This is a genomic window from Candidatus Dormiibacterota bacterium (assembly GCA_035635555.1).
In the GTDB taxonomy this organism is placed as follows: Bacteria; Acidobacteriota; Polarisedimenticolia; order Gp22-AA2; family Gp22-AA2; genus Gp22-AA3.
In genome coordinates this window covers 1-51,467 of the sequence record DASQAT010000058.1, presented here as the reverse complement: position 1 = coordinate 51,467, position 51,467 = coordinate 1, and the positions used below count along the sequence as shown (strand labels likewise).

36 protein-coding genes are annotated in these 51,467 nt (G+C 68.1%); 15 read left to right on the top strand and 21 right to left on the bottom strand.

Features of this window, described 5'->3' with window-relative positions; all coding sequences use genetic code 11:
• On the top strand, positions 1-544 hold a 544-nt coding region (locus VEW47_17740; protein HYS07023.1), incomplete at its 5' end, for a hypothetical protein.
• 88 nt (positions 545-632) lie between these two features.
• Here the strand turns inward: VEW47_17740 and VEW47_17735 are convergent.
• Positions 633-9,764, bottom strand: a complete 9,132-nt coding sequence (locus VEW47_17735; GenBank protein ID HYS07022.1) for a thrombospondin type 3 repeat-containing protein — start codon at positions 9,762-9,764, stop codon at positions 633-635.
• A 627-nt stretch (positions 9,765-10,391) separates the two neighbouring features.
• Here VEW47_17735 and VEW47_17730 point away from each other — a divergent pair.
• From VEW47_17730 to VEW47_17720, 3 genes are read left to right on the top strand one after another with little or no spacing between them, the layout of a single operon-like run.
• Positions 10,392-10,901, top strand: a complete 510-nt coding sequence (locus VEW47_17730; GenBank protein HYS07021.1) for a biotin transporter BioY — start codon at positions 10,392-10,394, stop codon at positions 10,899-10,901.
• Positions 10,877-11,689, top strand: coding sequence for an ATP-dependent sacrificial sulfur transferase LarE (gene larE / locus VEW47_17725; GenBank protein HYS07020.1), 813 nt, complete (start codon positions 10,877-10,879; stop codon positions 11,687-11,689). The genes VEW47_17730 and larE overlap by 25 nt, the downstream gene beginning before the upstream one ends.
• Positions 11,690-11,691: 2 nt before the next feature.
• Positions 11,692-12,759, top strand: a complete 1,068-nt coding sequence (locus tag VEW47_17720) for a sensor domain-containing diguanylate cyclase (GenBank protein HYS07019.1) — start codon at positions 11,692-11,694, stop codon at positions 12,757-12,759.
• Here VEW47_17720 and VEW47_17715 read toward each other — a convergent pair.
• From VEW47_17715 to VEW47_17690, 6 genes are all read right to left on the bottom strand, one after another.
• On the bottom strand, positions 12,746-13,726 hold the full coding sequence (locus VEW47_17715; protein HYS07018.1) for an ABC transporter permease: 981 nt from the start codon (positions 13,724-13,726) through the stop codon (positions 12,746-12,748). The genes VEW47_17720 and VEW47_17715 overlap by 14 nt on opposite strands.
• Entirely contained in the window at positions 13,716-14,699 is a 984-nt protein-coding gene (locus tag VEW47_17710; protein HYS07017.1) for an ABC transporter permease, read from the bottom strand. Before VEW47_17710 ends, VEW47_17715 begins: the two co-directional genes overlap by 11 nt.
• Positions 14,696-16,330 carry an ABC transporter substrate-binding protein gene (locus VEW47_17705; protein ID HYS07016.1) on the bottom strand — a complete coding sequence of 545 codons (1,635 nt, stop codon included), beginning with the start codon at positions 16,328-16,330 and terminating at the stop codon, positions 14,696-14,698. The genes VEW47_17710 and VEW47_17705 overlap by 4 nt, the downstream gene beginning before the upstream one ends.
• Before the next feature lie 11 nt (positions 16,331-16,341).
• On the bottom strand, positions 16,342-18,603 hold the full coding sequence (locus tag VEW47_17700) for a hypothetical protein (protein ID HYS07015.1): 2,262 nt from the start codon (positions 18,601-18,603) through the stop codon (positions 16,342-16,344).
• A 1-nt stretch (position 18,604) separates the two neighbouring features.
• Positions 18,605-20,428: a SpoIVB peptidase S55 domain-containing protein gene (locus tag VEW47_17695; protein ID HYS07014.1), complete on the bottom strand. Its 1,824-nt coding sequence runs from the start codon at positions 20,426-20,428 to the stop codon at positions 18,605-18,607.
• Positions 20,429-20,495: 67 nt separating this feature from the next.
• Positions 20,496-22,457: an arginine--tRNA ligase gene (locus VEW47_17690; protein ID HYS07013.1), complete on the bottom strand. Its 1,962-nt coding sequence runs from the start codon at positions 22,455-22,457 to the stop codon at positions 20,496-20,498.
• 137 nt (positions 22,458-22,594) lie between these two features.
• Here VEW47_17690 and VEW47_17685 point away from each other — a divergent pair, with 137 nt between their 5' ends.
• Positions 22,595-23,788: a tetratricopeptide repeat protein gene (locus tag VEW47_17685; protein HYS07012.1), complete on the top strand. Its 1,194-nt coding sequence runs from the start codon at positions 22,595-22,597 to the stop codon at positions 23,786-23,788.
• Positions 23,785-25,542, top strand: coding sequence for a CRTAC1 family protein (locus tag VEW47_17680; protein HYS07011.1), 1,758 nt, complete (start codon positions 23,785-23,787; stop codon positions 25,540-25,542). Before VEW47_17685 ends, VEW47_17680 begins: the two co-directional genes overlap by 4 nt.
• 4 nt (positions 25,543-25,546) lie before the next feature.
• Here the strand turns inward: VEW47_17680 and VEW47_17675 are convergent, their stop codons facing one another.
• On the bottom strand, positions 25,547-27,292 hold the full coding sequence (locus VEW47_17675; protein ID HYS07010.1) for a hypothetical protein: 1,746 nt from the start codon (positions 27,290-27,292) through the stop codon (positions 25,547-25,549).
• A gap of 175 nt (positions 27,293-27,467) precedes the next feature.
• Between VEW47_17675 and recG the strand changes: the two genes are divergently transcribed.
• Positions 27,468-29,573, top strand: coding sequence for an ATP-dependent DNA helicase RecG (recG, locus tag VEW47_17670; GenBank protein HYS07009.1), 2,106 nt, complete (start codon positions 27,468-27,470; stop codon positions 29,571-29,573).
• 51 nt (positions 29,574-29,624) lie between these two features.
• On the top strand, positions 29,625-33,293 hold the full coding sequence (locus VEW47_17665; protein HYS07008.1) for a carboxypeptidase regulatory-like domain-containing protein: 3,669 nt from the start codon (positions 29,625-29,627) through the stop codon (positions 33,291-33,293).
• Here the strand turns inward: VEW47_17665 and VEW47_17660 are convergent.
• The 12 genes from VEW47_17660 to VEW47_17605 all read right to left on the bottom strand — a co-directional run bounded on the left by VEW47_17660 (position 33,290) and on the right by VEW47_17605 (position 44,370).
• Positions 33,290-34,036, bottom strand: a complete 747-nt coding sequence (locus VEW47_17660) for a TIGR04282 family arsenosugar biosynthesis glycosyltransferase (protein HYS07007.1) — start codon at positions 34,034-34,036, stop codon at positions 33,290-33,292. The two genes, VEW47_17665 and VEW47_17660, sit on opposite strands and share 4 nt — an antisense overlap.
• 7 nt (positions 34,037-34,043) lie before the next feature.
• Positions 34,044-34,346, bottom strand: a complete 303-nt coding sequence (locus tag VEW47_17655) for a cytochrome C oxidase subunit IV family protein (protein ID HYS07006.1) — start codon at positions 34,344-34,346, stop codon at positions 34,044-34,046.
• Positions 34,347-34,369: 23 nt separating this feature from the next.
• Positions 34,370-34,987, bottom strand: coding sequence for a cytochrome c oxidase subunit 3 (locus VEW47_17650; protein ID HYS07005.1), 618 nt, complete (start codon positions 34,985-34,987; stop codon positions 34,370-34,372).
• Positions 34,988-35,061: 74 nt separating this feature from the next.
• Entirely contained in the window at positions 35,062-36,621 is a 1,560-nt protein-coding gene (locus VEW47_17645) for an NADH-quinone oxidoreductase subunit C (protein HYS07004.1), read from the bottom strand.
• Positions 36,618-38,048: a proton-conducting transporter membrane subunit gene (locus VEW47_17640; protein ID HYS07003.1), complete on the bottom strand. Its 1,431-nt coding sequence runs from the start codon at positions 38,046-38,048 to the stop codon at positions 36,618-36,620. The genes VEW47_17645 and VEW47_17640 overlap by 4 nt, the downstream gene beginning before the upstream one ends.
• Positions 38,049-38,052: 4 nt before the next feature.
• A complete protein-coding gene (locus tag VEW47_17635; protein HYS07002.1) occupies positions 38,053-38,712 on the bottom strand; it encodes a hypothetical protein in 660 nt (219 codons plus the stop codon).
• A 4-nt stretch (positions 38,713-38,716) separates the two neighbouring features.
• Positions 38,717-39,658, bottom strand: a complete 942-nt coding sequence (locus tag VEW47_17630) for an NADH-quinone oxidoreductase subunit H (protein ID HYS07001.1) — start codon at positions 39,656-39,658, stop codon at positions 38,717-38,719.
• Positions 39,658-41,688 (bottom strand): hydrogenase 4 subunit B, encoded by a 2,031-nt coding sequence (gene hyfB / locus VEW47_17625; protein HYS07000.1) that lies wholly within the window; start codon positions 41,686-41,688, stop codon positions 39,658-39,660. The genes VEW47_17630 and hyfB overlap by 1 nt, the downstream gene beginning before the upstream one ends.
• Positions 41,685-42,206: an NADH-quinone oxidoreductase subunit B family protein gene (locus tag VEW47_17620; protein HYS06999.1), complete on the bottom strand. Its 522-nt coding sequence runs from the start codon at positions 42,204-42,206 to the stop codon at positions 41,685-41,687. Before VEW47_17620 ends, hyfB begins: the two co-directional genes overlap by 4 nt.
• A gap of 9 nt (positions 42,207-42,215) precedes the next feature.
• Complete coding sequence (locus VEW47_17615) at positions 42,216-42,644, bottom strand: DUF420 domain-containing protein (GenBank protein ID HYS06998.1); 429 nt, start codon at positions 42,642-42,644, stop codon at positions 42,216-42,218.
• Positions 42,641-43,435, bottom strand: coding sequence for an ABC transporter permease (locus tag VEW47_17610; protein ID HYS06997.1), 795 nt, complete (start codon positions 43,433-43,435; stop codon positions 42,641-42,643). Before VEW47_17610 ends, VEW47_17615 begins: the two co-directional genes overlap by 4 nt.
• On the bottom strand, positions 43,432-44,370 hold the full coding sequence (locus VEW47_17605; GenBank protein ID HYS06996.1) for an ATP-binding cassette domain-containing protein: 939 nt from the start codon (positions 44,368-44,370) through the stop codon (positions 43,432-43,434). Before VEW47_17605 ends, VEW47_17610 begins: the two co-directional genes overlap by 4 nt.
• A gap of 154 nt (positions 44,371-44,524) precedes the next feature.
• Here VEW47_17605 and coxB point away from each other — a divergent pair, with 154 nt between their 5' ends.
• The 7 genes from coxB (at position 44,525) to VEW47_17570 (ending at position 51,035) form a co-directional block, all read left to right on the top strand.
• The gene (coxB, locus tag VEW47_17600) at positions 44,525-45,205 is read left to right on the top strand and encodes a cytochrome c oxidase subunit II (GenBank protein ID HYS06995.1); all 681 of its coding nucleotides are present in this window, start codon (positions 44,525-44,527) and stop codon (positions 45,203-45,205) included.
• Positions 45,206-45,228: 23 nt separating this feature from the next.
• On the top strand, positions 45,229-46,971 hold the full coding sequence (locus VEW47_17595) for a cbb3-type cytochrome c oxidase subunit I (GenBank protein ID HYS06994.1): 1,743 nt from the start codon (positions 45,229-45,231) through the stop codon (positions 46,969-46,971).
• Positions 46,971-47,957: a COX15/CtaA family protein gene (locus VEW47_17590; GenBank protein ID HYS06993.1), complete on the top strand. Its 987-nt coding sequence runs from the start codon at positions 46,971-46,973 to the stop codon at positions 47,955-47,957. Before VEW47_17595 ends, VEW47_17590 begins: the two co-directional genes overlap by 1 nt.
• Positions 47,954-48,871: a heme o synthase gene (cyoE, locus tag VEW47_17585; protein HYS06992.1), complete on the top strand. Its 918-nt coding sequence runs from the start codon at positions 47,954-47,956 to the stop codon at positions 48,869-48,871. The genes VEW47_17590 and cyoE overlap by 4 nt, the downstream gene beginning before the upstream one ends.
• 12 nt (positions 48,872-48,883) lie before the next feature.
• Entirely contained in the window at positions 48,884-49,477 is a 594-nt protein-coding gene (locus tag VEW47_17580; GenBank protein ID HYS06991.1) for a heme-copper oxidase subunit III, read from the top strand.
• Positions 49,478-49,792, top strand: a complete 315-nt coding sequence (locus VEW47_17575; protein ID HYS06990.1) for a hypothetical protein — start codon at positions 49,478-49,480, stop codon at positions 49,790-49,792.
• Between the two features lie 226 nt (positions 49,793-50,018).
• Positions 50,019-51,035 (top strand): c-type cytochrome, encoded by a 1,017-nt coding sequence (locus VEW47_17570; protein ID HYS06989.1) that lies wholly within the window; start codon positions 50,019-50,021, stop codon positions 51,033-51,035.
• 58 nt (positions 51,036-51,093) lie between these two features.
• Here the strand turns inward: VEW47_17570 and VEW47_17565 are convergent.
• Positions 51,094-51,467: hypothetical protein (locus VEW47_17565; protein HYS06988.1), on the bottom strand; the 374-nt coding region annotated here is incomplete at its 5' end.

The window sequence follows — 51,467 nt, the reverse complement described above, 5'->3', positions numbered from 1 at the left end:
CGCCGTCGGACCGCTGCGGCGCAAGGGACGGCTCACCCCGAGGCAGCGGCGGCTCAGGGCCGAGCACGAGGCTCTCCACGGCCGTCGCCCGTCCCAGTCCCATAGGGCCGTGCACGAAGTCCTCAGCCGCCTGCGCCGCGTTGCTCCCACCGCGCCCGTCGTTCTCGAGTCGGACCAGAAGCCCCTGTACGGCCGGCTCGGCAGGGAACTCCTCGGGACTCGCTTCGTCTGGCGCACCCACTCCGCCTCGATGCGCCGCGACCGGGGCAACCCGCTGTTCCCTATCAACCACACGAACGCCCGGCTGCGCCATTTCCTGGCGCGCCTGCGGCGCCGTACCTGGTGTGTCAGCAAAAAGCGCCTGTGGCTGCAGGCCCATCTCGCTATCGCCACGCTGTGGTCGAACTTCTGCCGCGGCATCACCAACCGCACCGGCACCACCCCGGCCCAGGCCGTCGCCATCGCGCCGAGACCGTACCGCCCTGAAGAGGTCCTCGCCTGGAGGCAGGACTGGGGCGCCTTCAGCCCGCCCATCGACCCATGACTCACCCGGTCGATCCGCACGCTTGTCGGGCATTTTCCAAAAAAAAAGGGGGGCCCAAAAAGGGCCCCCCCAGAGTTACCTCCCGCCGTTACGGCTGGCAGGCCGTTGCCGATGCCGGCGTTGCGGAGCTGTTCACAGTGGCCGCGGTGAGGCAGGTGCCCGTGCCGCACGTGGCGCTGGAGAAGCACGCCGCGTTCGGAGTGGCACCACCGAAGCACCTGTTCGGCTGCACCAAGCCAAGCGCGCCGTTGAGCACACCAGGCACCGCACAGTTCGCCACGTAGAAGGTGGCTGCACCGATGGCGGGGTTCGGATCCGCCGTCTGGTCCAGTGCGGGTGTGGGGTTGGCCGAGTTGTTCCGGAAGCATGTGGTGGCGACATGCTGCCAAGTCGGACCGAGACCCACGAAGCCGTTGCCCGTGCCCAGAGTCGTAACACCGCCCTTGTAGATATCCAGCGAGCCTCCAGCGGGGCTGAAGGTCAGGGTTGTGGTCTTGGTCGTGCCGCCCACGTACGTGACGCCTGTGTTCCCTAGCGACAGGCCGCAGTCCGAATCGGTGTTGACTCCGTCATAGATGGCGAGCTTGACAGAGGCGCCGTTGACACTGGTGCAGGAGGTATCCGAGCTGCAGCGAACCTGGACACGGTAGGTCGGGCTGTATTCAGTGGCCGTATCCCTGTAGACCGGATTGCTGCTCCAATCCTGGACCAGACTGCCGTTCTTGGTGAACTGGAACTGCGCACCGCCGCTCGTGCATCCTCCGGGGATGCTCGATGCGGCCCCGGTGACGAGGATCGACTGTCCTGCCACGGGCGACAGGCTGGCTCCGAACACGTTCCCCTGCAGGTCTGTCACCTTGATCGCCGGGAGCGTCCCCTTGTCCGTCGAGGAGGCGTTCTCGTCGCAGTTTGCAAGCCCGGTGGGGCAGCTGCCCGGGACCGGCGGCTTCGGGTCGGGGTCGGGTGTGACCTGAGCCGTGACCACGCCGGTGATGTCGATATTGTCGAGCCACCAGCCGTCGTCATGCGGCGTATCGCTCCATCCCGGGCCACGCTCGAAGTACGAATCGGATACGTTGTCCAGGCTCCAGGTCTGGGCGATCCACCGGATCCGGATCCGCTGACCGAGGAAACCGTCCAGGTTGAACTTGGACTGGACCCAGACGCCCGTGCCGCCGGGATCGACGACGCCACCGGAGCAATTGAAGGCCTGGCTGGCGCCCGTGCCGCCAGCGCTGCCGCAGTGCGACCAGGCGCGCTCGTTGAAGCACATCGTTTCGTGCACGCCACGCGGAGCGGGCGGAGCCGTGCCCGTGTCGACCGGCGTGATCTCGCAGTACTGTGGCCCGAAGTTGCTCCACGCACGGACCTGCTTGTCGTAGATGTTCTGGAACGGCGCCAGAGTCGACCAGGGGCCCCAGTCATCCACCGCCGGGTCGTGGTTGCGGTCGGTCTGAATCTGGACCAGGGCGCAGTCGTGGCACAGTCCCACACCGCCGCTGACGGCGTCGCCGCCGACGATGTCGACGATGTGGTAGAACGACAACTTCAGATCGGACGCGCTGCGCGGGGCGTAGGCCATGTTGATCGGATTCGACTGCAGGGCCTGCAGAGTGCGCAGGTGCGTCGAGTCGCCGTTCGCGGCCGAAGCTGAATCGAAGTGCGCCCCCATGTGCAACGAGTTTGGCGGCGTGAACGCCCTCTGACCGTCGGCCGGCGTCTGGTAGGAGCAGCCGCCGACGCACGGGACATGGCCCCCCGCGCCGAAGCCGCCCGGCTCGGTGTTCGGACACTTGCCGGTGGGCAGGCCGTCCGCGGTCGGGCAATGGAAGTGCCAGTCCATCGGGAAGTTCGGCTGCAGGATGCAGGCGGGGTTCCCCTGGGCCGGTGTGGAGTACCCGCCGCAGGCGATACCCGCGACCACGTCCGTGCCGACGCCCGTCGCGCTGCCATGGATGTAGGTGGCGTGGCCGACGAGACCCGAGCCGGCGTCCTGCAGCCGGAAGATGTCGTCGGTCGAGAACTTGCCGTCGCCATTGCGGTCCGTGTCGAAGGTCTCTTCCAGCGTGCCGTCATCTGTGTTGCCCGGGATGCCGTCCGGTCCGGCGATGAACGTCTCGCTGCCGCCACCTGCTATGTCGAGGTCGGCCAGCAGGTCGAAGCACGCCGTACCTCCGAGGACCTCGTTGGAGATCGCGGTGACGCAGAGGTGGATCTTGGCGGTGCTCGCGGCCGTGCTCTCCAGAGTGTTCTTGGCGCGGAACGTGAAGCTCGATCCGGTCTGCAGCGGCGTCAGGCTCCCGAGCAGGACCGAACCACCCGCCGGCAGATCCCCGGCCACGATTCTGGGGAACGTGATGCAGTCGACATTCGGATCGGAGGACGTGAGAACGAAGCTCGCCCCCGTCAGGGCCTTGCCGTTGTTCTGGACTCGGACCTGCACCAGCCCCGTCTCGCCGGGATCGGGGAAGAGATCGTGGTCGCCGTCGATGTCGGTGTAGACCGCCTGCAGGACCGACAGGTTGGCGAGGTCCACCTGCTGGCAGGCCACCGTCCCGGCGAAGGAGACCAGGTCGTCCGGAATGCCGTTGAAGTCATCGTCCAGCGATCCGGCCGGGTCGCAGGCATCCCCCAGGCCGTCGCGGTCGCTGTCGAGCTGCCGGTTCGTGGTCGGAATGATCGCCGGGTTGGCGATGTCGGGGCAGTTGTCCACGTTGTCCGGCACGCCGTCGACGTCGGCGTCGTCGTCGCTGATGGAGCAGTTTGCCGACGGAGCGTGACGCACCTCGGTCTGGCACGTGCCGCCCGCAGGGCAATCGGTGTTGCTCGTGCAGGTTGTCGCCGGCGCGTTGCTGCAGATCTTCACCACCGTGAGGAGGCCGCAATCGCCGTCGCAGGAGTCACCCAGACCGTCCCCGTCGAGGTTGCGCTGGTTGCCGTTGGACGACAGCACGCAGTTGTCAGCGACGTCGAACCGTCCGTCGCCGTCGAGGTCCTGTGTGCCGCTGGAGCACGCAAAGCCGCGGACTTTGGAGCAGGTGCCGCCTCCCGTACATGTCGAGTCCGCCAGGCAGCTCACGCCATTATTGGTGCCGTTGACGCAGACTCCGGCCTGGCTGGAATTGTAGACGTCCGGGCAATTGTCGGTGCCGTTCTCCACACCGTCGCCGTCCACGTCGTCGAACTCGCAGGCGTCACCCACGCCGTCGGCGTTCGCGTCGTCCTGGCTGGCGTTGGACACGCTCACGCAGTTGTCGCACAGGTCGCCGACACCGTCGAGATCGGCGTCCGCCTGCGTGGGGTTGTAGATGAGAGGACAGTTGTCCGTCGCGGTGTTGACGCCGTCACCGTCCAGATTGTCGAACAGGTCTTCGCCCGCCTGACCGTCGCCATCACCGTCGCAGTTCGGGTCGAGGTAGTAGACGATGAACTGCACGTCGGTGCCGGCCTGGACGAAGACGTTGTTGGACGTGTTGGAGGTCCCGGAGAAGGTGACGTTGCCCCTGAACAGACCGCCCCCGACCGACGCCAGCGTGTAGCGCTTGGTGTTCGGCTTCAGGACGGTGAACCGGGACGTGGAGAAAGTGTCCGAGTCGCTGTCGCTGACTATCATGACCTGGACACTCGCGGGCGGTGCGCCAGCCAGCTTCGGGTCGTCGACGGTGATCTCGACCGACTCTTCGCACTCGTACAGGCTGGTGCGGTCGACCGTGATGGTGGCGCACTGGCCTCCGGCCGGGTTCCCTGGCGTCCCAAACCGACTGCAGGCCGGAGCGTGTGGCGGGGCGAAGGCCGACTCGTCCTTCGGGTGGAACTCGTCCCACTCGAAGACGACGTCGTCCAGGCCGAAGCCGTAGTCCTGGGCCAGAGTGAGCGACTCGATGCTCCAGAAGCCGAAGGCGATCCCCCAGCGGTTTCCGGCCGGGCCCGCGTTGTAGATGCCGCCCGTGCCCTCGGGGGACGAGGTCCCGAACAAGGTTGGAACGGAGAACCCGCCCTCGAAGCCGACGAGCGTCTCTTCGAAGTTCCGGACCGGCCCGGCGATCGTGATGCTCTCCAGCGTGCAGGTGCCGCCACCGGCGCAGTCCGTGTTCGACTGGCAGGGACCACCGGGGTTGGTGCCGCCGGTGCAGACGCCCTGAACAGCCGAGCCGGGCTGCGGGAACTTCTGGTAGTCCTGGTCAACTGCCGGCGGGATGGGAGAAATGCGCGTGGAGCCTCCGCTCGAGGCCGCGATGTTGCCGGTGAAGCCGGTCTCTAAGCCTCCATCGAAGGGGGTGCCGCCGTTCGGGTCGTTGAGCGGGCCGAACGTCCTCTGGTAGGGGAAGTAGCTGCTCGGATCAATTCCGCCGTACCCGAAGCCGTTCCCGGCGGCAAGGTTGACGACGCTGCCGTACGGCCAGACACCGTAACGGGCGTAGTAGTCGTCCAGCTCCTGGTTCAGGAAGTTGTCGGTCGTGTCGTTGTCCAGGTCGTTGTCGATGTTGATAGCCGTCCCGGTGTAGCCCGCGTCCCAGACTTCGTCGTTGACGTTGACTCCAAGCCGCTTGAACTCGACGCCGTACGAGAAGCCGCGAGTGTCGGGGAGCTGATTGACCTTGGCGATGACGGGAGATTGCAGGACGTCGACGACGAGCTCGACCCTGTTTTCCGTCGTGATGGAGTTCGGGACGGAGTAGTTGTCGCACGGGGTGCCGGGGACAGGCGTCGCCACGTCGCCGTCACCCGTGTGCCAGATGCCGAACTTGTTCAACCCGCCGGAGGTCTGGAAGCCGCATATTCCGTTGGTCTTGTACTCCCACATCGGGTTGGCGTTGATGTTCGTCGCGGTGCTCGATGGATGACGAACCGAGAGCCATCCACCGTTGTTGGAGTCGAAATTCCAGGGCACCTTGTCGCCGCCCACCGTCGGCCCCGAGGCGGCGATCAGGATGCCGCGGTCCAGAATGCCGTTCGGAAGGACGTCCGGCTCGGTCGCGTCCAGGACGCCGTTGTTGTTCAGATCTTCGCCGAGGGTGTTGCTGACGAGGGTGCTGCCCGGGCCGATCGTCGTGAACAGGGACGAGAAGGTGACGTCCTCGTCCGGCAGGATGAACAGGAGCACCGGGTCGATGACGTCGGGGCGGTCGATGAGCTGGTTACGGTTCAGGTCGCGCACGCCGCGGCAGGTCAGCCCCGGCCCCGCGAGACAGTCAGTCGAGTAGTGCAGCGTCTCGCGATCGGCGTTGATGACGTTCGTGAACGTGTACGACTGCTGGCTGATCCGCCGCCCCTTGTTCAGGGAGTCCAGCGTCAGCGTCATCGTCACCTGACGATCGGTAATGGCCAGGGCGTTTGCCGCCGCGGCGTTGACGGAGACGTGGAAGTAGGCCCCCTGGGGCTGGCCGGGCGGGATCCGACCCAGGTTCTTCGGCGAGTCGAGAACGGTGATGGCACCCGCGCCGGTCCCGGAGGGGGTGAGGGTGGCCTTCACGTCATCGTAATCGTCCGATCTGTCACCGGGCCAGTCGCGGCCGCGGTTGGACAGCGCGATTCCGTAGGTCAGGACTTCGCCCGCGTCGAGGCTGTCGTCGTTGTCGCAGCCGCCGCCGATCTGGGTCTGGGGACCGAACCCCGCGCTCTGGGTCCCCGGCCTCAGGAAGGTACCGCCATTGTTGGCGATCTGGGGACCGAATCCCTGAGTCTGCGGAATGATGAACGAACTGGTGACGAAGTTCGGCGAGCAGTCGACCTTGACCGAGGCGGTGACGACCACCTGGCCTGGCGGGGCGTAGGTATTGGTGATCGTCATCCCCGTGTCCGCCTCGAGGATGCCGTTGTTCGGCGCGGGGGACGGGACGTTGCGAATCGGGATGGCTGACGATTCCGTGCCAGCGCCGCAGCCACACCCGGCGAACGGGACGTTAGACTCGGTATCGACGATGGCGCCCGCGGCATTGCGGACGACGAACGTGGCGAAAGCGGACGACCTGCTCGCGCCGGCACCCGGAGTAGAGTCCACGATCGTCTCGACCATCGTGTCCTCGCACGAGTACCTGATCTTGTCGAGCGTGACCGCGCTCTGCGGGAAGGCCGCGGGGCCCTTCGCAGGAGGCGGTTCGGCAGCATCTTTGAAGACCGGCCCCGAAACGAGCAGGGCGTACGTTTGTCCACCCAGGTCCAGGAGGCCGTTCGCGTTCGTATCCTCTCCGGCGTCCAGGCGACGGTTGCCGTTCGCATCCTCGTTCGGGCCGGTGATCGTGATCGAACCCGCAACCGCGCCGCCGGCGCCCCTCTTCACCGTGACCCGCCAGGTCCCTGTATAGATCTGAGAATCGGCCGGGCTCGTGTCATTGTTGCGGTCGAAAGTCAGGTGGATAGCTTCCTGTGGATTCCGCGGATCGTGAGTCTCCGGCTGGCCGGACACTCTCGCCAGGGACCACTGGTCGACGAACGGGTTCCTGCTGGATCCGTAGCGGTTCCCGTCATAGAACAAGTTGTCGGTCTCCGAGCCGGCCGGGCAGATGGTGCCATCCGGCTTGGTATCGCCGGCACCCAGACAGTTGTTCGGACCCGGACTCTCGAGCACGAGGTCGAGATCGTTCACCAGCGGTCCGCCGGCGCCGGGGAGAGAGGGAGGATCGGTCCAGGCCAGCCCGACGCGCAGCTGTCCGGCGGAGGCGACCTGACCCCCGTCGGCCGCCACCGCACACTCGGCGGAAGTCACGCGGAAGGTGTGCGTCTGAGACGTGTGCGCGTTGTCGATGGCGAGCTCACCCGTCGCGATGTCGTCCCAGACGAGGAGCCCTTCCGCCGGATACTCCCAGTGCATCGGCCCCGGAGGAGTATTGCCGGCGGTCCATCTCACGCCATTGGCGGGATCGACACCACCGACGCGGAAGTGCTTCGAGAAGTTCGCGAGCGGCAGAACGCTGGTCATCACGACGCGTCCGTAACCCTGCTCGCTGTTCCCCATGAGGCCGATGTTATGGTTCGAGATCGTCCCGAGATCTGCAAAACGCGACCGCCGCAGAATCTTGTCCGGTGTCGTCTTGCCCCCCTCACCCGGGGTCCGGATATTCGTCGTGAACCTGGCCGAGGCGACCATGGCCGCCTTCACCAGGGCGCCGGAGACGTTCGGGACTCGATTCCCCGTGACCTGCGCTCCGGTCGGATAGGCGCCCTGCGCGAAGTAGTCGCGCACCAGGGCTGCCGCCCCAGTGACCGCCGCGGCGCCGTAGGACGATCCGTAGTTCCCCTCGTCGATCGTGGCGTCGACCGGCCCGAGGTTGTCGTCGTCGCGACTGCGGAACCCGGCCACCGACGAGAAGTCGAAGACCCCGGCTCCCAGGTCGCAGCACGGCGCGTCCACGATGGGGGCCATGCGGAGCGACTCAGGCGTCGCGGGACCGCGGGACGAATAAGTCGCCATGTTCGCAAGATTGTCGAAATCCTTGAAGAAGGTGTCCTCGTCCGCGCGGGTGACGCCGACCGTGATGATGTTCTTGGCCGTCATCGGGGGCGGGATCTGGATGTTCCTGACCACGTAGTGGGCCGGGTCGCAGGGCGGTACGCAGTCATCCGTGTCGGTTCCATCGAAGAAGTCCGGAATCACGCGGGGTGTCCAGAAATCGGGCCGGCTCGAGCTGATCAGGACGCCGCTGTTCCCGGCCGGTCCGACGACCGTGAAATCACGGTTGTTGTAGAGGAACGTGTCGATGTCAACCGACTGCTGGAGATACTTGCCGTCGTTCCCCTGGAACTGGACGGTCGAGAAGTTGTCCGGCGCGCCGAAGGGGGTCACGGCGATGTGGACCTCGGTGCCGCCGCCGGTGATCCCGGCGCAGGCACCCGTGCCGCCACTCTTGGGGCAGATGAACTCGCCCAGGCGGGAGGCCAGGCTGCCCGGATCGACGTTGCCGCCGCGCTCCACCAGGGAGTTGAAGGTGCAGCGGCTCTTGTCGGCGATATCAGACACGATGATGCGCGACCGGCGCGCCACACCGTCCAGATTGGAGCCCCGCGGCTGTCCGTTGAGGCCGATGCTCGTGCGGGTGGCGAAGGCGCCGACGCCGGTCGGCCAGGCCGCGATGACCGAGGCGACTATGTTGCCGTGGCTGCCGCCCCCGTCAAGAATCGCGTCGCAGTCATTGCCGTTGTCGCGCACGTTGATGATCGAGTGGATCTTCCGGTGCGCCGGACCGAATGGATTGACGATGGTGGTCACCTGCGTGGCGCTATGTGCGAAGCTCGGAGTGTCCGCGCTGATCCCGTTGTCCAGCACGCCGACGATCTGGGGCGGCACGGCCGCCGTGCCGTTGTTGTAGAACTGCAGCCGGCAGAGACCGGGCGCCGTGCAGCCTGCGTCGGTCGTGCAGGCCTGCGCCGGGTTGTTCGTGCAGAGGAGGGCGCCGCTGCCGCCGCCGTCGAGGCCCGCATCATCGAACGGCCTGGCCTGGTTCGACAACTGGTCGGTGCCGACCTGGACCGCCGGCACGTTCCTGGCGTTGAGGGACATCATTTCCATGCTTTCCTGGATGTTCAGGATGTCCTTGATCCGGGCCAGCTTGCTCAAGGCCTTGTAGTCCGCGCGCACCAGCAGAGCCGAGCCGGCGGGACCATAATCGGAAATGTTTCCGATGCCCGGAACGCGGGAGATCTCCTGCCGCGCGGCGGCCGCGTCACTTCCCGGGACGAGGGACACCTCCAGCAGCAGGTTCGGGTCGACGGCGCGGGCCGCCTCGATGAGCGGTGTTCTGGCCGTTGTGAGGTTGATCTTGTCTCCCGGAGGCATCCCCTGGAAGAAGACGACGTCCGGGTTCTGGCGCATCTGACCGATCTGGCCGGCCGACACGTAAATCAAGAGGGTGGCGTTCTGCCCCACGCTGATGATCCGTGCCGAGGAGCGTATCCCCTCGAGGACGGCATCGAGAGACTTCGAGGACACAGCCTGCGGGCTCAACATGGCGTAGTTGAGACCGGGCGTCAGGGAGCCTTTCGGACCGAGACCCTGCTTCTCCTTCTCGCCGAGGCGGAGCTCCGCCGGCATGGCAGAGAGGAGCGCGTCAGGATTCTTCGGGTCCATGTCACCGATGTTCATCCGCAGGAGCCCGGCGGAATCCCCCTTGGTCCTGGCCGGCCCGTTCTTGAACGCCTGCCCGAAGGGGGAGAACCCCTCGGGACGCAGCGTCGCATGAGGCAGCTGGGCGTGCGAGATTCGCTCGATCTCCAGCTGCTCCATCTGAGCATCGATGCCCCCTCCGTCAGGAAGGGCAACTGGGGCACGGGATGCCCACAGCAGCATCGCCGGTCCGGCCAGTACGAGGCACAGACCCAGGATGATAAGGGTCGTCCGGTTGCACTTTATCTTCGAAAGTGCGTTCATTCTTGTCCTCCTTGGTGGGCTGCGAAAGCTTCTGCGGCGGAAAAAGAGGCCATGACTACCCCCGGGCAAAGCCCGGAGGCTGAAAAAACGGAAGGCGTGAACCTACCGGACCCCTGATCAGGGGAGAGGCAGGCGAATGGGAGCCCCCCCACTACGACCTCACTCAAGTTTTAACGATCCAGCAGTCGGCAGTGCTCAAATTACGGCGAATCTGTTGATGCGCTGCCCATATACGGTGAAGGTCAGAGGCTGTCAAGGAAAAGTTGTGACGGAAGAGAAATCGGGCCGATTGATTGACAGACGAAGCGACAGCGCCCTACAATGCCCAGCCTGCCGACGATACCGGGCTGAAGAAGCCGTCGTCGAGGAGGGTCGATGAGCCTGAAATCGGCGAATATTCCCGGAAGCATGAGCGGTACGGCGGACGCACGCTTACAGGCTCATGTCGGACCCCTGGAAAGGCCCATTGCGCGGGGGATGCTCGTGGTCGGCTTCGCCCTCCTGACTTGGGTGGCGGCCAAGGTCTCCATCCCGCTCCCCATGACACCCGTTCCGGGCACTCTTCAGACACTCGCGGTCCTCCTCGCCGGCGCGGTCCTCGGCGCCCGGGGCGGCGCCGTCAGCCAGGCGTCCTACATCTTCATGGGGATGGCCGGTCTGCCGGTCTTCGCGCTTCCCGGTTCCGGTCCGCTGTACCTCCTCGGGCCGACAGGTGGATACCTGGTTGGATTCATCGCGGCGGCGTTCGTCGTCGGCTCGGCGATCAAGAGGATCGGGGGGCGCGGAGTGCTCCCTGCAGCCTTGGCGTTCCTGCTCGGCGCGGCAACGATTCACGCCTGCGGGCTCGCGTGGCTGTCTGTGGTCCTGGGGGATCCGGCCGCGGCGTTCCGCGCGGGTGTTCTGCCGTTCGTTCTCTTCGACCTCGCGAAGGTCGTCGTCGCGACCGGAATTCATGCCGGGTACCTGCGATGCAAACCCGTCACGGAGAGCTGAAGCGAATTCTCGGGGACATCGGTCCCTGCCTCGTCGCCTTCTCCGGCGGCGTGGACAGCACGCTCCTCTTGAAGGTCGCATTCGACGTCCTGGGCGACAGTGCTGTCGCCATCACGGCGGTGTCCCCGTCCCTGGCCGCCTCCGAACGGGAGGAGGCGGGCTTCCTCGCGCGTCTCATCGGTGCGGGGCATCGGTTCGTCGAGACGCGCGAAATCGACGATCCGCGCTACGCGCGCAACGACGCCCTGCGCTGCTACTACTGCAAGACCGCACTGTTCGAAGTGCTGAAGACGCTGGCGGTCGCGGCCGGCGGACGGACGCTCGTCTACGGCGCCATCACCGACGACCTGGGAGACGATCGGCCCGGCATGCGGGCGGCGGCTGAGGCGGGCGTGCGCGCGCCGCTCGTCGAGGCAGGGTTGACCAAGGAGATGGTGCGCTCCCTTTCCCACCGCCTGGGGCTTCCGACCTGGGACAAGCCGGCGATGGCCTGTCTGGCCTCGCGCCTGCCCCGCTTCGTGCCGGTGACCCGCGCGGCGCTCCTGCGCGTCGAGCGTGCCGAGGCGGCGATCAGGGCCCTGGGATATCGCCAGGTGCGCGTCCGCGTCCAGGGGGAAGGGGCGCGGGTCGAGCTGGACCGCGAAGGACTCGTGAAATCCTCCTTCCCCTCCGAGGGGAATCTCGTGATCCAGGCCGTCCTCGCCGCCGGCTTCCGCGCCGCGGTGATCGATCCCCACGGATACAGGCCCGGGGGGCGACCGTCGGTGCAGTCGGCGCCGGCCGTCTGAAGATGACGGAGGCGAACCAGGCCGATCCCTCGCACCGGGCCTCCGATTCCTCCGACCGCAGGATTCTTCTTTCCTTCATGGAGATCGCGTCCGCCACCGCGGGCGCGAACGATCTCGACAGTGTCCTCGAGACGATCGCCCGCTCGCTCCGGCGGCTGTTCCCCGTCGATGGCGCGGCGCTCGGGCTCCTGGAAGGGGAGAGCATCCTCGTGCGCGAGATCAGCAGGCGCGCCCCGGCTTCGCCTCGCGAGCCGGAGCGTCTGCCGGCGGACGCCTCGCACCTTCTGGGATGGGTCATAAGCAGGGACCGTGCCCTGTGGAGAAACGACGTCCCGGCAGAGATGCGCTTCAGCGAGAGCGTGAAGACTCCGGGAATGAAGAGCGACATGACGATTCCCCTGAAGGCGCGTGGCCTGGTGATGGGCGCCTTTCGCGTCGCCTGCCGCAGGCGCCACGCCTTCGACCCCGAAGACTTCGAAGTGCTGAAGCGGTGCGCCGACATGACCGCCGTGGCGGTCGAGACGCAGCGCCTGCTGCTCGCGACCAAGAGGCTGGCCGAGCTGGACGGGGTCACGGGAGTCTTCAACCACCGGCACTTCAGGACCCTCCTGGAGCAGGAGGTCGAGCATGCCCGGCGGTTGGAACGGCCCGTCTCCCTCGTCATGATCGACATCGATCACTTCAAGCGCTTCAACGACGCCCACGGCCACCAGGCCGGTGACGAAGTGCTGCGGCACGTGGCGCAATTGACCGCGCGGGCGTTGCGACGATCGGATGCCGTGGCGCGGTATGGCGGCGAGGAGTTTGTCGTCCTCCTCCCCGAGGCGGCGATCGAGGACGCCCTGCCGGTCGCCGAGAAGATCCGGGCCGAGGTCGAGCGGAACCCTCTCAGCGTCGGCGGCACGCTGCGCCCTCTGCACGTCACCGTCAGCCTGGGGGTCGCCGCGTTTCCGGCGGACGCCATCAACGGCCCCGAGCTTGTCGCCGTGGCCGACCGCGCCCTGTACCAGGCGAAGAGCCGCGGGAGAAACCGCGTCTGCCACATTGCCGCGGAGGTCAGGAGCGAGTGACCCGGGACTCGCCTGCGGCCGCGCTCTCGGCCGCGGCGCAGAGGGACGACAGGACGATCACCAGGGCGGCGGACGGAAAGAAGACGGGCCACCAGGCGGCGTCGAGCGAGCCGCGCGCCTCGGCGAGGATCGATCCCCAGGACGGCGCGGGAGGGCTGACGCCGAAGCCGAGGAAGCTCAGCCCGGATTCCAGAACGATGGCGTTGGCCACCCCGAACGACGCCAGGACCGCGAGGGGCGCGGCCAGGAGGGGCAGGAGATGCCGGACGACCAGGCGGACCCCGCCGGCGCCGGCGGCCCGCGCCGAGATCCAGACTGCGCCGCCCCGGTGGCGCAGGATCTCTCCGCGCACATAGCGGGCGATCGTGGTCCAGCGGCTGAGGCCGATGCCGGCAACCATCGGCCAGACCCCGCCTCGACCCAGGGCTGCCATGAAGGCGAGAGCCAGGACGAAGGGCGGGAAGCACGCCACCACGTCGACGACGCGCACGATCAGAAGATCGAGCAGACCGCCACGCATCACCGCGAGCGCCCCCAGGCAGAATCCGATCAGAAGGGCGAGCGCCGTGGCCCCGAATCCCACCAGGAGCGACAGGCTCGCTCCGTGCAGAACGCGCGCCAGCAGGTCCCGTCCCAGCGCGTCCGTCCCCATCCAATGGGAGCGCGAGGGGGGCCGGAGCGCCTCGTCCAGGTGTATGCCGCGGTAGGAATAGGGAACGGGCGGCATCAGGAGGACGCGCGGCGCACCGGTCTGCAGCGGCGCGGGCGCGGCGCCCCAGTCCACGAGGTTCGCGCTCGGATCGTCGAACAGGCGTCCGACGATCGGAAGCTCGGCGAGCGCGGGCGCGGTGAGATGTCCGCCCACCCGGGCGAGGATCGGTCGATCGTTCGCCAGGAGCGGCGCGAGCAGCCCGGCAAGCGCGGTGGCCAGAACGACGAAGATAGCCGGTCGCGATTCAGGCTGCATCGGAGCGCTCGTCCAGGAGCCCGGACCGGATCCGTGGATCGACCACGAGATAAAGGACGTCCACCAGGAGATGCCCCGACAGCACCAGCACGGCGGAGAGCAGGGTCAGACCGACGACGACGGGATAGTCACGCGCCTCGATCGAGGTGAGGTAGAGCCGGCCGACTCCCGGCAGGGAAAAGATCTGCTCGACAATCACGCTTCCCCCCGCCAGCCCCGGCACGATCGTCGCGAGCAGCGTGATGAACGGGACCGCGGTATTCGCGACCACGTGCCCGGAGGCGCGCAGCCGGGACAGACCCTTGGCGCGCGCCACCGCCAGGAACTCCCTTCCCAGGGCGGAGCGGAAGGCGGCGCGCGCGTAGCGCGCGACGAGCGCCCAGCCGCTGAGCGCCAGGCAGATGGTCGGCAGGAGCAGGTGGCGCGCCAGGGAGGCGGTCGTTCCCAGTGCCGTGGCGCCGCGGTCCGGGACTCCCTGGAGGGGGAGCCATCCCAGGCGAACCGCGAACCATTGCTGCAGCAGGAGTGCCGCGGCGAACGAGGGCACGGCATAGAGGAGGATCAGGAGGGCGCGCCCGAGACGGTCCGCGATCGAGCCGGGGGACGAGGCCCCGAACAGTCCGAACGGCACCGCCACGCCGTAGATCAGGATCACGGAGCAGAAATTCAACAGCAGCGTCCAGGGGAGAGCCGAGACGATGACCGCGGCGACGGGGCGTCCGTCGCGCATCGATCGGCCCAGGTCGCCCCGCAGGAGGGCGAGACCCCAGGAGGCGTAGCGGGCCGCGGGACTCTGCTCGAGGCGCAGCTCGGATCGCAGATGCTCGACCGCCTCGGCCGAGTAATAGCCTCCGCCCGACCAGACCTGGATCGGATCGTTCGGCAGCAGGTTGAGGATCGCGAAGGTCAGAACCGAGATCCCGAGAAGCGTCGGCACCGACGAAAGCGCCCGGCGGACCAGGAAGGGGATCATCCGCCCGGCTGCTGGCGGATCTTGAGGCGGATCACGCCGGGATACTGCACGATGAGGCCCCGCGGCGAGGGTTCGACGCCCGTCACCCTGCGGGACAGGGCGGCGAGGACCTTGGGAAAGAAAAGATAGGTGTAGGGCTGCAGCTCCTCGACCCGCTTCGCGATGCGGCGGTAGCAGGCGGAGCGCGCTTGCGGGTCGATGGCGCGCCGTCCTTCCTCGATCCAGGCGTCGATCTCCTGATCGTGGAAGCCCGCGTAGTTGCGCCCGTCCCCGATCTGCGATGAGTGCAGCATCCCGTAGACCACATCGTCCGGATCGCCGGCCGGAACGGTCCCGGACAGGGCCGCCTCGAAGTCCCCCGTCTTGAGACGGGCCCACAACCCCGGCCAATCGAGTCTCTCGATTCTCATGTCGATGCCGAGGGCGCGCAAGGATTCCTGCGCGACCTGGGAAAACTGCGCGTGGTCCTCGCCGCCGCTGAAAATCAGGAGCGTGAACCGGAAGGGCCTGCCGTTCTTGCTCCGCAGTCCGGTCTTCGGGTCCAGCCGCCATCCGGCGTGATCGAAGAGCGCCGCCGCCGCCCGCGGGTCGTGACGCAGCGGCCGGCTGTCCGGGTCGGGCGGCAGGATGGCGGGATGGAACAGGGAGAAGGACACCTGCCCGAGGCCGTGCAGGACCGCGCGGACGTACTCCTCCCGGTCGAGAGCCAGCGCCATGGCGCGGCGGACCTCGGGATCGGAGAAGAACGGGTTCGAACCGTCCGCCCGCCAGGCGATGTAGTAGAAGAACAGAGACAGGTAGCTGACGGTCGCGAAACGCCGGGTGAACGCCGGGTCCCTGCTGTAGGCATCCCATTGCACCGGGGTCAGCGAGGCGTAGTCGATCTCTCCGGCGAGCAGCGCCATGAGCGTCGTCTCCTGTGTCGGGATGATCGGCAGCTCCAGCGTATCGACGTAGGGCCGCCCGCCCCAGTACTCCCGGTTCGACGCCAGCACGATGCGGCGGCCGGGCTCCCAGGACACGAAGCGGAACGGGCCGGTGCCGATCGGGGCGCGATTGAAGCGCGACGTCAGGAAATCCTCCTTTTCATACAGATGGCGGGGCAGGATCGGCATCTCCCAGGCCGACAGTGCGGGGGCGTAAGGGAATCGGTACACCACGCGCACGGTCCTGTCGTCGGGGGTCTCGAGACGCTCGACCGGCAGGAAGCCGTCGAGATGTCCCAGCGCGTGATTCTTCCGGTCGATGACGCGCTCGTACGTGTACTTCACGTCGGCGCTGGTCAGCGGCTGTCCGTCGTGAAACCGCACACCCGCGCGGAGGTGAAAGGTCAAAACGCGCCCCGAGTCGGAGGACTCCCACGACTCCGCCAGACGCGGCACGATATTCATGTCGACGTCCCGGTCGACGAGGCTGTCGCCGACCAGCCGGGACACCAGGTCGGCCGGCTGGTCGCTCGCCGTGACGAAATTCAGCGTGGCCGGCTCGGTCCGGAGAGGATAGACGAAGCGTCCACCGTAGTCCGATGGAGCGACGGCCCCCCGGTCTTCAGGCGGGGAGGACGTGCAGGCGGAGAGGAGGGCGGCGGCGAGGAGCGTGACCGCAACGCCGCGAAGGCTCCTCGGTCGCATTCTCCCTGCTCTCAATCGGAGGTGAAGGTCGTCTTACCGGCCCCGGTGTTGCCCAGGAGGTCGGTCACCTTGACGATGACCGTGTGCTCCCCGCCGCGAAGCGACGGGAGAGGGATGCTGTAGGTCTCGGAGCGCGAGTCGGAAACCCCGTCGATCGGCGCTACCGTCACGAAGCGTCCGCCATCCAGCGAGTACTCGGCGCGCGCGATCGGGCCCGGCGTATCGGTGGCGCTCGCTTCCACGGTCACGTCCTTGCCGGTGCGGCGCGCCGTCACCTGCACCGAGGGGGGGGTGTTGTCCACCAGGAAGGGATCGCTGACCTGGCTCGCCGTCCTGGCCTGGCCCGACGGGTTCGACGGCGCGTCGCTCGCTTCGATGCGCACGCGATAGAGCCCGTCCGGGACCTGGGCCGAGTCGAAGGCGAAATAGCTGTCGCGCAGCCCCTTCGCCAGCGGTTTCCACGCCGTCTCCCCCTCCCCCTTGAAGGAGAGATCGAACACCAGGACGTCACCGTTGGGGTCCTCGGCGTCCCAGTCGAGGGCGCGCATGCCGCGCACGAAGACCCTCTTCTCCGGAAGCTGCGGCGGCTGAGACGTGAGGGCTCCGGTGTCCGGGTTCACCCGGATGCCCGTGAACGCCAGGTCCTGGGGATCGGGTTCGGCCGCGTAGGGGAGCCTCTCGCGGACCACCCCTGGAGGCTCGACCGAGACCCGCTTCAGGGCGGGCGGAAGGTTGGCCTGCAGGTAGGCCACCGACACTGCCTGCAGAGAGGGGCCGGCCCCGCCACCCGGGCGCGCCAGCCGGGCGCGCCACTGCAGGAAACGCGCGGGAGGGCTCGCGACCGCGCTCCCGTCGGGGCTGGGGTAGGCGGTCGACCATTCGCTCCAAGTCGAGTCCGGCACGCCCGAGTTGCCCGACCGGGTCGCCACCTCCACGCGGGCTCCCCCCGGCACGCTGGCGCGCCAGGAGATGCGACCCCACTTCGAGATCGTCTGGGCGTCGCAGGTCGGGGAGAGATAGGTTCCCGCCTCGCCGGTCGCGGTGTCGAGGAGATACACCCTGCCGACGTTGCTGCTGGCCGCGAAGATCTGGTGCCCCTGCCCGCTCACGAGCGATGTCACCTGGGATTCGGGCAGCTTCGCGAGCAGCGTGCTCTGCTGCGAGCCGAGGAGGACGCGGACGCGGCCAGGCTCACCTGTCCCCGCCAGCGGGCGGCCGGAGGCGTCGAGGGCCAGCGAATAGACGACCTCGCTCGGCGACGACCACAGCGTGGTGACCGTGCCGTCCGGATCGATTCTGTACACCTCGCTCTTCGGAGCGGGGCCCGGCGCGACCGATGGCGCCCCCGTGGCGCTGGCGGTGACCGTGACCGTGGCTGTCGTGCCCGACTCGACCCCGGGAATGACCACCTGGGGCGGCAGGCTTCCCTTCGCCGGCGGCGTCTCGCGCTCCTGTGCGGGCGGCTGCATCTGAGGCGGGGGCGGTGCGGGCGGCTCCCCCTCCGTGCCGATGGCGGCGGCGTAGACCACCCCCTTCGGATCGACCACGATCGCGTTCATTTCGCGCAGACGAGAATCGTACAGGACGGTCGCCTTGCCGTCCGGGGCGATCCGATACAGGAGCCCCTTGCCGTCGGTGCCCGCCAGCAGGTTGCCGCCCTGGTCGAAGGCGAGGGAGACGATGTGAAACTCTTCGCTGTCGAAGAAGATCTCGGCCTTCCCCTTGGCCGCGACCCGGTAGACGATGCCGCGCTCGCCTGTGGCGGCAAAGAGCTCGCCTCGAGGCGAGAACGCCAGGGCCCAGAGATAGCGGTCCTCCGGCGCATAGTAGACCTCCCCCTTGGCCTCCCCCGTGATCCGGTAGATCTTTCCCTGCGGGAGCGTGGCGGCGTACACCACGTCGTTCTTGTCGACCGCCAGCGCGTGCACCGCCAGGTCGCCGGTCTCGTAATACAAGGATCCCTGGGCTCCCTTAGGGACGCGGTAGATCTTGCCCCCGTTGCCGCCGCCGACGTACAGAGTGCCCTTGCTGTCCACCGCCTGCGACCACAGGAACGGCTCGGACGCCTGCTCGATCGCCGGAATCTTCAGGGGTCGCAGGGCGGGCGCCAGGACCAGCTCGCCGCCGGCCGCCACCGCCGCCCCGTCCGGTTTCCCCTTCTCGAAATCGTCGAAGGTCTCGAGCGTCCAGAGAATCGGCGAAACGGCGAAGGTCGAAGCCGGGAAGGCGGCAAGGATCAGGGCGAACAGCAGAAAGGCGGGGCGTGACGCCACGTCATTCCTCCACGTCGATGGCCAGTTGTTTGAAGCCGGCGAGCATGTAGTCCGTGTCGAGGGTTTCCTCGGCCACGCCACGGTACCACAGCCTCAGGTAATTGCCGCGTGTCTGCGGCCGCACCATCACCTGAGCAACCGAGGGCGGCAGGTTGGGAAGCCTCTGTCCCTGGAACAGGATGCCATTGTCGGCGCGGGACAGCACGGCGTACACCTTGTCGTTGCTGCGCAGATGGTTGATGAGCCAGATGAGCTGCCCCAGATCCTTCGGGTGGAAATCGTCGCTGTCCCCCCCTTCGTCCTCGACACGCGCCAGCGTCATGCCGTCCCCGACCTGCAGGACCAGGCGACCCTGGGTGACTTCGTCGGGAATCTTGATGTCGATCTGGCGGGTGACCTCGGGGCCGCGGAACGGCTTGAGTATCGCCGAAACCTGGACAGTCTCCCCGGGGCGCACGTGGTCCTTGCTCACCCAGGCCCGCTCCACCCGGGCCGTGCGCCGTTCATCGACGTAACCGAGGATCAGATTGATGCCATTGACGTGCACGGGGTGGTACTCGTTGTTGAGCAGGAGCTGCGTGATGAAGGCGACCGTGCCCGACGTGTAGATCGACGCAAGGTCGCCGGCGAACAGGTTCCGGAGCTCGATGTCCTCCTCTCCCGACACCTGGATCGTGGAGCCCTCCCTGTAGGACAGGGTGACCTCGCCGTAATCCTTCTCCTCGCTGCTGAGGATGCCGTTGAGAGCCGCATACAGCAGATAGGGGGCCAGGAACGGATCCTCGACGATGTCGAACGCGTAGTGCTGCGACCGCCCCATCTGCGGCTGCAGCTCGAGGCGCACCGGAATCAGCCGCGGCCTCTTGCCGAGATAGCCGAACACGCCGGTGGAGCGGTCCTGGCGGAAGGCGCCGACCTCCTCGCCTGCGGAGGCGAACTTGAACGATTCCTGGAGCGACGGGAACAGGCCGTTCACCTGGGCGGTGGTCATGATGAGGTCGGTCGGGCCCAGGTTCAGGAGCGGGTGACCGCAGGCCATCACTTTGTCCTTGTCGCGGTAGGTGACGGTGCAGATGGCCGCGAACTCGACGTCCCCGCGGACCAGCTTCATCCCGACGCCGCCGCCGGGGACGATCTTCGCCTCGGCCGCTCCGGTCGTGGTCTGTGATTTCCCCACAGCACCGCCCTGCACCGGAACGAGACCGCCGCGCGCCAGCACCGGCGCCAGGCGATCCATCGCCCGCTGCGTCACGCCTGTGAACAGCAGGGGTGTCGCGATCGGAGTCATCCCCGGCGGACTCCCGGGCGCGGGGGAGATGGCGTCGAAGTAGGACGTGAAGTGGGCGGGCAGTCCGCGTGGATCCCTGAGAAGGGCCAGCGGGTTGCCGGTGACGGGCGCCGCGGTGCGGCGCGCCCCGGGCAGGTTCGAGGCGGGGGACTCCTTCTCCTCGACCTCCAGCATCTCCTGGATCGGCGTCACCCCCGCCACCGGCTCGCGCGCAAAACCCCAGGTGTAGGCCACGGCGCCCGCCAGCCGGTCACCGAAGAAGATCGGGCTGCCGCTCATGCCGCTCAGCACGCCGGTGTTCGCGAGCGGGCCGCCCGACAGCCGCACCAGGATGAGGTTGCGCCTCGGACCGACGTGCTCGAGCGTGCCGATCACCTCGACCTGGAAGTCCTCCACCCGGGTGCCGCTGAACACGGTCTTCCCGATCCCCTTCATGCCGGTCTTGACCTCGCTGAACGGGAAGATCTCCTGGGCGATTGCCGGGCGCGCGGCGAGGAGTGGCAGGATGAGCCAGAGGAGACGCGATAAACGATTCATTCGGAAGAGGATCATAGCACAGCGTCGGACGGCCGCCCGGCGGTCGGCGCGGCGCGCGCGCAGCGTCTTACATCCTCTCGGGCTCGGGGATTCCCATCAGGCCGAAGGCGTGCCGCATCTGGGAAAGAAAAAGGTACGTGAGCACCACGCGAACCTGTTTGAAGCGCGGGTCGGGCTCCTGCATCACGGGGTACTTGTGGTAGAAGGCATTGAATCGCTGCGCCAGGGTGAAGGCGTACTTGGCGATCTGCGAAAGCTCGAGCGACTCCACCGCCTGCTGGACCGTCTCGCGGAACCGGGCGATGAGCGTCAGGAGCGCCCAGTGCTCCTCGGCCGCCTCTCCCGGCGGCAGGTCGAACGTCGTCTCGCGCGCCCAGCGGGCGGCGGTCGTTTCGTCCGGTCCGCCCGCCGTCGCCATCTTCTCGAAGATTCCGCCCGCCCGCACCACGGCATACTGAAGGTAGGGACCGGTCTCCCCCTCGAACGACAGCGCCTCGTCGAAATCGAACGCCAGGACCCGGTTGCGCGTGTACTTCACCATCAGATAGCGCAGGGCGCCGATCGAGATGGCGCGCGCCAGAGCGCGCGACTCGTCCTGTTCGATCCCGGGGTTCCTGGACTTGATCTCGTCGAGGGCCTGACGTTCGAGCGCGTCGAGGAGGTCGTCGGCCTTCACACCCAGGCCGCGCCGGCCCGACATCTCGACGTACGAGCGCTGACGGTCCTCGTCCGACAGGGACACCCCGAGCTTCCCGGCGCTCGCGGGCGTGAGCGCCACCATCTCGTACGCGAAATGGATGGAGCGCTCCGCCTGGGCCGCGTGCCCGAGCGCCTTCAGACCCTCGACGACGATCGCCTGCAGGTATCCCTGACGCACGTCGATGACGTTGTAGACGCGCTCCGCTCCGCCGAACCCGGGGTGCTCGGCCTGCCGCTCCCTCTGATCGCTGGTGCTGGTCCAGACGATGTGGCCGTCCCCCTCGCTCCGGAACACGGCATAGTCGAAGTTGGCGTCGAGCAGGCCGAATTTCCACAGCTGGTAGGCGATGTCCTTGCCCACGTAGGTCACCGTGCCGTTGCTGCGCACGATGATTTTTTCGCCTTCCTTCAGCTCGGCGAACCGCGGCCCCTCCAGGGGCATCACCCAGCAGCCCGCGCGATCGCCCGTGGTCACGCGCTCGATCGCCTTCTTCTTCTTGAGGAGCTCGAACGCGCGATCCCAGAAGCGATGGGCCAGGATGTCGCTCTCCCACGGCAGGAGGTCGTAACGGACGCCGATTCGCGTCATGGTGTCGAGATGACAGTTCACGATGCGCCGCGCCACGTACGCTGCGAGCCCGGCGTCGTCCCCCTGGCGCTCCTCGAGGTGCTTGAGGACCGCCGGCCGGAGCTCCTGCGTCTCGGGTCTCTGCTCGTACAGGTCCGTGACCCGCGCGTAGAGGTCCCAGCAGAAGACGTCGAACTTCCCGGGGACCGCCCGCGCCTCATCCAGTCCCGCGCGCAGGATCTCGCGGAAGCCGATCACGATGTCGGCGACCTGCACACCCGTGTCGTCGATGTAATTCTGCACCTCCACCTCGTGGCCGAAGAACCGCAGGCAGCGGGCCAGGGTGTCGCCGAGCACGGCGTTCCGGAGGTGGCCGATGTGCGCCGCCTTGTTCGGGTTGATGTTGGTGTGCTCGACGATGATCTTGCCCTGGCCCCCGGCGGGCCGGGGGGGGGCTTCGATCTCGCGCGCCAGCGCGCGCGCGGCGGCTGTGCGATCGAGGAAAATATTCAGATAGCCGGCCCCGCCCGCCTCGACGCGGAGCACACCCGGCAGCGCAGGGAACGAGGCCGCCAGCTCCTGGGCGATCTGCCGCGGCGGGCGCCGCAGGCGCTTCGCCAGTTCGAAGGCGACGGGTGTGGCGAGGTCACCCATCCCCGGCCGTGGTGGATACTCCACGGCGATCAGGCCCGGGGCCGCCTCGTACTTCTCCCGCACAATCGTCTCGAGAGCGCCGGCGACCGCCTGCTTGATGTCTTCCAAGGACCCTCCTTCGGGCGCGGCGCAGTATACCGAGAAACGGACGCTCGCGGCCCTCGTCCCGGGACCTCCTCCACCTGACGCGACCCGCGGGGGACAATCTCCTCTGCTGCTAAAATGACGGGATGCCTCTCTCGAACGTGCGAACCGCGACGACGCTCTGCGCGCTCGCGGTCGTCCCCCTGCTCTGGGCCTGCGGCCCGGGCGGCGGCACGTCCGCCCCCGCCACGGAGAGGAGCGCGGACGACGGGCCGATCCGGCCGGCTTCGCTCGAGGCCGGTCTGCAGCTTTACAGGCAGGGGGACTTGAAGGGGGCCGAAGCACAGCTCGCGAGCGCTTTGCGCGGCGCGCCACGGGACAGGCGCGTCCTGGAGGCGCTCGGATCGATCTACGCCCGCAGCGATCGGTGGAAACAGGCCGAGGAGAGCTTCCGCGCGGCACTCCTGATAGAGCCCGCCTCGATCGGCGCCCGCATCGGCCTGGCGTCCGTCTGCATCGATACGGGACGCTACGACGAGGCGGCGGCGATCCTGGCGGAGGTGAGGCAGCGCGATCCCGAGAATCCGGTCGCCGGCCTGAAGGGGGCCCTCCTCGACGTCCGCATGGGACGATCGGCCGAAGCCGAAGCCGGGGCGCGAAGGGTCATCGCCCGGCAGCCCGCGAATCCGGAGGCTCACTACGTGCTGGGTCTGGCCCTCGAGCAGAAGAGCGCGCTCGTGGAGGCGGCGGGGGAGATGCGCCACGTCCACGACCTCTCGCCCTCGCACCTCGGCGCGCTGAGCCACCTGGTGACGATCGCGACCCGTCTCGGCCGCGGGGACGAGGCCGTGGGCTGGCGCAGGACGCAACAGGAGGCCCTGTCGCGGGCCCACGTCGAGGAGCGCGTGCGCGACCACCGCATCAGGGGGGTCGCCGCCTTCAACAGTGAAGACTACACGACGGCCCTCCTGGAGTTCCAGACGATCGCACGCCAGGACCCGGGCGACCCCCAGGTCCATCTTCATCTGGGCTCGACCTACATCGCGCTCGATGACTTGGAGGGGGCCAGGCGGGAGCTCGAGCTCTGTCTTTCCCTGGACCCCAGAAACGATCGCGCGCTCGCGGAGCTGGGACGGGCCTACGCCAAGGCCAACCGGATGGACCAGGCGATCGAGGCGCTCCGGAAGGCGATCGCGATGAACCCCCAGCTCGCGGAGCCGCATTACTATCTGGCCGGCATCTACATGGCGCGCGGCGAGCAGGACCTGTTCCAGAAAGAGATGACGATCTTCAACGACCTGCAGTCCCGCTCCCAGGGGGCCGCCCTGGAAGTGCAGACGGGGGATCGGCCGTGAGCGCGGCGCCTCGCGCGGGTCCGGAACGACCCGCCGCCGTCCTGCTTCTGGCGGCGCTCGCCTCGCTGATGTCGGCCTGCCCGGGGGGTGCGCGGGATCCCGCCCCCTCGCCAGGGACCGATCCGGCGTCGCTGGGTCCGGACGGGGCCCGTTTCGAGGACGTCACCGCCGCGGCGGGCATCCGGTTCCGCCACGTCAACGGCGCCACCGGACAGAAGTTCATCCTCGAAACGCTCGGCTCGGGCGTGTGCGTGTTCGACTACGACGGCGACGGTCTTCAAGACATTTATTTTGTCCAGAGCGGCCGGCTCCCCGGGTTCACGCCGAAGGGCCCCCTGCGCTCGGCGCTGTATCGCAACCTCGGGCACGGACGATTCGAGGACGTCACGGAAAAGGCGGGTGTGGGCGGACCCGATCGGTACGGCTTCGGTTGCGTGGCGGGGGATGTGGACGGCGATGGCGATCGCGATCTGTACGTGACCTATTACGGTCCGAACGTCCTGTACCGCAACAACGGCGACGGCACGTTCACGGACGCGACGAACCGATCCGGGGCGGCCAACGGCCTCTGGGCGACGAGCGCCTCGCTGGCGGATGCCGACGGCGACGGCGACCTGGACCTGTACGTGGCGAACTATGTCGCCTTCGATGAGGCCAACAACCTCTACTGCGGCGAGAACCGGCCCGGTTATCGGACGGTCTGCCACCCGCGCAACTTCGATCCGCAGCCGGACGCGTTCTACAGGAACCGGGGGGACGGGACGTTCGAGGACGTCTCGAAGAGGGCCGGGATCGTGGACACGACCGGCAAGGGTCTGGGCGTCGTCTTCGGCGACTACGACGGCGACGGTGACCAGGACATCTACGTCGCCAACGACGACACGCCGAATTTTCTGTGGAGAAACCGGGGGGACGGCACCTTCGAGGAGGTGGCCCAGTATGCCGGCACGGCGCTGTCGGAGGACGGCGTGCCGCAGGCGGGGATGGGGACCGACATGGCCGATTACGACAACGACGGTCTTCTGGACATCTTCGTCACCAACCTGTCGGAGGAGACCAATGAGCTGTACCACAACGACGGCCATGGCCTGTTCTCCGACCGCAGCTTCGTCTCGGGGCTCGGGTCGCCGTCACTGCTCGATCTCGGCTTCGGGACGTTCTTCTTCGACGCCGACAACGACGGCGACCTGGACGTCTTCGTGGCGAACGGACACATCATCGACAACATCGGTCTCTACAGCGACACGATCACGTTCGAGCAGCGCGCGGCGCTGTACCGGAACCTCGGCGGCGACCGCTTCGAACGTCTGGCCTATCCGGCCGCGGCGCCCCTCGGCGGGCTGTACGTCGGCCGCGGCGCCGTCCCCTTCGACTACGACGACGACGGAGACGAGGACATCGTCCTGACGCAGAGCGATCGCCCCGCCCTCCTCCTGCGCAACACGGGCAGCCCCGGCCGTCACTGGGTCACGATCACCCTCGCCGGCGCGCCGCCGAATCGCGACGCGATCGGGGCGTTCGTCGCGCTCGAGGCCGGCGGCGCGCGCCAGGTGCGCTACGCCCGCACGGGGATGTCGTACCTGTCCCAGGGCGACCGCCGGCTGCACTTCGGGCTGGGGTCGGCCGCGACGATCGACCGGGTGATCGTGCGCTGGCCCGGCCGCAGCGGGTTCAGGGAAGAATTCGCCGCGTTGCCGGTCGATCGGTTCGTGACGCTCGAGCAGGGGAAAGGGACACGGGTCCCGGAAAAATGAGGACCTACCGCACCGACGCGATCCGGCCGCTGGCGACATGCGAGCGCTGCGGGAGACCGAGATCGGTGAGACCTTCCAGCAGGTAGTAGTAGCGGCGCCCGGGTCGGGCGACGTCGTCCACGAAGATGTAGCCGGTGTCCGACGCGCTGTCCCCCATGGCCGGGACGGCCACCGAGTTCAGCCGCGTGAACGGGCCGCCCGGTGTCTCGGCGCGGTAGACGTTCCAGGCCACGAGCCCCTTCTCGGAAGCGGTCGTCCACTCCAGGAGCATCGATCCCCCCATCTCCGAGGCCGTGAACGACGCGAGATCGTACGGTGCGTAGGGATCGGCAAGGGCCCTGGCCTCGAACCGTGCGCTGCCGCCGCCGGGAAGGGCGTCGTTGCGCAGGACGATCCAGGCTTCGCGGGCGTCGGCCCAGGGAACCGAGACGCGGCCGCTCCCGGAGGCGTCGAAGAGGACCGGCACCAGGACCGGCTGCGGGCCCCACGGGCGGTAGAACACCAGGAGATCGGCTCCCGGATGGCCTCCCTCGGCGGAGAACTCGAAGTCGACTGTGCCGCGCCGGCCGTCCCCGGGGAGTCGGAAGGCCGTGGAGCCGAGCGGTTCGACGGGCTCGGCCGGCTCGAACCGGACCGGCGTCTCGGATCCGGCCGGTGACAGGGAGGAGGCCGGGAGGAATCGACCCGAGGCGTAGTGCTGGCCATCGTCCCTGTCCCCCGTGAACAGGTTCCAGGCGGCGTATTCGCGAGCCGCTTCCGCAAGAGATCGGCCCGACCGCCGCAGAACGGAATCGGTCGCCGCCAGCGGATCCAGCCCCTGCGCAGCGCTCTCCTGCCAGATCTGCCTCACGATGGATGGGTCGCCGGCGCGCTCCGACAGGAACTGCGGCCACAGGAGACCGCCTTCCATCAGGAGGAGGCTGTCCGACGCCAGGCCGCGGCCGGGGAGCGACAGCCGGGCGCGCAGCGCCGCGTCGTGCGCCCGCAGGTCGCCGGTCGCCAGGAGGGTCAGGTACGAGGCGGTCCCCTCGGCCCAATAGAGAGGAGCGCGCGCGGACAGCGACAGGAGCGACAGGTGCGCGACCTGGTGCAGGGTCGCGGGCATCACCCGATCGGCGGTGAGACCCGCGTCGAGGATCACGAAGGGGGAGCGTCCCGGCACACCACCTTCGGCTGACACGCCTCCCTCGATGCGCGGCACGACGAATCCTTCGATGCCGCGTCCGAGGGCCACGACGAAGACGTCGAGGCGCTCTCCTTCCGCGGCCGGCGGAGGAAATCCGAGGCGCGCCACCAGGGACGAGCGCGCCGCACCGAGCGCCTCCGCGATCCGGTCGACCAGGTCGGGGACACCGTTCCGGTCGCGATCGATCGACATGAGCCCCGACGGGGAGAGGGAACCGGAGTAATGGATCGCGAACCGTCCCTCGTGAACGATGCTGATCTTCTCGGAATCCAGGACCGGCCGGGCCGCGATCGAGGCCGCCGCCTGCTGCAGCGAAGGGGGCAGCGGAGACTCAGGCCGGGCGAGCAGCAGCGACAGGGGTGTGGCGCACCCGACCGGGAAGCTGTCCACACCGGCGGCGGCCGCCAGGATGTCCCCCGCGTCCGGCGGCGCCCCATCGAGAAGGATCGGTCGTTCGGAGGCGCGGGCGATGATGGACGACAGGGTGGCGTCATGGTCCTCGGCGCGCACGACCGCCGGGACACAAAGAAGACCGATCGCCATCGCTGTGCGGATGGTTCTCATGTGGCCTCGAGGACCTCTCGTGGCAGAAAATATATGACACAAACCCTTGCAGGTCAATGTACTTGTGAGTCCAGAGCGCTGCGGCTGGCGCGCCCTCTGTGCACGAAAGTGTAGCCGGGGAAGAGCCCTGCCGCGCCGATCCCGGGCCGGACGCCCGGTCGTCTATAATCCGGCCATGGCGCTGTCCCTCGCGACTCCCCTGCGTGACCTCAAAGGGCTTGGTCCGAAAAGGGCCGAGGACCTCGAGGCACGCGCCCTGAAGACGATCGAGGATCTTCTCCTGCACCTGCCCTTCCGCTACGAGGACAGGAGCCGGTTCTTCCCGATCGCCTCGCTCACACCGGGATTCAAGGCCACCGTGCGCGGGCGGGTCGTGACGTCCGTCCTGCGCCGGACGCGCGCGCGGGGTTTCACCATATTCGAGGCGCTGATCCAGGACGACAGCGGGTCGATCAGGGTGATCTTCTTCAACCAACCGTACCTGCGCACGGCCCTGCCTGCCGGTCGCGAAGTGATCCTGTACGGGGAGGCGTCCATCTCGCGCTACGGGCGGCGCGCTCTGGTGCTGCAGAGCCCCCAGGCGGAGATCCTGTCGGACGACGACCAGGAGTCGATCCACACCGGGCGAGTCGTGCCGGTCTACCCGAGGCTCCCCGGTCTGTCCTCGCGCGCCATTCGGCGGCTGGTGCATTCGATCCTGAAAGCCCTGCCGCAGTCCTTCCCGGATCCTCTGCCGGCCGGCCTGGCGGAGAAACGCGGTTATCCGGCGCGCCGCGAGGCGATCGCCTCAGCCCACTTTCCCCCCGCGGAGGCGGATCTGGATGCGCTGAACGAGTTCCGGTCCCCGTTCCACCGGCGGCTGATTTTCGAAGAGTTCTTCTTCCTGCAGCTCGGATTCGCCCTGGCGCGGCAGGAGCGCGAGTCCCGGCCGAGCGAGCCCGGTCTGCGCGTCGACGACGCCATCCGGGCCCGGCTGCGGGCGGTCCTGCCGTTTCATCTGACCCCCGCGCAGCGCAGGACCTTGAAGGAGATCGCCGACGACCTGATGTCGGGACACCCGATGAACCGGCTGCTGCAGGGGGACGTGGGCTGCGGCAAGACGGTCGTGGCGCTGCTGTCGGCGCTCCTCGTCGTCGAGAACGGCCACCAGGCGGCGTTCATGGCGCCGACCGAGATCCTGGCGGAACAGCACCATCGAACGTTCCAGACCCTGCTCCGGGGAACGGGCCGCACGGTGGGCCTCCTGACCTCTGCTGTGACCGGCTCGGCCCGCCGGCAGGTGGCGACCGGCCTGCGCACGGGGATGATCCCGATTGTGGTCGGCACGCACGCCCTGCTGGAAGACGAGGTGCGGTTCAAGTCGCTGCGCCTGGCGATCATCGACGAGCAACACCGGTTCGGCGTAGCGCAGCGCGCGGGGCTGCGGGGCAAGGGGGCGCGTACGGATGTCCTGGTCATGACCGCGACGCCGATCCCGAGGTCGCTCGCGCTCACGGTTTACGGAGACCTCGAGCTTTCAGTCATCGACGAGATGCCGCCCGGGCGCCGGCCCGTCCGGACGGTGGTGCGCGGTGAGGAGTCGCGGGCGCAGATGTACGACTTCGTGCGGGCGCAGGTCGGCGAGGGCCGGCAGGTCTACGTCGTCTATCCGCTCGTGGAGGAGACCGGTCAGGCGGACCTGAAGGCCGCGGTCGAGATGCAGAGGACCCTGTCGCGGAAGATCTTCCCCGACCTGAAGGTCGGTCTCGTTCACGGCCGTCTCAAGACGCAGGACCGCGATGCGGTCATGGCGGACTTCGCCTCCGGCGCCCTGCCGATCCTGGTCGCGACGACCGTGATCGAGGTCGGCATCGACGTCAGGAACGCGACGGTGATGGTGATCGAGCAGGCCGAGCGTTTCGGACTGTCCCAGCTCCACCAGCTCCGCGGCCGCGTCGGTCGCGGAGCGCACGAGTCCAGCTGCATCCTGATGCCGGGGCCGCGGGCGACCGACGAGGCGCGCCGCCGGCTCGACATCCTGGCCTCGACCCAGGACGGCTTCGTCATCGCCCGCGAAGATCTGAAGATGCGCGGTCCGGGCGAGTTCCTGGGCACCCGCCAGTCCGGCCTCACGGACCTGCGCATCGGCGATATCCTGCGCGACCACGACATCCTCGCCGACGCCCGTCGCGAGGCCTTCGAGACCGCCGCCTCCCTGGGCACCTCCCCGCGGCGCCACGACCTGGTCCTGCACCTCGAACGGCGCTGGTCCGGACGGCTGGGACTCATCCAGATAGTGTAGAATCCCTTCAACGAAGGGTCCGAAATCGTGCGCCTGATTCCAGGATCAGCAGTGTTCGCGGCCGGCATGATCGTCTGCCTGCTCATCCCCGGAGTCGCCTGGGGCCAGACCACGGGTGTCCTGCGCGGCGCGGTCACCGACGACGGGGGGGTGCCGCTTCCCGGGGTCGTGGTCGTGGTCGCGAACGCCGGCCAGGGGATCACCGGTCGCGGTGCGATCACGGACAAGGCGGGGATGTTCATCGTGCCGGGACTTCCGTCGTCCCGCGACTACAGCCTGCGCGTCAGCCTTCAGGGGTTCGCGAGCGTCGTGCTCTCCGATGTGGAGGTGTCGGCGGGGCGCGTCAGCGAGGTCCGCATCGTTCTTTCCCCCGAGACGAAGCTGCGGGAGCGGGTGGAGGTGCGTGCGAAGCCGAGCGTCGTCAGCCTGGAGGAGACCACCACGCAGACGAACCTCTCCTCGGAGTTCGTCGACGCGCTCCCGATCCTGGGGCGCAATTACCAGGACATCCTCACCCTGGCCCCGGGCGTCACGGACGTGGACGGCGACGGCAATCCGAACATCCACGGGGCGCGGGACACCGATGTCGTCACTCTGGTGGACGGCGTATCGACCAGCGACCCGCTGACCGGGAAGATCGGCGCCCAGCTCAATATCGAGTCGATTCAGGAAATCCAGATCAAGACCTCGGGGGCCACGGCGGAATTCGGACGGGCCCAGGGAGGGTTCGCGGACATCGTCACCAAGTCGGGCGGGAACGAGTTCCAGGGGACGTTCAAGTTCTTCTGGCGCGGCTCGATCCTGGATGGCGACGGCGCCGGGATCGACGATCCCCGGCTGCACGCCGGGGTGGGGGAGAGCGGCCTGCGGGACCTGCACTTCAACGACTACCTGCCGTTCCTGTCGATCGGTGGTCCGTTCCTGAAGGACAGGGCCTGGTTCTACCTGGCCAACGAGTTCATCCAGAGGGACGACCCGGTGAACTCGTTGAACGCGGCGTTCCTGCGGGGCGTGCGCGAGTGGCGCGAGTTCGCCAAGGTGACCTGGCAGGCCAGCCCCAGTCACCGCGTGGCCCTGTCGCTGAACTACGACCCCCAGGACTACCTCAACGAAGGGCTGAACAGCTTCACCCGGGCGGAGAGCGGCTACACCCTCAAGATGGGCGGGACGATGGCGACGCTCAAATCGACCGCCGTCCTGAGCCCCCTGGTGTCGCTCGAGACCTCGGCGTCGTTCTTCGATCAGAGGCCCGCGATCCTGCCGAACCTCGGACCGGATACCAACGGCAACGGTACGACCTGGACCGATTCCAACCAGAACGGCATGATCGAAGCCTACGAAAGAGACCCCGGCGAAGACTACGACGGCGACGGCAAGTTCGACGTCTTCGAAGACGCGAACCTCAACGGCAAACTCGATCCCGGTGAAGATCTGGATCACGATGGTCATCTCACGCCCTACCGCACGAAGTACGTTTACACCTACACTTTTGATCCTGTCTTCAGCTACAAGTATTACGTCCAGTTCTTGGGGGGACTGTGCGAGGGGTCCCAGCGTGAAGATCGCAACTGCAACGGACGGGCGGACCCCGCCGAGGACCTCAATCACAACGGGATCCTGGATTTTGGGGAGGACATCAACGGAGACGGTGTCCTGAGCCCGACCGAGGACAGGAACGGCAACGGCAGGCTGGACGACGTGACGCGCCCCTCCTCTCTCTATCCGTACGACGAGCTTCGGCCCATGCCCGCCGACCGCGGCTACACCATCAACCGGGACACCGGCGTGACGTCCGGGCCGTACTACCAGGACTTCTCCGACTCGCGCCGGCGCTTCACCCTGCGCCAGGACCTGAGCGTCTTCGTCGCCGATTTCAGGGGGAGCCACGATATCAAGCTGGGAGGGGTGTTCGAGCGGGAGGGTTTCGGACGCACGACGAACGAGCGCCCGGTGCTGTCCTCCGGCGTCGTCACGTGCGATCCGCCGAGCTGCGAGCCGCCGGAAGGGGTGACGAGCGTCCTGCCGATCCCGACGACGAGCTTCCTCCTGCCGGCCGAGAACACGGTCTCGGGGGAGGCGACCGGCGTCACCGCCGGGCTGTACGTCCAGGACACCTACCGGCCGATCCCGAACCTGAGCCTCGGCCTGGGCGTGAGGTTCGAGCGCGAGATCGACAGAACCTTCGGCTACTCCTTCTTCGAGCCGGCGATCGAGGGGGAAGGGTTCGATCGCCTGCTCGAGCTCGGAGGGTTCGGGAGCGGCGACCCGCATGGAATCCTGACGGATCCGATCTTCAGGGGCCAGGGGAACATCAACCAGACCATAGCGTTCATCAGCGAGCCGCTGCGGGTGGCGACGCTGGCACGGCTCACGAGGCACCATGCCAGCGTGGCCTTCGACTCCGAGAGTCTCCGCTCGCTCGGCATCCTGCCGACGGGTGTAGGGGCCGATCCGGCGGAGCTCGCCAGGAACGGCGTGAACCCCCAGGTGCGCGAGAACTTCGCGATCACCAACAACAACCTCTCGCCGCGATTGTCGGTCTCGTGGGACCCGATGTCGAACGGACGGACCAAGATCTTCGCGACCTGGGGGCGCTACTTCGACAAGTTGTTCCTCAGCACGATCGTCGGGGAGCAGGGACCGGACCAGGTCAACCGGTACTACGCCGACGACCCGGACGGGGTCAATCCCACCCTGATCCCCGACGACGGCGTAGGCGCCCTGATCTCGAAGGCGCCCCCCTCGGCGACGCAGGTCGATCGCAATCTCCGGACCCCGTTCAGCGACGAGCTCACCTTCGGCTTCGAGCGCGAGATCGCCCCCGAGGTGGCGCTGTCGGTCACCTTCGTCGACCGCCGCTTTCGGCAGCAGCTCCAGGACATCGACGTAAACCACTTCCTGCGCTTCGACGAGGCCGGCCAGCCTCTCGACCGGCTGGGCGCCCTGATCCTGCTTGGCAACAGCCAGGGGTTCGATTTCGGCTCCGCCCATCGGGCCCCCGACGGGCGGCCCGATCTCTACATCCACAACATCTTTTTCAACCAGGTCCTGCGCGTAGGCAACTTCAACGAGGCGCGCTACCGCGGGATCGAGCTGGCCCTGACCCGGCGCCTCTCCCGCCGCTGGCAGATGCAGGGCTCCTACACCTACTCGCGCGCGCTGGGGGACGCCGAAGACTTCCAGTCGCGCCTCGGCAACGACCCCTCCACGGTGGAATCGGAGACCGGCTACCTGTCCTACGACCAGAGACACGTCGTGAAGCTGAACGCGGCGTTCTTCCTCCCGCACGACTGGCAGGTGGGGACGTCTCTGTCCTGGGCTTCGGGGCTGCCGTACTCGATCATCTCGCGCTTCTTCGCGTTCGACGACGTCGACTACCAGCAGTTCCGGACCCGCTACGGCTACACCGCCGCGGAGCCCGGGCAGAACCTGCGCTTCGTGCAGCTGCACCGCAACAGCGAGCGCAACGATCCGGTCTTCGACGTCAACCTCCAGGCGCGCAAGATGATCGTGCTCGGGCGGCGGTCGGCGGCGCTGTCGTTCGAAGTCTTCAACCTTCTCAACCGCGACGACCTGCGGATCTTCACCTACGAGCCGACTCCCTTCTCGCAGACGCACATCGCGGCCGGCGCGGTCCTGACTCCCAGCGGCCCGCTTCAAGTGAACGGGGAGAGGCGCTTCGGCCGCAGGTTCCAGGTCGGATTCCGGATCGATTTCTAGGGTCGGCCCGGCGACTGGGCGGGGGGGAGCGGCAGCCTGCCGTCGCGGACCAGCGCCCGCACGAAGGTGCTCGTCCTCCGCGGCGCGGCTTCGTCCGGGCGGCGGGATGAGAGATCGAGGCGCAGCCGTTCGAGGTCCCGCGGCAGGTCGACATCGTGCCAGGAGGGGAGCAGGACGAGGCGCGCGCCGCAGCGATCGAGGGCGGCGCGCGTGGCCTGCAGGACATGCTCCGTTCCCCACGGGATCGCCTCGAACATCCCCGGCAGATCGCGCGCGGCGCCGATCAGGCAGTAGCCGCCGTCGTCCGCCGGCCCGAGGACGGCATCGGCGCCGCCCGCGAGCGCTTGGAGCGCCGTCGTCAGATGCGCCGGGGGCAGGGTCGGGCTGTCCGAGCCGATGACCACGACCGGCCCGAGGCCCGGGGCCAGGAGCGTCCGGAAGGTGTCCTGGAGACGTTCGCCGAGATCCGCCCCCCTCTGAGGAAGACGCGCCATTCCCCGGGCCGCCTCGGCGATCCCCGCGCAGCCGTCCGCGTCCTCGGGCTCCCAGGGCTCGCTCATCGAGACGAAGGGGGCGGCCCCCGCCGCGACGGCGCAGGCTCTCAGGAGACGAAGGCTGTCCTCGAGAAGGGCGAGGTGCAGGCGGAGCGCCTCGCCGGCGTCGAGCCAGGGGAGCATGCGCGTCTTGACGCGGCCCGCGTGCGGCGCGCGGGCGTACAGGACCAGGGCGCCGCCGCGGTCCACGCCCGCGTCAGTGCGCCAGCCAGTGAATGTGCGTGATGGCGTCGGGGACGAGCCCCACGTACAGAATGCCCGACAGGAGGAGCGGGCTCACGACGATCAGGATGAGGGCGTACTTCTCGAACTTCAGGTGCATGAAGTAGGCGGCCACCAGCGCCGCCTTGACCAGCGCCAGGGCGCACAGGGAGAAGATGACGAAGGCCCGCGCCCCCTGCACCTGGGCCACCAGAAGCTCGACGACGGTGAGGACGGCGAGGGACAGCCAGACCATCCAGTAGTTCGGCTCGGCGTGCTCGCTGGGCTTTCCGCTCACGTGTGCCGTCCTCCGCGCCGCCTTCAGGCGATCAAGTAGACAAATGTGAAGACGAGGATCCAGATCAGATCGACGAAATGCCAGTACAGGCCGACGATCTCGACCGAGCTGTTGTTCTCGGCGCTGTACGCCCCCTGGAGAGCCCGCACGAAGATGCAGAACAGGTAGATGACTCCCGAGAGGACGTGGCAGCCGTGGAACCCGGTCAGGATGTAGAAGGTGGCGCCGAACAGAGTGTTGACGCCCCAGGGGTTCGACTGGATCGTCATCCCCTCCATGATCAGATGCGTCCACTCGTACGCCTGGATCCCGAGGAAGGTGGCGCCACCGAGCATCGTCGCTCCGAGGTAACCGAGCAGCCCCTTCCGATCGCCGTGCTTGATGGCGGACAGCGCCTTCACCATCGTGACGCTGCTGCAGATCAGGATGAAGGTGTTGAGGGCGGTGAGCGGCACACCCAGGTGCGTGGCCGGAACCGGCCAGTCCGAGCTCCCCAGCCGGACCGCCCCGTAGGCCGCCAGGAGCCCCGCGAACGACATGGCGTCGGAGCACAGGAACACCCACATCATCAGCTTCCCCCAACCCGGGGTGAGCTGGTTCTCGTAACGTTCGACGCCGTTCAGGGTCGCAGCGTGCGCCATCCTGGGGCTCCCTCCCGCGGCCGGTTCCCGCGAGGCCGGGAGACTTTAGCACAAGACCCGGGGCGCGATTCAAGTCAGAGATCGTTCCCCGAGTACGACAGGTTGAAGCTCTTGTTGCAGAGCGGGAAATCCGGGACGATGTTTTTCAGGAGGGCGAAGGTGAGCGGGCGCCAGTTGACGAACGATGGGTCCTTGACCTTGACACGATCGAGCCGCGTCCCCTCGGCGGCCCGCACCCAGTGCAGGATCGACCCGCGCCAGCCCTCCACCAGGCCGAAGGCGCTCTCCCAGGCCGGCAGCGGTCCGAGCGGCACGCGCACGGCGCCGCCGGCGGGCATCGCTTCGACGGCCTGGCGAATCAGCGCCACCGACTCGCGCGCCTCGTCCACGCGGATCTCGGCCCGCGCCTGGACGTCCCCCGAATCCCTGAGCGCCACCCTGAACTTCAGCCGGTCGTATGCGGCGAACGGGTGGTCGCGCCGCGCGTCACGGTCGATCCCGGAGGCGCGTGCCACATAGCCTAGAACGCCGTGGTCCAGAGCCGTCTTCTGGGTCAGGATCCCGGTGCCACGCAGACGATCGAGAAGCATGCTGTTGGCCTGACAGATCGTCACCACCTCCAGGAAATCGTACAGAGCCGCATCGACCTCGCGCACGAAGGCGGCGTCTGCGGGCAGATCCGCGCGCAGGCCCCCCGGCAGCAGCGCGCCGCGCAGGAGCCGGTGGCCCGTGAGCCGCTTGTTCAGGCGCAGGAGCCCCTCGCGGATCCGGAGGGTGTGCGCCTGCGCCACGGCGAACCCGGTGTCGTTGGCGATGGCTCCGAAATCCGCGACGTGGTTGTACAGGCGCTCCAGCTCCAGCAGAACCACGCGCAGGAACAGGGCGCGTGGCGGGACCACGGCCCCCGCCAAGGTCTCGAGCGCCTGGCAATAGGCGAGCGGATGGCCGACCGAGGTGTCGCCGGAAATCCGTTCCGCCAGAGGTACACCGTCGTCCGGCGCGCGCCCCTCGAACAGCTTCTCGGTTCCCTTGTGCGTGTAGTAAAGGCGCGTCTTCATGTTGATGATGGTCTCGCCGTTCACGCTGAATCGAAAGTGTCCCGGCTCGATGATGCCGGCGTGCACGGGGCCGACCGGGATCTCGAAGATCCCCTCACCCTCCACCTGCTGGAAGGGGAACGGCTGGCCCTGGTCCTTGAAGTCGCCGGGAACGCCAGCGTCCTTGCGCAGTGGATGGAAGCTCTCCGGCCAGAAGCCGTGACGCACGAGAGGACGCGGGTCGGGATGCCCCTCGGGGTGCAGACCGAACAGATCGAAGATCTCCCGCTCGTAGCGCGAGGCGGGATACGACAGCGTGGCGATGGAGGGGAAGGAGGGGTTGCCCTCCGGAACATCCGTGGTGACCTCGACGAATGAGTTCCGGCGCGGATCGGCCCACAGCCAGAGGATCTCGAACGCTCCCTTCGTGGCCCGGCGGTCGCTCGCCAGCATCAGGTACAGCTCCAGCGAGAAGCGCGACAGGAGCGACTGGGCCACTCCGCGGGCGGCCGTCCTGGAGATGGAGCAGCGGCTCCGATTTCCCTGCACCACGAATCCGGTGGCGCCGTGCTCGCGCAGGGCATCTTGAAGGCTCATGGAGCCACGATTCCCGCCGCCCGGTCCAGGAGGCGCATCAGGGGTCCCGGGACGACGACCCCCAGCACGAGGAGGACTGCGGCGTTCACGGCGAGAGGCCAGAGCCTTCGCGGGTCTTCGCCGGCCGGCGTCTTCTCCGGCGGCTCGCCGTACAGCATTCGGTTCAGGTGCCCCAGCATCGAGATGAACACGAAGACCAGGAGCGCTAGGATGGTCCCGGTGACGAACGGCCGACCCGCCAGGAAGCCGGCCCGCAGGAGAAGCATCTCCGAGGTGAAGACCCCGAACGGTGGCAGCCCGAGAAGAGCCAGCACCCCGCCCGCGAACAGGGGGCCGGACCAGGGCAGGGAACGGAGCAGTCCGCGCACGGAGCCGATGCGGGTCGTGCCATAGCGCTCGCGGATTCGACCCGACAACAGGAACACCATCGACTTCGAGGCGGCGTGCGTGAGGGCGTGCAGGAGCGATGCCACCAGACCCAGTGACCCCAACGCGGAGCCGAGGCACATGAGGCCCATGTGCTCGACGCTCGAGTAGGCAAGCATTCTCTTGTAGTTCGCCTGCCGGGCCAGGAGCGTCGCCGCCACCGCGACCGTCGTGACCGAAGTCAGGATCAGCATGTGGTCCGTGAACGAGGTCCCGATGCAGATGTCCGCGACGACCTTGAAGCGCAGGATGGCGTAGAAGGCGACCGCCAGGAGCGACCCCGACATCATGGCCGAGATCGTGGCGGGCGCCTCCGAATGCGCGTCCGGAAGCCACGTGTGCATCGGAGCCAGCCCCGCCTTGGTCCCGTAGCCGACAAGGAGGAACACGAACGCCAGGCGGGTCACGTCGGGGTCCAGCCCGGCCGCGACGCGCGACAGGACGGTCCAGTGAAGGGCGTACGACAGGTCGCCGATCCGCTGCACGAAGTTGAAGTACGAGAGGACCGTCCCGATGAAGGCCAGGGCGATGCCGACCGAACCGATCAGGATGTACTTCCAGGACGCCTCGAGGGCCGAGCGGGTGCGGTGCAGACCGACGAGGAAGGCGGTCGCGATGGTCGTCGCCTCGATGGCCACCCACATGATGCCGAGGTTGTTGATGAGCACGGCCAGCAGCATGGTGAACACGAACGTGTGGGACAGAACGAGGTAGCGGCGGCCGAGGGCGTCTTCCCCTGCGCCGAACTGCATCGCAACCCAGGCGACCCCCGTCACGATGAGCAGGAGGATTGCCGACAGTCCGTCGGCGCGCAGGAACTCCTCGGGACCTATCGACACGACCCCCTCCGCCGCGACGCGGGCCGCGACGACCAGCGACAGCAGAAACGCCAGCCCCGACAGAAGGGCGCCGGTCCTCTCCGCAAGGCGCGGGCCGAGGAGCCCGGGGAGCGCCACGGCGGCCGCCAGCAGCGGACACAGGAGCAGGGCGATCAGCAGCATCGTCTCAATGCCTCAGGTGCTTGAGGCGATCGACGTCGATCGTGTCGAACGTCTCACGGATGCGGTACACGAACACCTGCATGACCAGGACGCCCAGAAGGACATCCAGGAACACGCCGAGCTCCACGATGAGAGGGACGCCGAATGTCGCGAGGATCGCGAGCAGCGCGATGCCGTTCTCCATCACCAGGAACCCGATGATCTGCGTGAGAGCGCTCTTGCGGCTGACGATGATGAGGAGGCCAACGAACACCGTCGCCAGCGCCAGCGGGATTCCTCCGCGCGTCGGCAGGGCGCCCAGGTTCACGACCGGCGAGGCGACGGCATACGACAGGAGGGTCAGGACACCCGCGAGCAGGAGGCTCACGGGAGTGTTGACGTACGGGCGGACTTCGATGTCGGCGCCGACGTGGCGCTGCACGCGGCGCAGGACGCGGGGGATGAACACCGCCTTGATCACGAACACCAGCGCGGCGACGACGTAGAGCTGGACGTCGGAGACCTGCACCGCCACCAGAAGGATCGCCAGGACGAACAGAAACGACTGGCGCGCGAACGTCCGGATATAGGCCGGCAGACTGTGCCGCCACAGGACGGAGATCCCGGAGAGGAGGACGAGACTCGAAGCCAGGGTCACGAGGCGCGCGAAGATTTCGGCGGACATCGTTTTACCTCACCAGGAATGAGGAGGTGATCGCCAGAAGCGCCAGGAGGAACGAAACACCCAGGAGCTCGGGGACGCGGAACAGGCGCAGCTTCGACAGCCGGGTCTCGAGGATCGCGAGACCGGTGGCCAGGACGACGAGCTTGAGGACGAGGGCCCCGACTCCGACGAGGATCGCCCCCGGCGTCATCTCGACCGACACGCCCCAGGGGAAGACCAGGTTCGACAGGAGCGCCAGGAACAAGAAGAACTTCATCTGCCCGGACCACTCCACCAGGGCCAGATAGGGGCCCGAATATTCCAGGGTCATCGCCTCGTGGATCATCGTGAGCTCGAGATGGGTCGCGGGGTTGTCCACCGGCAGGCGGCCGGTCTCCGCCAGCATGACGATGAACAGGGCCGCGAAGGCCATCAGATGGCCGGCGCTGAGGGTCGCCTCGGGATGGCTGAGGGTGCGCGCCACGATCTCCCCCAGATTGGTCGAGCCGGCCGCCACCGCCATGCCGAAGATCGCCAGGGCAATCGTGGGCTCGGCCAGAGCGGCGATCGTCATGGCCCGGCTGGAACCCATCCCCCCGAAGGCCGAGGCCGTGTCGAGCCCGGCGAGGGCCAGGAAAAAGGTGCCGAGGAGAAGCAGGTACACCACGACCACGAGATCGCCGACACGGTCGAGAGGCAGGGGAGCGGCGACGAGGGGCACCAGGAGACCGGCGACGAGCGTCGAGGCGAACAGGATGCCGGGGGCGGCGTGGAAGATCCAGGACGCCTGCGTCGAGACGACCCGCTCCTTGTTCAGAAGCTTCGCGAGATCGCGGTACGGCTGGAGGATCCCCGGCCCGCGCCGTCCCTGCATGCGCGCCTTGAGCAGGCGGACGAACCCGATGAGTCCAGGCGAAAGCGCCAGGGTCAGGAACCCTTGCAGCCCCTCGAGCAGGTAAGGGACCATCACAGCCACCTCGCGAGCAGCAGGAGGAGCAGGAGCGCCGCCACGATGTAGGCGACGTACACGTGCAGCGAACCGCTCTGGATGAGCCGCCCGGTGCCCGCCAGAGGTCGCGCAAGGTCGAACAGGGGTCTGTAGAAGGTATTCTCCAGCCAGGTCCGGATACTGCTCTTGTACTGGATCGAGCGCACGAAGTACTTCGACTCCGGGTGAAAATCGATCGCGATGTCCTTCGTCGGCCTGTAGAGATCGGTGAACACCCGGCGCAGCGGCTCGGCGAAGGCTGTACTGGTGTATTCCATGCGCGCCGTCTGTGTGGCGCGGCCGCAGCCCCAGGTCTCCGCCCGCCGCGCGGTACGCGCCGCGCCGATCGCGAGCAGGGCACACGGCAGGAGAGCGCCCGCGACCAGCAGGCACAGGGCCAGGATGGTCGGAGAGACGCCGGCCGCGCCCGGTCCCGCCTCCATCACGACGCCTATCCTGAAGGCGGCCTGGACGCCGGACAGTCCCGGCAGATCGCGGAAGGCGTTCGACAGGAGCGGCGCCATCAGGAAGGGCAGGACTCCGAGCAGGACGCAGGCCGTGGCGAGCACGCCCATCGCGAGCTGCATCGATGAGGGCGCTTCCCGCGCCTCGGCGGATCGGAGCGAGCGCGGCATCGCAAGGAAGGGGATGCCGAACGCCTTGACGAAGCAGGCGGCCGCGAGTCCGCCGGTGAGCGCCAGTATGCCCGCGGCCACGGCCATCATCGCGGCCATGAACGGATAGGGGAGGGTGGCCCCGGCGAGGAGGGACTGGAAGATCATCCATTCGCTGGCGAACCCATTGAGCGGCGGCAACGCCGCGATGGCCGCGGCGCCGATCAGGAACAGGGCCGCCGTCCGCGGCATCCTCTTGATGAGTCCCCCCATCTCCTCCATGTTGCGCGTACCGGTCGCCTGCAGGATTGCGCCCGAGCCGAGGAACAGGAGACCCTTGAACGCCGCGTGATTGATCGCGTGGTACAGCGCCGCCGCCAGCGCCAGGATGGCGAGCCCGGTCATGCCGCAGGCCCGGAACACGAACCCGATGCCGAGAGCGATGCAGATGATGCCGATGTTCTCGACGCTGCTGTGCGCCAGAAGGCGTTTCAGGTCGTTCTCGACGAGGGCCGAAAGGATGCCGCCCAGCGCGGACATCACCCCGAGCGCAAGAAGAAGACCGCCCCACCACGCCGGTCCGCCCCCCAGGAGATCGAGGCCGACGCGCAGGAGCCCGTAGATCCCCAGCTTGAGCATGACGCCGGACATCAGCGCCGACACATGGCTGGGCGCCTCGGGGTGGACCCGCGGCAGCCAGACGTGCAGGGGGACGAGACCCGCTTTCGAGCCGAAGCCGGAGAGCGCCAGCAGGAAGACGACATCGCGAACCACGGATGGAAGAGTCGCGGCCGCCTCGCGAATCTCGACGAAGGTCGCCCCCGTGGTCTTGGCACCCAGAAGCCACAACGCGGCCGCGATCAGGGCGAATCCGGCGTGCGCCATCCCGGCGTACCAGCGGCCGGCGCTCCGGCGCTCGCGGGAGTCTCCCTCGTCGATCACCAGGAGGTACGAAGCGAGCGACATCCCTTCCCACGAAAGCAGGAACGTGAAGACGTTCGCGGCCAGGACGACGAGACTCATGGAGAGCAGGAACAGGGGAAGCATCGTCCCGGCGAGCCGGCCGCCTCCGGCGGAGTGGCCGCCGGGCGCGTATTCGAGCGAGTAGATTGCCGCCGGCGCGCCGACGAGTCCGATCAGGAGGAGGAACGCGGCGCCGAGGGCATCGAGATGGAAGACGAGCGCGAGATCGGGTAGGGGCGATGGGAACCCCAGGCCGGCCTGCGCGTCCGACAGAAGCGCCAGGATCGCCGCGGCGGAGCCCGCCACCGATCCGCATGTGACCAGAGCCACACCCGACCTGCGACCGGCGCGCAGCACGGCCAGCAGGGCCGCCCCCAGGTAGCCGGCCCCCATCACCACGAGACAGCCGATCACCGCATCGGTCGAGGTCATGCCCGTCCCGGCAGGCGGTCGAGCGCCATCAGGATGCCGCGCAGGATGTCGGCAGGCTCCGGCGGGCAGCCGTCGACGAACAGATCGACCGGGACCACCCGGTCGACGCCTCCGATGACCGCATAAGACGAGGCGAACACGCCGCAGGTGCGGGCGCAGTCGCCCACGGCGACGACGAGCTTCGGGTCGGGGGTCGCCTCCCAGGTCTTGCGCAGCGGCAGCTCCATGTTGCGTGTCACGGGCCCGGTGACGAGGAGCATGTCGGCGTGGCGGGGCGAGGCCACGAAGCGGACGCCGAAGCGCTCGCAGTCGTAGACGGGGCTGGCGAGGGCGGTGATCTCGATTTCGCAGCCGTTGCAGGAGCCGGCGTCGACCTCGCGGATCGCGAGGGACCGCCCCAGGAGGAGTCGCGTGCGCTCCTCGATCGCGCGCGCCACGCGCAGCGTCTCAGGACCGCCGGGGCCGAGATCCTCGGTGACGATCCCGGTGCGCCACATCTTCGAGAACAACAGAGCCACAGGCGCTCCTCAGGGCCGGGGCCAGGCGAGACCGTACAGCACCACGTAGATGACGACCCCGGTGATGGACACGTACATCCAGATCGGCAGCGTGTAGCGCGCGATAGCGACGTGCCGGTCGAAGCGTCCCCTCGCGGCCCGCGTCACCGTGACCAGGGCCAGCGGCACGACGGCGGCCGCGAGGATCGTATGACTGATCAGGAGGGTGAAATAGGCGGGTCGGGTCCAGCCGGTTCCCCGGAAAGGCATGGAGCCGGCATGGTAGTGGTAGGTGAGGTACGACGCGAGGAAGAGCGCCGACGTCAGGAGCGCCAGGAGCATGCAGACGCGGTGCGCCGCGATCCGCCTTCGTCTTATGCAGACGTATCCGAATGACAGGAGGACTGCGCTCGCCGCGTTCAGCGAGGCGTTCAGCGCCGGCAGCTCGGACACGCTCATGCGCCTGCCGAGCGCGTGGTGCGGCGAGCCAGGGTCAGGGCGCCGCCGAACGTCAGGAGGCAGAACGCGAGCGTCACGACGAGCGACAGACCCAGCGACGGCAGGCCCGCCACGACCGGTGCCGTGGCCGGGTAGAGCACGCGACGCAGCGCCGCCAGGCCGTAAGTCACCGGGTTCGCCAGGATGAGCGCCCGCAGCCACGCGGGCGCACCGAGGGACGGGAACGGCGCCCCGGACAGGAGCCACAGGGGCATCAGGAAGACCGTCATGACGGCGTGAAACCCCTGCGTCGATTCCATGCGCCAGGCGATGCAGAACGACAGGGCCGTCAGGGCGAAGGCCAGTGGGATCAGAACCAGGCACGACTCGCCCAGCACGGCGGGAGTGAGCCCGATGCCGGCCAGGGGAGCGAGGACGAGCAGGACCAGCCCCTGCGCAAGCGCCAGGCAGGTCCCGCCCAGGACCTTGCCGAGAACGACGATCGAGCGGGGGACCGGCGCCACCAGGACGGACTGCAGGAACCCCTCGCGCCGGTCTTCGATGATCGACACCGTGGAGAAGATCGCGGTGAACAGGAGGATCATCACGACCACGCCGGGGAAGAAGTACTCCTCGTACGGAATCGAGCCGCCGGGCACCGGCGGGTGGAACGAGGCCCTGAGACCCGATCCGAACAGCGCCCAGAACATGATCGGCTGCAGCAGGGCCCCGAGGACCCGGTTGCGGTCCCGCAGGAAGCGGATCACCTCGCGCCACACGAGGGCCCGGACGGCTCCGAACGGCGGTCTCATGCCGCCTGGTCCCCCAGGAAGCGGTGCCCCGTCTTGTGGATGAAGACGTCCAGCAGCGTCGGTCTCCCCAGCGTCACGGCGTCGATGCGATCCGCGAACGCCTCCACGATGCGCGGGATCAGCTCGTGACCACGGGGCCGCTCGAGACGGACCGTGCCATCCACGACCTGCACGGGGCCGCCGAAGCGGCTCTCGATCCCGTCGCGCACCTCGGCCGGTGCGCCGGTCGCGATGACGATGACGTCGCCGCCGATCTCGCTCTTCAGCGCGCGCGGCGTGCCCACGGCCACCAGCGTCCCCTCGCTCAGGATCGCCAGCCGATCGCAGCGATCCGCCTCCTCCATCAGGTGCGTGGTCAGGAGGAGGGTCGTTCCGAAGCGCTCGCGCAGATCGCGCAGGAGGTCCCACAGGTCCTGACGCGCGCCCGGGTCGAGCCCGGAGGACGGCTCGTCCATCAGCAGGAGACGCGGCCTATGCAGGAGCCCCTTGGCGATCTCGGCGCGACGCATCAGTCCGCCCGACAGTCGATCCACCCGGCTCTCCGCCCGGTCCAGCAGGCGCAGGCGTTCCAGCATCTCGTCCGTGGTCCTGCGGAGATCTCCGCCGCCCAGTCCGTAGAGTCGACCCTGCACGTCGAGGTTCTCCCGCACCGTGAGCCTGCGATCGAGGGCCGGCGACTGGAACACGACGCCGATCGACCGGCGCACTTCGCGCGCCTCCCGCACCACGTCGTGCCCGAAGACGAGGGCCCGCCCGCCGACCGGTCGCATCAGGGTCGCGAGGATGCGGAACAGCGTCGTCTTGCCGCCACCGTTCGGTCCCAGCAGACCGAAGATCTCCCCCTGGCCGACGGTGAAGTCGACGCCGCGCAGGACACGGGACGCGCCGTAATCGTGCACCAGCCCATGGACCGCGACCGCGGCGGGAGAGCTCATGAGGGGCGTCATCATACACCCCCTCGCCCGGGGCCTCGTGCGGCCCCCTCCGGCAACCGGCCGGATGCGGCGAAACTCTTGACTTGGCGTGTCCCGGTCGCGTATAAACCGGCGGTCGCCCAGGAAGCACCTGCCCCGAGGAGAAGCCGACTTCATGCACTGGCTGCCCGAAGGCGTTTCGACCTACAGCGCGAGCATCGACACGATGTTCTACGTGATCCTCGCGGTCACGGGAACCGCCTTCGTCCTCACGGAGGGGATCCTGTTCTATTTCGCCCTCCGCTACCGCGCCCGTCAGGGCGTGCGCGCCACCTACACGCACGGCAACTCGAGACTCGAGGTGGTCTGGACGGTGGTGCCCGCCGTGATGCTGGTGGCGCTGGGGCTGAGCAGCAAGCGTCTGTGGGGGGACATCAAGGAGCACATCCCGGCGACGGACCAGGAGATCGTGGTGATCGCCTCGCAGTTCGACTGGGAAATCCACTACAAGGGGGCCGACGGGAAGTTCGAGACGCCCGACGACGTGGTGATCCACAACGAGATGAGCCTCCCCGTGAACGAGCCCGTGAAGATCCGGCTGCGGTCCAAGGACGTCATCCACAGCTTCTTCGTGCCGGCGTTCCGTCTGAAGCAGGACGCGGTCCCCGGGCTGACCATCGATGTCTGGGTGCAGCCCACGAAGACCGGCATGTACGAGATCGCCTGCGCCGAGCTGTGCGGTTTCGGACACGGCACGATGCGCGGCCAGCTCACCGTGCTGGAGCCGGACGCCTTCGCGAAGTGGCTGAAGGAACAGGAGGCGAACGTCGTCCCGGCGGAAGTCCCGCCCGCATGAGTCAATCCGGAGGTCGCGCCCCGATGGCCGCAGAGCACCACGAGCCGCACAAGCAATCCTTCGTCTCGAAGTACATCTTCTCCCAGGACCACAAGATCATCGGCATCCAGTTCCTGTTCATGAGCCTCACGTTCATGATCCTCGGGGGCTTCCTCGCGATGATCGTGCGCTGGCAGCTCGGCTTCCCGGACAAGGAGATCCCGCTGGCCTCGGTGCTTCCCGAGAGCTGGAACCCCGCCGACCCCGCGCACTACAACGCAATCTTCACCATGCACGCATCGATCATGATCTTCCTGGTGATCATCCCGATCCTCGCGGGGGCGTTCGGGAATTTCCTCATTCCCCTGATGATCGGCGCCAGGGACATGGCGTTCCCGAAGCTGAACATGCTGTCCTTCTGGGTCTCGCTGACCGGCGGCTCGATCGTCGCCTCCTCGTTCTTCGTGGAGGGCGGCACCGCGGCGACCGGATGGACCGCCTACCCGCCCCTCAGCGCCGACCCGCAATACACCGGGGTGGGGCTCGGCCAGACGCTCTGGATCGTCGGCGTCCTCATCCTCGGAACCTCCTCGATCATGGGGGCGGTGAACTACATCACCACGATCGTGAACATGCGCGCCCCCGGCATGCACTTCTTCCGCATGCCGCTGTCGGTGTGGGCGCTGTTCATCACGGCCATCCTGCAGCTGATGGCCACCCCGGTCCTGGCGTCCGCCCTCGGCATGCTGTTGTTCGATCGGACGCTCGGCACGCACTTCTTCAACCCGGCCGGCGGCGGGCAGGTCCTCCTCTGGCAGCACCTGTTCTGGTTCTACTCGCACCCGGCGGTCTACATCATGATCCTGCCGTCCATGGGCTTCGTGTCGGACATCCTCTCGACCTTCGCTCGGAAGCCGGTCTTCGGCTACAAGGCGATGGTTTACTCCCTCATGGGGATCGCCGGGCTGGGGTTCATCGTCTGGGGCCATCACATGTTCCAGAGCGGCATGAACCCGGCGCTCGGCACGGCGTTCATGATCTCGACCATGGTCATCGCCGTGCCCTCGGCGATCAAGACGTTCAACTGGCTCGGCACCCTGTGGCGCGGCTCGATCCATTTCACCCCCGCGATGCTCAACGCGCTGGCCTTCGTCTCCACCTTCATCGTCGGCGGGCTGAGCGGAATCTTCATGGCCTCGACGCCCGTAGACATGTTCATCCATGACACCTACTTCATCGTGGCCCACCTGCACTACGTGCTGTTCGGAGGGAGCCTGTTCGGCGTGTTCGCGGCGATCAATTACTGGTACCCGAAGATGTTCGGCCGCATGATGAACCAGACGGTCAACACCGTGCACGCCCTCCTGTCGTTCCTGTTCTTCAACCTGACCTTCTTCCCGATGCACATCCTGGGGATGGCCGGGCACATGCGGCGCATCTTCGACCCGACGCTGTACGAGTTCCTGAAGCCCCTGCAGCCGATGAACGAGTTCATCAGCGTCAACGCCTTCCTCCTCGGAGCGACGCAGATCCTGTTCGCCGCCAACTTCATCTACAGCCTGTTCGCGGGTCGGGAGGCGGGGCGCAATCCCTGGAACGCGAACTCTCTGGAGTGGTCGACCCCGTCCCCCGCGCCTCACCTCAACTGGGGGGAGAAGATTCCCACGGTCTACCGCGGACCGTACGAGTACAGCTCTCCCGAGGTGACCGAGGATTTCCTGCCGCAGGATCGCCCGCTGGGGGTGCCCGTTCCGCCAAGGGCGACCACGGCTCCGGCACGCGCCTGATGGTTCCCTTCGATCGAAGGCGGCATCGCTATGCCGTCGTCTGTGCCTGCGCCACGGCGGTCCTGCTCGTCGCCGGTGGGCTGGTTACCAGCACCGGCTCCGGGCTCGCCGTGCCGGACTGGCCATTGTCGTTCGGCAGGCTCTTCCCTCCGATGACGGGCGGGGTGCTGTTCGAGCACGGCCACCGGCTCATCGCCGCCCTGGTCGGCCTCCTGACCATCGGCCTGGCCGTCTGGTTCGGCCGGAGCGAGCCGCGGGCCTGGGTGAGACGCCTGTCCTATCTGGCGATCGGAGCGGTCGTGGCGCAGGGCCTCCTGGGCGGACTGACGGTGCTCCTGCGACTGCCCCCCTCGGTCTCGGTCCTGCACGCCTGCCTGGCGCAGGGATTCTTCTGCATCGTCGTGCTGCTGGCGGTCTGCACCTCGAGAGAGTACCTCGAGCCGCCGCCGACGCGCCCCGGGGATGGGCCGGCGCCGTGGATCCCGGCGGCGGTCGCGACCGGCCTGGTGTACGCCCAGCTGATCCTGGGGGCAGTGATGCGGCACACCGGCGCCGGCCTGGCGATCCCGGACGTGCCTCTGTCCTTCGGCCGGCTGGTCCCTCCGCTGCAGTCGTTCGAGATCGCCGTCCACTTCGCGCACCGGGTGATGGCGATCGTGGTCGCCGCCGCGGTGTGTGTCTCCGCCGCGCCCTTCCTGCGGCGCCGTTCGGCGCGAGTCGATCTGGTCCGCCCGGCGCGCCTGGCGGTGGGCCTGGTCGTCCTGCAGATCGCTCTCGGTGCCACCACGGTGCTGACCCGTCTGGCGGTCCTGCCGGCGACGGCACACGTCGTCGTCGGAGCCCTTCTTCTGGCCACCTGCCTCGTGCTGACGGTGCGCGCCGCGCGTCCCGCGGTACTGCGCCTCGCGGTGGAGGCGCCGGACAGGGGGCGCCGGGATGCGGCTGTTCCGATCATCCCCGCCCGTGCCACGGGAAGCCCGGTATGAGCGCGTCGTACGAGGCCGCCCGCCCTTTCTCCCGCATCGGGGCTCGTGAGCGGGCGGCCGATTTTCTGGAGCTGACCAAGCCGCGCGTGACCTCGCTGGTCCTGGTCACGACACTCGTCGGTTTCTACCTCGGCTCGAAGGGTCCGCTTGATATCGTCCTCCTCCTCAACACGCTCCTCGGGACGGCCCTGGTCGCCGCCGGCACGAGCGCCCTCAACCAGTATGTGGAGCGCCAGGAGGACGGCCGCATGCTGCGTACGCGCCTGCGGCCTCTGCCTGCCGGGCGGCTGGATCCGGGGCACGCGCTCCTGTTCGCCGCCGTCATTTCGGTCGCCGGACTCCTGCATCTCGTGCTGACGGTCAATCTGATGACCGCCGGACTGGCCGCCCTGACCCTCCTCAGCTACGTGTTCGTGTACACGCCGCTGAAGCGGATCACGACGCTCTGCACGCTGGTCGGGGCGATCCCCGGCGCGCTCCCTCCGCTCGGCGGCTGGACCGCGGCACACGGGGACGTCGCCGCGGGCGGCGTGGCGCTCTTCGCCATCCTGTTCGTGTGGCAGTTGCCGCATGCGCTGGCGATCGCCATGCTGTACAAGGACGACTACGCCCGCGGCGGGTTCCGGCTGCTCCCGGTGGTGGATGAGGCGGGGAGCGCGACCGGCCGCCAGATCCTGGCGCACTGCCTGGTCCTCCTGCCGTTGAGTCTCGTCCCGACGATGCTGGACGTGACCGGCGTCGTGTATTTCTGCGGCGCCATCGTCCTCGGACTGGGCCTGACCGCCTTCGCCGTCCCGATCCTCGTGGACGCCTCGGCCCGGGCCGCGCGGCGAATGCTTCTGGCCTCGGTCGTCTACCTGCCGGCCCTCCTCTGCCTCATGGCCCTCGACCGGACCATGCCTCCGCTGCGGTAGCCTGGGAACCGGATGAAAAACCATCTCCTTTCCGACCGGGAGACCGCTCATCCCCCGGCGATCGCCAATCACCGCGTCGCCACTCTCGTCTTCCTGATGGCGGGAACGATGCTGTTCGCCGGGCTCGTCGGCGGCTACCTCGTCCTGCGCTATGCGAGCCCCGCCTGGCCGAGCCCCGGGATGCCCCGGCTGCCGGTCCGGCTGGCCGGGTTCAACACGGTCGTCATCGCTCTGTCGAGCCTGGCCTTGCACCGGGCTGTCCGGGCGCTGCGCTCGCTCGACGCGCGCGGACTCCGACGCTGGCTGGTCGTCGCCGCCGCCCTCGGGGTCCTGTTCCTCGGGCTTCAGGCGGCCCAGTGGACCCTGCTCGTGCGCGGCGGCCTGTCGTTCACCGGAACGACGTACGGGACGACCTTTTACATGCTGACCGGCGTGCACGCCGCGCACGCCCTGTCCGGTGTCGTCTGGTTGCTGGTGATCGCCCTGAGACAGAGAGAGCTGTGGGTCCCGGACAGCAGGCAGCGGAAGATCGAGGTCTGCGCGCTCTACTGGCACTTCGTGGGACTGATCTGGTTCGGCCTGTATGTCCTGCTGTATCTTATATAGATGATGCGACGCACTCGCCTCTCGGGCCTCCCCGCTGCCCTGGCGGTCGTCGTGTGGGGCGTGTTCGCTTCCCCTTCCGGGTCTTTCGCGCAGTGCGCCATGTGCGGCAGCGCCGCCGCCTCTTCGCCGGGTGTGGCGCGGGGGCTGGCCTACAGCATCTTCTTCCTGCTCGGGACGCTCGCGCTGGTCGTGGCGTGGTTCGTGGCCCTCGTGTTGCGAAGCCAGGCGCGTCCGCGCAGGAGCTCTCCGGCGCCCGCGCCCGGCGCCACGTCGATCCCGGCCCTGCCGGCCGGCCATGCGCCGGCCGAGAAATAGAACGTCTCCCACGGGGCGCGCCCTTCCCCTCGCCGTGGTGGTCCTGCTTTCTCCCGCTTGCGGGGGGGGGCGTCCGGGGACGACCGAGCGGTCGCAGGACTCCGCCGGCCCGCCTGGCGCACTCGTCACCGACGGCGAGAGGGCGGGCGAGGAGGTCTTTCGCCGCGAGAACTGCGGTCGATGCCACACCCTGTTCGATCGTCCCCGCCCGGCGGGGAATTCGGAATTGCCGTCCGGGCCCGCCGTCGATCTCCTCGATTCGCGCGTCGGCCCCGACCTGGGTCTCGAGGGTCACCGCCGCAGCGACGACTGGCACTACGCACATCTCTATTCCCCCGGTGTCCTGGTCTCGGGGTCGAGGATGCCGCCGTCTCGGCACCTGTTCCGGCCCGTGTCGGGGCGGCCGGTACCGACCCCGGAGGGGCGGAACCTCGTGGCCTACCTGCAGGCGCTGGGCCGATCGCACCGGGACATCTGGGCGGAGTGGAGACGACGCGAGCCCGATGTCCCGGCGCCGCCGCCGATCGACGGCCCGCTGAAGCGTCGCGGCTCCGAGCTGTATGTCCGGCACTGTCTCGCCTGCCACGGCGAGGGAGGGGATGGCCGGGGCGAGCTGGCCGGGTTCTTCACCTTCCCCCCTCGCGATTTCGTGGCGGGCCGCTACCGCTTCAAGTCGACGCCCGCCGGCCGGCCTCCCGAGGACGCCGACCTGTTCCGGACGATCACCCTGGGCGCGGGCACCGGCGCCTCCATGCCGGCGTTCTACTGGCTCGCGACGGAGGATCGCTGGGCCCTCGTTCTTGCCGTCAAGGAATTTTCACCCTCGCTGCGCGGAACCGGTCTGCGCGCGGAGCCGGCCGGCAGCCGCGTCGAAGAGGGAAGCGGGGCCGCGCCGGACCGGGCCGACGACACGAGCGTGCGGGAGGGACGCCGGGCCTGGGAGAGTCTCGGCTGCGCCTCGTGCCACGGATCCACGGGAGCGGGAATGACGCCCCGGGAGGCCCACACGAGCTGGAGGGACGGAGCGGGAGAAGAGACGCCACGTTCGGGCGATCTCACGCACGCCTGCGCTCTGCGTGGCGGCGCCTCCCCCCGGGCGATCGAGCGCGCGCTGCTGTTCGGAGTCGGCGACTCCATGCCGTCGTACGCCGAGGCGCTCCCGGACGCGCCGACGCGCCGCGCGCTCGTGTCGTTCGTCCTTTCGCTCGACGGGTCCCGCCCGGCGGACCGTGCCGGCTGGTAGGTCCGGGCTCGGATCTATTTGGAAAATGCCCGACAAGCGTGCGGATCGACCGGGTGAGTCATGGGTCGATGGGCGGGCTGAAGGCGCCCCAGTCCTGCCTCCAGGCGAGGACCTCTTCAGGGCGGTAGGGTCTCGGCGCGATGGCGACGGCCTGGGCCGGGGTGGTGCCGGTGCGGTTGGTGATGCCGCGGCAGAAGTTCGACCACAGCGTGGCGATAGCGAGATGGGCCTGCAGCCACAGGCGCTTTTTGCTGACGCACCAGGTACGGCGCCGCAGGCGCGCCAGGAAATGGCGCAGCCGGGCGTTCGTGTGGTTGATCGGGAACAGCGGGTTGCCCCGGTCGCGGCGGGCGGAGGCCGAGTGGGTGCGCCAGACGAAGCGAGTCCCGAGGAGTTCCCTGCCGAGCCGGCCGTACAGGGGCTTCTGGTCCG

Coding starts and splice junctions, on each gene's coding strand:
- VEW47_17735 (HYS07022.1), bottom strand. CDS start 9,764: ATGGAGCAGCTGGAGATCGAGCGAATCTCGCACGCCCAGCTGCCTCAT.
- larE (HYS07020.1), top strand. CDS start 10,877: ATGCAAACCCGTCACGGAGAGCTGAAGCGAATTCTCGGGGACATCGGT.
- VEW47_17720 (HYS07019.1), top strand. CDS start 11,692: ATGACGGAGGCGAACCAGGCCGATCCCTCGCACCGGGCCTCCGATTCC.
- VEW47_17715 (HYS07018.1), bottom strand. CDS start 13,726: ATGCAGCCTGAATCGCGACCGGCTATCTTCGTCGTTCTGGCCACCGCG.
- VEW47_17710 (HYS07017.1), bottom strand. CDS start 14,699: ATGATCCCCTTCCTGGTCCGCCGGGCGCTTTCGTCGGTGCCGACGCTT.
- VEW47_17705 (HYS07016.1), bottom strand. CDS start 16,330: ATGCGACCGAGGAGCCTTCGCGGCGTTGCGGTCACGCTCCTCGCCGCC.
- VEW47_17695 (HYS07014.1), bottom strand. CDS start 20,428: ATGAATCGTTTATCGCGTCTCCTCTGGCTCATCCTGCCACTCCTCGCC.
- VEW47_17675 (HYS07010.1), bottom strand. CDS start 27,292: ATGAGAACCATCCGCACAGCGATGGCGATCGGTCTTCTTTGTGTCCCG.
- recG (HYS07009.1), top strand. CDS start 27,468: ATGGCGCTGTCCCTCGCGACTCCCCTGCGTGACCTCAAAGGGCTTGGT.
- VEW47_17650 (HYS07005.1), bottom strand. CDS start 34,987: ATGGCGCACGCTGCGACCCTGAACGGCGTCGAACGTTACGAGAACCAG.
- VEW47_17645 (HYS07004.1), bottom strand. CDS start 36,621: ATGAGCCTTCAAGATGCCCTGCGCGAGCACGGCGCCACCGGATTCGTG.
- VEW47_17640 (HYS07003.1), bottom strand. CDS start 38,048: ATGCTGCTGATCGCCCTGCTCCTGTGTCCGCTGCTGGCGGCCGCCGTG.
- VEW47_17635 (HYS07002.1), bottom strand. CDS start 38,712: ATGTCCGCCGAAATCTTCGCGCGCCTCGTGACCCTGGCTTCGAGTCTC.
- VEW47_17630 (HYS07001.1), bottom strand. CDS start 39,658: ATGGTCCCTTACCTGCTCGAGGGGCTGCAAGGGTTCCTGACCCTGGCG.
- hyfB (HYS07000.1), bottom strand. CDS start 41,688: ATGACCTCGACCGATGCGGTGATCGGCTGTCTCGTGGTGATGGGGGCC.
- VEW47_17615 (HYS06998.1), bottom strand. CDS start 42,644: ATGAGCGTGTCCGAGCTGCCGGCGCTGAACGCCTCGCTGAACGCGGCG.
- VEW47_17610 (HYS06997.1), bottom strand. CDS start 43,435: ATGAGACCGCCGTTCGGAGCCGTCCGGGCCCTCGTGTGGCGCGAGGTG.
- VEW47_17605 (HYS06996.1), bottom strand. CDS start 44,370: ATGAGCTCTCCCGCCGCGGTCGCGGTCCATGGGCTGGTGCACGATTAC.
- coxB (HYS06995.1), top strand. CDS start 44,525: ATGCACTGGCTGCCCGAAGGCGTTTCGACCTACAGCGCGAGCATCGAC.
- VEW47_17595 (HYS06994.1), top strand. CDS start 45,229: ATGGCCGCAGAGCACCACGAGCCGCACAAGCAATCCTTCGTCTCGAAG.
- VEW47_17590 (HYS06993.1), top strand. CDS start 46,971: ATGGTTCCCTTCGATCGAAGGCGGCATCGCTATGCCGTCGTCTGTGCC.
- cyoE (HYS06992.1), top strand. CDS start 47,954: ATGAGCGCGTCGTACGAGGCCGCCCGCCCTTTCTCCCGCATCGGGGCT.
- VEW47_17580 (HYS06991.1), top strand. CDS start 48,884: ATGAAAAACCATCTCCTTTCCGACCGGGAGACCGCTCATCCCCCGGCG.
- VEW47_17575 (HYS06990.1), top strand. CDS start 49,478: ATGATGCGACGCACTCGCCTCTCGGGCCTCCCCGCTGCCCTGGCGGTC.